At 70.9% G+C, this 56136-nt stretch carries 51 protein-coding genes (2 of these 51 cut by a window edge); 19 read left to right on the forward strand and 32 right to left on the reverse strand.

Going from position 1 to position 56136, the window contains the following annotated elements; all coding sequences use genetic code 11:
* On the forward strand, nucleotides 1-359 hold the 3' portion of the coding sequence (locus B7K23_RS00765) for a helix-turn-helix domain-containing protein (RefSeq protein ID WP_084124266.1). The gene continues 265 nt to the left of window position 1, outside the view; the window shows 359 of its 624 coding nt (coding positions 266-624); its start codon lies beyond the left edge, outside the window; the stop codon is at nucleotides 357-359.
* A 39-nt stretch (nucleotides 360-398) separates the two neighbouring features.
* Here B7K23_RS00765 and B7K23_RS00770 read toward each other — a convergent pair whose 3' ends face one another.
* Entirely contained in the window at nucleotides 399-1112 is a 714-nt protein-coding gene (locus B7K23_RS00770; protein WP_084124268.1) for a DUF1028 domain-containing protein, read from the reverse strand.
* Nucleotides 1113-1279: 167 nt separating this feature from the next.
* Between B7K23_RS00770 and B7K23_RS00775 the strand changes: the two genes are divergently transcribed.
* Genes B7K23_RS00775 through B7K23_RS00795 form a run of 5 tightly spaced genes read left to right on the forward strand, consistent with a single transcriptional unit; the run spans nucleotide 1280 to nucleotide 7990 of the window.
* Nucleotides 1280-2818 (forward strand): ABC transporter substrate-binding protein, encoded by a 1539-nt coding sequence (locus B7K23_RS00775; protein WP_084124270.1) that lies wholly within the window; start codon nucleotides 1280-1282, stop codon nucleotides 2816-2818.
* 3 nt (nucleotides 2819-2821) lie between these two features.
* Nucleotides 2822-3790: an ABC transporter permease gene (locus tag B7K23_RS00780; protein ID WP_084124272.1), complete on the forward strand. Its 969-nt coding sequence runs from the start codon at nucleotides 2822-2824 to the stop codon at nucleotides 3788-3790.
* The gene (locus B7K23_RS00785; protein WP_084124274.1) at nucleotides 3787-4704 is read left to right on the forward strand and encodes an ABC transporter permease; all 918 of its coding nucleotides are present in this window, start codon (nucleotides 3787-3789) and stop codon (nucleotides 4702-4704) included. Before B7K23_RS00780 ends, B7K23_RS00785 begins: the two co-directional genes overlap by 4 nt.
* On the forward strand, nucleotides 4701-6383 hold the full coding sequence (locus B7K23_RS00790) for an ABC transporter ATP-binding protein (protein WP_084124276.1): 1683 nt from the start codon (nucleotides 4701-4703) through the stop codon (nucleotides 6381-6383). Before B7K23_RS00785 ends, B7K23_RS00790 begins: the two co-directional genes overlap by 4 nt.
* Nucleotides 6380-7990 carry a DUF885 domain-containing protein gene (locus B7K23_RS00795; protein ID WP_084124278.1) on the forward strand — a complete coding sequence of 537 codons (1611 nt, stop codon included), beginning with the start codon at nucleotides 6380-6382 and terminating at the stop codon, nucleotides 7988-7990. The genes B7K23_RS00790 and B7K23_RS00795 overlap by 4 nt, the downstream gene beginning before the upstream one ends.
* On the opposite strand, the gene B7K23_RS00800 is transcribed toward B7K23_RS00795, so the two are convergent.
* Nucleotides 7980-8804, reverse strand: coding sequence for a PHP domain-containing protein (locus tag B7K23_RS00800; RefSeq protein WP_084124280.1), 825 nt, complete (start codon nucleotides 8802-8804; stop codon nucleotides 7980-7982). The genes B7K23_RS00795 and B7K23_RS00800 overlap by 11 nt on opposite strands.
* Before the next feature lie 102 nt (nucleotides 8805-8906).
* On the opposite strand from B7K23_RS00800, the gene B7K23_RS00805 reads away from it, so the two are divergent.
* The 3 genes from B7K23_RS00805 to B7K23_RS00815 all read left to right on the forward strand — a co-directional run bounded on the left by B7K23_RS00805 (nucleotide 8907) and on the right by B7K23_RS00815 (nucleotide 12808).
* Nucleotides 8907-10274: an aminopeptidase P family protein gene (locus B7K23_RS00805; protein ID WP_084124282.1), complete on the forward strand. Its 1368-nt coding sequence runs from the start codon at nucleotides 8907-8909 to the stop codon at nucleotides 10272-10274.
* A gap of 91 nt (nucleotides 10275-10365) precedes the next feature.
* Nucleotides 10366-11697, forward strand: a complete 1332-nt coding sequence (locus B7K23_RS00810; protein ID WP_084124284.1) for a hypothetical protein — start codon at nucleotides 10366-10368, stop codon at nucleotides 11695-11697.
* A gap of 118 nt (nucleotides 11698-11815) precedes the next feature.
* Entirely contained in the window at nucleotides 11816-12808 is a 993-nt protein-coding gene (locus B7K23_RS00815; RefSeq protein WP_084124286.1) for an LLM class flavin-dependent oxidoreductase, read from the forward strand.
* Nucleotides 12809-12814: 6 nt separating this feature from the next.
* On the opposite strand, the gene B7K23_RS00820 is transcribed toward B7K23_RS00815, so the two are convergent.
* The 3 genes from B7K23_RS00820 to B7K23_RS00830 form a co-directional block, all read right to left on the reverse strand.
* The gene (locus B7K23_RS00820) at nucleotides 12815-13666 is read right to left on the reverse strand and encodes a Sir2 family NAD-dependent protein deacetylase (RefSeq protein WP_375730881.1); all 852 of its coding nucleotides are present in this window, start codon (nucleotides 13664-13666) and stop codon (nucleotides 12815-12817) included.
* A 100-nt stretch (nucleotides 13667-13766) separates the two neighbouring features.
* Nucleotides 13767-14636, reverse strand: coding sequence for a DUF3800 domain-containing protein (locus tag B7K23_RS00825; RefSeq protein ID WP_084124290.1), 870 nt, complete (start codon nucleotides 14634-14636; stop codon nucleotides 13767-13769).
* Between the two features lie 194 nt (nucleotides 14637-14830).
* Nucleotides 14831-16231 carry a PLP-dependent aminotransferase family protein gene (locus tag B7K23_RS00830; RefSeq protein WP_159451252.1) on the reverse strand — a complete coding sequence of 467 codons (1401 nt, stop codon included), beginning with the start codon at nucleotides 16229-16231 and terminating at the stop codon, nucleotides 14831-14833.
* Between the two features lie 97 nt (nucleotides 16232-16328).
* Here B7K23_RS00830 and B7K23_RS00835 point away from each other — a divergent pair, with 97 nt between their 5' ends.
* From B7K23_RS00835 to B7K23_RS00845, 3 genes are all read left to right on the forward strand, one after another.
* Nucleotides 16329-17765, forward strand: a complete 1437-nt coding sequence (locus tag B7K23_RS00835; protein ID WP_159451253.1) for an aminotransferase class V-fold PLP-dependent enzyme — start codon at nucleotides 16329-16331, stop codon at nucleotides 17763-17765.
* 62 nt (nucleotides 17766-17827) lie between these two features.
* A complete protein-coding gene (locus tag B7K23_RS00840) occupies nucleotides 17828-19111 on the forward strand; it encodes a magnesium transporter MgtE N-terminal domain-containing protein (RefSeq protein ID WP_084124293.1) in 1284 nt (427 codons plus the stop codon).
* Nucleotides 19104-19637 (forward strand): DUF1003 domain-containing protein, encoded by a 534-nt coding sequence (locus B7K23_RS00845; protein WP_084124295.1) that lies wholly within the window; start codon nucleotides 19104-19106, stop codon nucleotides 19635-19637. Before B7K23_RS00840 ends, B7K23_RS00845 begins: the two co-directional genes overlap by 8 nt.
* A 137-nt stretch (nucleotides 19638-19774) precedes the next feature.
* On the opposite strand, the gene B7K23_RS00850 is transcribed toward B7K23_RS00845, so the two are convergent.
* Complete coding sequence (locus B7K23_RS00850) at nucleotides 19775-21319, reverse strand: flotillin family protein (RefSeq protein ID WP_084124297.1); 1545 nt, start codon at nucleotides 21317-21319, stop codon at nucleotides 19775-19777.
* Between the two features lie 24 nt (nucleotides 21320-21343).
* Complete coding sequence (locus B7K23_RS00855) at nucleotides 21344-21853, reverse strand: hypothetical protein (protein WP_084124299.1); 510 nt, start codon at nucleotides 21851-21853, stop codon at nucleotides 21344-21346.
* Between the two features lie 216 nt (nucleotides 21854-22069).
* On the opposite strand from B7K23_RS00855, the gene B7K23_RS00860 reads away from it, so the two are divergent.
* Nucleotides 22070-23197, forward strand: a complete 1128-nt coding sequence (locus B7K23_RS00860) for an Mrp/NBP35 family ATP-binding protein (protein WP_084124301.1) — start codon at nucleotides 22070-22072, stop codon at nucleotides 23195-23197.
* Nucleotides 23198-23238: 41 nt separating this feature from the next.
* Here B7K23_RS00860 and B7K23_RS00865 read toward each other — a convergent pair whose 3' ends face one another.
* Both B7K23_RS00865 and B7K23_RS00870 read right to left on the reverse strand, forming a co-directional pair.
* The gene (locus tag B7K23_RS00865) at nucleotides 23239-23790 is read right to left on the reverse strand and encodes a hypothetical protein (RefSeq protein ID WP_084124304.1); all 552 of its coding nucleotides are present in this window, start codon (nucleotides 23788-23790) and stop codon (nucleotides 23239-23241) included.
* 91 nt (nucleotides 23791-23881) lie between these two features.
* Nucleotides 23882-24430, reverse strand: coding sequence for a hypothetical protein (locus tag B7K23_RS00870; protein WP_084124306.1), 549 nt, complete (start codon nucleotides 24428-24430; stop codon nucleotides 23882-23884).
* An 83-nt stretch (nucleotides 24431-24513) separates the two neighbouring features.
* On the opposite strand from B7K23_RS00870, the gene B7K23_RS00875 reads away from it, so the two are divergent.
* Complete coding sequence (locus B7K23_RS00875) at nucleotides 24514-25737, forward strand: galactokinase family protein (RefSeq protein WP_159451254.1); 1224 nt, start codon at nucleotides 24514-24516, stop codon at nucleotides 25735-25737.
* A gap of 29 nt (nucleotides 25738-25766) precedes the next feature.
* Here B7K23_RS00875 and B7K23_RS00880 read toward each other — a convergent pair whose 3' ends face one another.
* The 5 genes from B7K23_RS00880 to B7K23_RS00900 form a co-directional block, all read right to left on the reverse strand.
* The gene (locus B7K23_RS00880) at nucleotides 25767-26567 is read right to left on the reverse strand and encodes an exodeoxyribonuclease III (protein WP_234996355.1); all 801 of its coding nucleotides are present in this window, start codon (nucleotides 26565-26567) and stop codon (nucleotides 25767-25769) included.
* Nucleotides 26568-26683: 116 nt separating this feature from the next.
* Nucleotides 26684-27580, reverse strand: coding sequence for a bifunctional methylenetetrahydrofolate dehydrogenase/methenyltetrahydrofolate cyclohydrolase (locus B7K23_RS00885; RefSeq protein ID WP_084124312.1), 897 nt, complete (start codon nucleotides 27578-27580; stop codon nucleotides 26684-26686).
* Nucleotides 27580-28875 carry a serine hydroxymethyltransferase gene (glyA, locus tag B7K23_RS00890; protein WP_084124314.1) on the reverse strand — a complete coding sequence of 432 codons (1296 nt, stop codon included), beginning with the start codon at nucleotides 28873-28875 and terminating at the stop codon, nucleotides 27580-27582. The genes B7K23_RS00885 and glyA overlap by 1 nt, the downstream gene beginning before the upstream one ends.
* 156 nt (nucleotides 28876-29031) lie before the next feature.
* Nucleotides 29032-29907 carry a hypothetical protein gene (locus tag B7K23_RS00895; protein ID WP_200809748.1) on the reverse strand — a complete coding sequence of 292 codons (876 nt, stop codon included), beginning with the start codon at nucleotides 29905-29907 and terminating at the stop codon, nucleotides 29032-29034.
* A complete protein-coding gene (locus B7K23_RS00900; RefSeq protein ID WP_084124316.1) occupies nucleotides 29907-30419 on the reverse strand; it encodes a GNAT family N-acetyltransferase in 513 nt (170 codons plus the stop codon). The genes B7K23_RS00895 and B7K23_RS00900 overlap by 1 nt, the downstream gene beginning before the upstream one ends.
* An 87-nt stretch (nucleotides 30420-30506) precedes the next feature.
* Between B7K23_RS00900 and purU the strand changes: the two genes are divergently transcribed.
* Nucleotides 30507-31367 (forward strand): formyltetrahydrofolate deformylase, encoded by an 861-nt coding sequence (gene purU / locus B7K23_RS00905; protein ID WP_084124318.1) that lies wholly within the window; start codon nucleotides 30507-30509, stop codon nucleotides 31365-31367.
* A gap of 185 nt (nucleotides 31368-31552) precedes the next feature.
* Here purU and nagA read toward each other — a convergent pair whose 3' ends face one another.
* From nagA to B7K23_RS00955, 10 genes are all read right to left on the reverse strand, one after another.
* The gene (gene nagA / locus B7K23_RS00910) at nucleotides 31553-32443 is read right to left on the reverse strand and encodes an N-acetylglucosamine-6-phosphate deacetylase (protein ID WP_084124320.1); all 891 of its coding nucleotides are present in this window, start codon (nucleotides 32441-32443) and stop codon (nucleotides 31553-31555) included.
* 63 nt (nucleotides 32444-32506) lie between these two features.
* Nucleotides 32507-33289, reverse strand: a complete 783-nt coding sequence (locus tag B7K23_RS00915; protein ID WP_084124322.1) for a glucosamine-6-phosphate deaminase — start codon at nucleotides 33287-33289, stop codon at nucleotides 32507-32509.
* Nucleotides 33282-34175: an ROK family protein gene (locus tag B7K23_RS00920; RefSeq protein WP_084124324.1), complete on the reverse strand. Its 894-nt coding sequence runs from the start codon at nucleotides 34173-34175 to the stop codon at nucleotides 33282-33284. Before B7K23_RS00920 ends, B7K23_RS00915 begins: the two co-directional genes overlap by 8 nt.
* Nucleotides 34172-35614: a beta-N-acetylhexosaminidase gene (gene nagZ, locus B7K23_RS00925; protein ID WP_159451255.1), complete on the reverse strand. Its 1443-nt coding sequence runs from the start codon at nucleotides 35612-35614 to the stop codon at nucleotides 34172-34174. Before nagZ ends, B7K23_RS00920 begins: the two co-directional genes overlap by 4 nt.
* Entirely contained in the window at nucleotides 35611-36447 is an 837-nt protein-coding gene (locus B7K23_RS00930) for a carbohydrate ABC transporter permease (RefSeq protein ID WP_143338027.1), read from the reverse strand. Before B7K23_RS00930 ends, nagZ begins: the two co-directional genes overlap by 4 nt.
* Nucleotides 36444-37418, reverse strand: coding sequence for a carbohydrate ABC transporter permease (locus B7K23_RS00935; RefSeq protein WP_084124327.1), 975 nt, complete (start codon nucleotides 37416-37418; stop codon nucleotides 36444-36446). The genes B7K23_RS00930 and B7K23_RS00935 overlap by 4 nt, the downstream gene beginning before the upstream one ends.
* 87 nt (nucleotides 37419-37505) lie before the next feature.
* Nucleotides 37506-38828, reverse strand: coding sequence for an extracellular solute-binding protein (locus B7K23_RS00940; RefSeq protein WP_084124328.1), 1323 nt, complete (start codon nucleotides 38826-38828; stop codon nucleotides 37506-37508).
* A gap of 62 nt (nucleotides 38829-38890) precedes the next feature.
* A complete protein-coding gene (locus tag B7K23_RS00945) occupies nucleotides 38891-40072 on the reverse strand; it encodes an ROK family transcriptional regulator (protein ID WP_084124329.1) in 1182 nt (393 codons plus the stop codon).
* Nucleotides 40073-40476: 404 nt separating this feature from the next.
* A complete protein-coding gene (locus tag B7K23_RS00950) occupies nucleotides 40477-41481 on the reverse strand; it encodes a malate dehydrogenase (protein ID WP_084124330.1) in 1005 nt (334 codons plus the stop codon).
* Nucleotides 41482-41528: 47 nt separating this feature from the next.
* Nucleotides 41529-42746 (reverse strand): NADP-dependent isocitrate dehydrogenase, encoded by a 1218-nt coding sequence (locus B7K23_RS00955; protein WP_084124331.1) that lies wholly within the window; start codon nucleotides 42744-42746, stop codon nucleotides 41529-41531.
* 159 nt (nucleotides 42747-42905) lie between these two features.
* Between B7K23_RS00955 and B7K23_RS00960 the strand changes: the two genes are divergently transcribed.
* The gene (locus B7K23_RS00960; RefSeq protein WP_084124332.1) at nucleotides 42906-43874 is read left to right on the forward strand and encodes an aquaporin; all 969 of its coding nucleotides are present in this window, start codon (nucleotides 42906-42908) and stop codon (nucleotides 43872-43874) included.
* A gap of 79 nt (nucleotides 43875-43953) precedes the next feature.
* On the opposite strand, the gene B7K23_RS00965 is transcribed toward B7K23_RS00960, so the two are convergent.
* The 3 genes from B7K23_RS00965 to purN are packed head-to-tail and all read right to left on the reverse strand — an operon-like array spanning nucleotide 43954 to nucleotide 46452.
* Nucleotides 43954-44217 carry a DUF3017 domain-containing protein gene (locus B7K23_RS00965; protein ID WP_084124333.1) on the reverse strand — a complete coding sequence of 88 codons (264 nt, stop codon included), beginning with the start codon at nucleotides 44215-44217 and terminating at the stop codon, nucleotides 43954-43956.
* A gap of 40 nt (nucleotides 44218-44257) precedes the next feature.
* Nucleotides 44258-45817, reverse strand: coding sequence for a bifunctional phosphoribosylaminoimidazolecarboxamide formyltransferase/IMP cyclohydrolase (purH, locus tag B7K23_RS00970; RefSeq protein ID WP_084124334.1), 1560 nt, complete (start codon nucleotides 45815-45817; stop codon nucleotides 44258-44260).
* Complete coding sequence (purN, locus tag B7K23_RS00975; RefSeq protein WP_084124335.1) at nucleotides 45817-46452, reverse strand: phosphoribosylglycinamide formyltransferase; 636 nt, start codon at nucleotides 46450-46452, stop codon at nucleotides 45817-45819. Before purN ends, purH begins: the two co-directional genes overlap by 1 nt.
* 63 nt (nucleotides 46453-46515) lie before the next feature.
* On the opposite strand from purN, the gene B7K23_RS00980 reads away from it, so the two are divergent.
* Complete coding sequence (locus B7K23_RS00980) at nucleotides 46516-46938, forward strand: hypothetical protein (RefSeq protein WP_084124337.1); 423 nt, start codon at nucleotides 46516-46518, stop codon at nucleotides 46936-46938.
* Here the strand turns inward: B7K23_RS00980 and B7K23_RS00985 are convergent.
* The 5 genes from B7K23_RS00985 to B7K23_RS15350 form a co-directional block, all read right to left on the reverse strand.
* Nucleotides 46908-48131, reverse strand: a complete 1224-nt coding sequence (locus B7K23_RS00985; RefSeq protein WP_084124339.1) for a DUF6350 family protein — start codon at nucleotides 48129-48131, stop codon at nucleotides 46908-46910. The two genes, B7K23_RS00980 and B7K23_RS00985, sit on opposite strands and share 31 nt — an antisense overlap.
* 128 nt (nucleotides 48132-48259) lie before the next feature.
* Entirely contained in the window at nucleotides 48260-49138 is an 879-nt protein-coding gene (gene sucD / locus B7K23_RS00990) for a succinate--CoA ligase subunit alpha (protein WP_084124341.1), read from the reverse strand.
* Between the two features lie 12 nt (nucleotides 49139-49150).
* Nucleotides 49151-50314 carry an ADP-forming succinate--CoA ligase subunit beta gene (gene sucC / locus B7K23_RS00995; RefSeq protein WP_084124343.1) on the reverse strand — a complete coding sequence of 388 codons (1164 nt, stop codon included), beginning with the start codon at nucleotides 50312-50314 and terminating at the stop codon, nucleotides 49151-49153.
* 199 nt (nucleotides 50315-50513) lie between these two features.
* Nucleotides 50514-51161, reverse strand: coding sequence for a response regulator transcription factor (locus B7K23_RS01000; RefSeq protein ID WP_084124345.1), 648 nt, complete (start codon nucleotides 51159-51161; stop codon nucleotides 50514-50516).
* The gene (locus B7K23_RS15350; RefSeq protein ID WP_159451256.1) at nucleotides 51158-52510 is read right to left on the reverse strand and encodes a sensor histidine kinase; all 1353 of its coding nucleotides are present in this window, start codon (nucleotides 52508-52510) and stop codon (nucleotides 51158-51160) included. The genes B7K23_RS01000 and B7K23_RS15350 overlap by 4 nt, the downstream gene beginning before the upstream one ends.
* Before the next feature lie 230 nt (nucleotides 52511-52740).
* Here B7K23_RS15350 and B7K23_RS01020 point away from each other — a divergent pair, with 230 nt between their 5' ends.
* Both B7K23_RS01020 and B7K23_RS01025 read left to right on the forward strand, forming a co-directional pair.
* On the forward strand, nucleotides 52741-54885 hold the full coding sequence (locus B7K23_RS01020) for an MMPL family transporter (protein ID WP_159451257.1): 2145 nt from the start codon (nucleotides 52741-52743) through the stop codon (nucleotides 54883-54885).
* 268 nt (nucleotides 54886-55153) lie between these two features.
* Nucleotides 55154-56136: the start of a right-handed parallel beta-helix repeat-containing protein gene (locus B7K23_RS01025; protein WP_084124350.1), read on the forward strand. Its footprint extends 1003 nt past the window's final position; 983 of the gene's 1986 nt are visible here — the first part of the coding sequence; its start codon is at nucleotides 55154-55156; its stop codon lies beyond the right edge, outside the window.

Raw genomic sequence — 56136 nt, forward strand, 5'->3', positions numbered from 1 at the left:
ACTCGATGGTCGTGCGCGCGGACGAGCGGCACATCCTGCCGACCTACGACAACGCGGACACCGACCCGACCAGGCGCGTCCACCGCGAGCTGCTCACGCCGCGCTCGCGCTCGAACCTCCAGCTGATCCGGAGCACGCTCCCGCCGGGCTTCACGAACGAGGGCACGCCCTTCCGGCACGTCGGCACCGAGTCGGTGGTCGTCGAGACGGGAGTGCTCATCGTCCAGCACGGCGACAGGCGCATCGAGCTGATGCCCGGCGACACGGTGACGTACGGATGCTCGACCGCGCATTGGTGGGCGAACGGCGCGGAGTGCGACACCGTGGTGCTCGGAGCGGTGAGCCCCTTCGAGGAGTGAGCCTCGGGTTCGCTCCCGTTCGGCGGGGTCCGGCTCGCCTCAGTCCCGCTCGGGGCCGGTGAGGCGCGCCTCGAGAAGGCGAGCGAGCTCGCGCACCGGATCGACGCCGTCATCCACGCGCAGGTCGATCGCCACGTCGGGCGGCCAGGCGGCCTCGTCGGCGCGCATCGCGACGAGCAGCGCCGCGCTGCGCGGACCCCGGCTGTCGCCTCCGGCGCGCTGGCCCGCGGCGAGCGACATCACGAGAGTCCGCGCAAGGCCCGCGATCGCGCCGGGGGTGACCCGGTGAACCTGCTCGCCTGAGGCGTCCACGTACAGCTCGCCCTCCTCATCGGCGTGGGGCGTGCCGAGGGTGGCGAGAGGCGCGCTCGCCGCGTCGAGGACCTCGGGACCGGCCAGGTGGTTGCCGATCGCGATCCAGCCGCTGCCGATCCGCTCGCCCGCCCAGTCAGTGCAGCCCTCACCCGTGTGCCAGGCGACGCTGCCATCGATCGACAGGGCCGCGACCTGCCTCATGCCGCGCCCGGGGTCGGCGGCGAGCGCCGCCTCCACCGCCGCATCGACGCCGTTCCCCGCACGCATCCCACCCAGCACGGCACCTCGCAGCGCGGGGTCGACCCAGGCCTGCGAGGCGACGACACCGAGCGAGGGATCGAGCGCGGGAACGACCGCACCGCAGGCGTGCCCGCCGGTGGCGCACGCGATGCCGAGCGCCCCGGTCGCGGGGTCAGTCGCGAGGACCGTGTACGTCATCGAGGCTCCTTGATGCCCTGGTAGGTGGTGCGTCGGGACCGGCGGAGCCGAGGCGCCGCCCTGTGTGAAATCTATGTTTCGTCTTCCGTCAGACCGTTGTCTGCGACACCAGACTGCCACATACTGATCGCGGCATCACCATATTGATTGAAAGTCGGGAGAAGACAGTGAAGAGAATCACCACCCTGGCGGCGGCATCCGCCACGGTCGTGCTCGCGCTCAGCGCGTGCTCGTCCGGCGAGGCAGTCGACATCGGCGCGTCCTCGTCGTCGTCCGCCGAGGCCGGCGACACGACCCTGGTCGCAGCGATCGCGGGCGAGCCCGACCAGCTCGACCCCCACGTCACCTCGGCGTACTTCTCGTTCGAGGTGCTCGAGAACGTGTACGACACGCTCGTCGAGCCAGACGAGAACCTCGAGATGCAGCCGGCGCTCGCCGAGTCGTGGGAGATCAGCGAGGACCAGCTCCTGTGGACCTTCCACCTGCGCGAGGGCGTGACGTTCCACGACGGCTCGGAGCTCACCGCCGACGACGTCGTGTACTCGTACGACCGCATCATCGACGAGGCGCTCACCCCGTCGTGGCGCTTCGCCGCGATCACCGAGGTGACCGCGGTCGACGACCTCACGGTCGAGATCGAGGTGTCCGCGCCGACGCCGAACCTGCTCGCCCTCATCGGCGGCTACAAGGGCATGGCGATCGTCGAGGAGTCCAACGTCGAGTCGGGCGAGATCACGACCAACCCGATCGGCACCGGCCCGTTCGAGGTGGCCGAGTACACGAGCGGCGACCACATCACGCTGAACGCCAACGAGGACTACTGGGGCGGCGAGCCGAGCGTCGACTCGGTCGAGTTCCGCTTCATCTCCGAGGGTTCGACCGCGATCACCGCGCTCCAGAACGGCGAGATCGACTGGACGGACTCCGTGCCGGTCCAGCAGGTCTCCACGCTGCTCGAGGACGACAGCATTGAGATGACCGTCGCACCGAGCACCGACTACTGGTACCTCACCCTCAACCAGGACCGCGAGCCCTGGGACGACGTCCTCGTGCGCCAGGCCATCGCCTACGCGATCGACCGCGACGCCATCCTCGAGGCCACCACGTACGGCACCGGTGTGCTCAACCAGCTCGCGATCCCCGAGCAGTCCGGGTTCTTCACCGAGTACGACACGTACTCCTACGACCCCGACAAGGCGCAGGAGCTCTTCGACGAGGCCGGCTTCACCGGAGCGACGCTCGACTTCCTGGCCACCTCCGACTACCCGGAGACCGTCACCACGGCCCAGATCCTCGCGGACCAGCTCGAGCCCTACGGCATCGACGTCGAGATCCGTACCCTCGACTTCGCGACCTGGCTCGAGGAGGAGGGCTCGGGCAACTTCGACATGTTCATGCTGTCGTGGCTCGGCAACCTGGACCCTGACGACTACTACTACGCCCAGCACCACAGCGAGGGGTCGTACAACTTCCAGGGCTACTCGAACGCCGAGGTCGACGCGCTGCTCGAGGCCGGTCGCACCGAGACCGACACCGAGACCCGCAAGGAGATCTACGCCGAGGCCGCGACGATGATCGCGGACGACGTGAGCTACCTCTACCTCTACAACCCGGCCGTCATCCAGGCCTGGTCCCCCGAGCTGACCGGGGTCACGGCGCGCGCCGACGGCGCGATCCGCTTCCGCGACGCCGAGATCGCGGGCTGACCTATGGGGACGGTCCTGACCCATCCGACGACGCGGTTCCTCGTCCGCAGGCTCCTGCACTCCGCAGTCGTGCTGCTCGGGGTGGCCATCGTGGTCTTCTCGCTTCTGCAGCTCGTGCCCGGCGATCCCGTGCGGATCGCACTCGGCACGCGGTACACGGAGGAGAGCTACGAGGCGCTGCGCGCGGCCTCGGGTCTGGACCGTCCCCTGATCGTCCAGTTCCTCAGCTATCTGGGAAGCGCCCTCACGGGCGACCTCGGGGTGAGCTTCCGCTCGGGCCAGCCCGTGACGCAGCTCCTCGGGGAGCGACTTCCCGCCACGATGTCGCTCGCGCTGGTCGGCATCCTCATCGGCCTCGTCATCGCCGTCGTCGCCGGCATCTGGGCCGCACTCCACGAGGGCCGCCCCTCCGACGCCGTGGTCCGCGTCGGCAGCCAGTTCGGCGTATCGATCCCCGACTTCTGGATGGGCCTGCTGCTCATCACCGTCTTCGCCGCCACGCTCGGAGTGCTCCCCTCGTCGGGCTACGTCCCGATCGGCGAGGATCCAGGCGAGTGGCTGCGCCACGTCATCCTCCCTGCGTCCGCCGTGGGGCTCGTCGCCGGCGCGATCATGACGCGCTACGTGCGCTCCGCAGTGCTCGACGTGGTCGCGATGCCGTTCGTGCGCACCGCTCGCTCGAAGGGCCTCGCCCCGCACATCGTCACCTTCCGCCACATCGTGCGCAACGCCCTCATCCCCGTGCTCACGATCGCGGGCATCCAGTTCGCGACGATCCTGGGCGGCGTCATCGTGGTCGAGGTCGTGTTCGCGTGGCCCGGCCTCGGCAGCCTCGTCTACAACTCGGTCGAGACCCGCGACTACCCGCTCATCCAGGGCGCCGTGCTGCTCATCGCCGTGATCTTCCTGGTCGTCAACCTGCTGGTCGACGTCCTCTACGCCGCCATCGACCCGAGGATCCGCCTGTCATGAGCGCCGCCACCGACACGACCTCGACCACCATCGCCGCGCCCGCGCCGTCCGACTCCGGCCGCATCGCCGCGTGGCGGCTGCTGCTGCGCAACCCGGTGACCGTCGCGAGCGCGGTCGTCCTGCTCGCCGTCATCGTCATCGCCTTCTTCGGCCAGGCGCTCGCGCCGTACGGCATCAACGACATCGACGTCCCGAACGCGCTGCAGGGCCCCTCGAGCGCGCACTGGTTCGGCACCGACGACCTGGGGCGCGACGTGCTCTCACGCGTGCTCGTCGCGACCGCGGTGTCGCTCAAGGTGGCCGTGGTCTCCGTCGGCATCGCGTTCCTGCTGGGCGTCACGGCCGGGGTCGTCTCCGGATTCGTCGGCGGCTGGTTCGACACCGTCATGATGCGCGTCGTCGACGTCATGTTCGCCTTCCCCGTGATCCTGCTCGCCCTCGCGATCATCTCGATCCTGGGCCCTGGCATCGGGACGACGATGGTCGCGATCGGAATCGTCTACACGCCGATCTTCGCGAGGGTCGCCCGCGCGAGCGCGCTGTCCGTGAGCGTCGAGCCGTTCGTGCAGGTGTCGCGGACCATGGGCACGCCGTCGCGGACGATCCTCGTGCGCCACGTGCTGCCGAACATCACCGCGCCGATCATCGTCCAGACCTCGCTGTCACTCGCGTTCGCGATCCTGTCGGAGGCCTCGCTGTCCTTCCTCGGCCTCGGTGTCCAGCCGCCCGACCCGTCGTGGGGCCGGATGCTCTACGACGCCCAGGCCTTCCTGGGGCAGGCGTGGTGGCTCAGCGTCTTCCCGGGCGCGGCGATCTTCGTCACCGTGCTCGCCTTCAACCTCGTCGGCGACGGCCTCAGGGACGTCCTCGACCCCAAGCAGCGCTCGATCATGGAAGCGAGGGCCCGCCGATGAGCAAGGTGCTCACCGTCAGCGACCTGTCCGTCTCGATCGGCCGAAGATCGATCGTCGAGAATGTGTCGTTCGACGTCGAGGAGGGCGGCACGCTCGGCATCGTCGGCGAGTCCGGCTCGGGGAAGTCCATGACCGTCCTCGCCGCCACGGGCCTGCTCGACGCCCCGGCCTCCCACGTGTCCGGCTCGAGCCGCATGGGCGACCTCGAGCTCGTCGGCGCGGGCCCCAAGGCCCTGCGATCGGTGCACGGATCGCGGGTCGGCTTCGTCTTTCAGGACCCGTCGACGTCCCTGAACCCGCTCCTCACCCTCGAGCGCCAGATCACCGAGCCGCTGCAGGCGCACCGTCGGATGACCCGACGGTCGGCGCGCACGCGTGCGCTCGAGCTGCTCGAGGCCGTGGGCATCCCCGACCCCGAGTCGCGCCTCGGCGCCTACCCGCACCAGCTCTCGGGCGGACAGCGCCAGCGCGTGATGATCGCGATCGGCATCGCATGCGACCCCGCGCTGCTGGTGGCCGACGAGCCGACCACCGCGCTCGACGTCACGACCGAGGCGCAGATCCTCGAGCTCGTCCGCGACCTCCAGGAGCAGCGCGGCACGGCAGTCGTGTGGATCAGTCACGACCTGGGCGTGATCGGGCAGCTCGCCGACGATGTCGCCGTCCTCAAGCAGGGCGCGATCGTGGAGCATCGCCCGATCGTCGACGTGTTCAGCACGCCCGAGCACGACTACACGCGCACCCTTCTGGACGCGCGCCCAATCGTGGGCAGGTTCACCCCGCCCACGACCGACGAGGACGCGCCGACGGTGCTCGAGGTGGAGCACCTGGACGTGCACTACCCGATCGTGACGCCCCAGGGCCGCTCGACCGTGCACGCGGTCAAGGACGTGTCGTTCTCCGTGAAGCGCGGCCACACGCTCGGCATCGTCGGCGAGTCGGGCTCGGGCAAGTCCACGATCGCGAGCGCGCTGACGGGGCTCGTCGCCCCGTCGGGAGGCACGGCGGTACTCACCGCAGGACACGAGGACGATGCGCCGGTCGAGCACGACGTCCTGGCGGCGAAGGGCAAGGCAGCCGCGCCCGTGAAGCGGCGCCTCGCGATGGTCTTCCAGGACCCGTTCTCCTCGCTCGACCCGCGCCGTTCGGTCGCCGACGCGATCGGCGAGCCGCTCATGGTCCACCGCCTCACGGCGCCGGGGGCGGCTCGCCGCTCGCGCGTCGAGGAGCTGCTCGAGCTCGTGGGTCTGTCCACCGAGTTCGCCGATCGCTTCCCCCACGAGCTCTCGGGCGGCCAGCGGCAGCGCGTCTCGATCGCGCGCGCCCTTGCGCTCGAGCCGGACGTGCTGATCCTCGACGAGGCGACGGCCTCGCTCGACGTCTCCATCCAGGCGCTCGTGCTCGACCTCATGCGCCGCCTTCAGGACGAGCTCGGCCTCACCTACCTCTTCATCGCGCACGACCTCGCGATCGTGCACCAGATGAGCCACGAGGTGCTCGTGCTGCGCGGCGGCGTGGCGGTCGAGCATCGCCCGACCGAGGAGCTGTTCGCGTCCCCGCGCGAGGATTACACGAAGGCGCTGCTCGCAGCGATCCCACCCGAGCGCCCCCGCGCGGCACAGTCCCAGGCACAGTCCCAGGCGCCGTCTCAGGCACAGTTCCAGGCCCCCGCCGAGTGACGGGGAGAGCCCCGACCCCGATCGACGCGCTCGCCGACCGCTGGACCTCCCGTGTGCTCGCGTGCGCTCCCGCCGACGCGATCGTGGCGGGAAGGCGGCCCGCGACCCTCGACGGGCTCGGAGCCGGACCCCGAGAGGATCTCGCGGACCACGCGGCGCGCACCCTGAGGGAGCTCGCACGCCTCGACCCCACGGACGACGTGGACGAGGTCACCCTCCGCGACCTCGCCGCGGACCTGCGCCTCCGCGCGGGCGAGCGCGAGGCCGGCCTTCACCTCGCGGAGATCGATCCCGTCACGAACCCCCTCGCCACGCTTCCCCGGGCGCTCGGTTCCCTCCCCCGCGCCACGCGCGATGACGAGGCGCGCCTCGTCGCGTTGATCGCGAGCCTGCCGAGAGCCGTCGACGACTGGACGGACGCCATCGCGCATCAGACCGCGACGCTCGCGGCGCCCTCGCGTGCGCAGGTGTCGACGCTGGTCGCCCAGGCTCGCGCGCTCGCGAGAGAGGACGGACCCCTCGCTTCCGCACTAGGCGTCGCGGAGGACCTTGCTGTGCTGGACTCGGTGCGGAGCTGCCTGATCGCCGCCGCCGCCCGGCTCGAGGAGACGGTCCTGCCGCGCGCAAGGAGATCGGCGGCAGTCGGCCCCGACCTCTACCCCGTCGCGGCGGAGCGACACCTGGGCATGAGGATCGATGCCCGTGAGACCTATGCGTGGGGCCTCGAGGCGCTGGCCGCGGCCACAAGTGCGCAGACAGAGGCCGCCCACGAGCTGGGAGCCTCCTCGATCGAGGAGGCCACCGCGGTCCTCGCGGAGGACCCGAATCGGCACCTGGAAGGAGCGGATCGTGTCACGGCCTGGCTTCAGGAGACCGCCGAGGCGGCGATAGACGCCGTCACGGGCACGCACCTCACGGTCGCGCCCGGACTCCGCCGCCTCACCGCGCGCATCGACCCCGCGAAGCGCGGCGGCGCCTTCTACACGCCGCCCTCACCGGACGGGACCCGACCGGGCGCGATCACCTGGCCAGCGGACGCCGGCGCGGGCACCTTCGCGCCGTGGCGCGAGCGCACGACCGTCCACCACGAGGGAGTGCCTGGCCACCATCTTCAGATGGGCGGCACCGCGCTCGCGAGGGATCTCAACGACTGGCGCGCACTGCTGGCCGGAAGCGCCGGCCATTCCGAGGGCTGGGCACTGTACGCCGAGGCGTTCATGGACCGGCTCGGGCTGCTGCCGGACCCCGCGGACAGGTTCGGGATGCTCGACGCGCTGCGGTTCCGCGCGGCCCGCGTCGTCATCGACATCGGCCTTCATCTGGGCCTGCAGCGACCCGGCGGCGGCGGGATCTGGGACCGGGACCACGCCCGCGCGACGCTGCGGCGGTCCACCTCGATGCCCGACGCGTTCGTCGACGCGGAGGTCGACCGCTACCTGGGCTGGCCAGGTCAGGCGCCCGCCTACGCGATCGGCGCGAGGGTCTGGCACGACGCGCGCGATGCCGCGCTCGCCTCGGGGATCACCGAGCGCACCTTCCACGACCGGGCTCTCGCGCTCGGCTCCGTCCGCCTCGACACGTTCGCGGCGACCACGCTCAGCCCCTGAGCGCCTCCAAGGCCTCGAGCACCTCGGGCGAGGTGAGATTCTCGCCCAGCCGGTTGAGCTTGCCCGTCCCGTGATAGTCCGAGGACCCCGTCCGGAGCAGCCCGTAGCGCTCCGCGAGCGTCGCGAGATGCGTGCGAGTCGCGTCGTCATGGTCGCGGTGATCCACTTCGAGCCCCGCGAGGCCCGCCTTCGCGAGCTCGGCGATCGCCCAGTCGGGGACAGTCTTCCCGCGCGCGTGCGCCCCGGGGTGCGCGAACACCGAGACCCCGCCCGCGGCGCGGATGACGCCGATCGCCTCCCCGACCTCGGGCGCGTAGTGCGGCACGTAGTACGGCGATCCGTTCTTGAGGACGTGCGCGAAGACCTCGTCCCGCGTGCGGAAGGCCCCGCGTTCTACGAGGGCGTCGGCGATGTGCGGCCTGCCGACCGTGGCGGACACTCCCGCGCGTGCCTCCACGTCCTTCCAGTCCAGCGGGTAGTCGACCGCGATGCGCTCGACGATCTCCCTGGCCCTTCCGACCCGGGCCTCCTGGGTCCTCGCGAGCATCTCGGTGAGCGCCGCATCGTCCCTGCGCGGCCAGTAGGCGAGCATGTGCACCGACACCCAGCGATGCCGTGCGGAGACCTCGATCGCGGGCACGAGCCTCAGCCCGCTCGCGTCGGCCTGGGCCTGCGCCTCGTCCCAGCCATCCATCGTGTCGTGGTCCGCGAGCGCGACCACGTCGAGGCCCGCCTCCGCGGCCTCGCGCATCACCTGCGCGGGCGAACCCGTGCCGTCCGAGACGGTCGAGTGGAGGTGCAGGTCGATGCGCATATCGCCACCCTAGGACGTGCGCCTCGGACGACGCGGCAGCGGGCTTGGGGGACGGGTCCCCGACCGTGCGGGGCGCGGGGCCCGGAATGAGACGATTGCTCCATGACTGACGACAAGGATGACCTCAACAAGGCACGCACGGGACGCCCCAACTCGGCGGCGTTCAAGGAGTTCCTCGCGGGCGGCTGGGCGGAGCCGGAGACGGACGCGACGACGCTGATCGCCGCCGCTCCCTACGCGGCCGAGCGCCGCGCGCGCCTGAGCGAGATGTTCCCGGGCAAGCGCATGGTCGTGCCCGCGGGAGACCTCAAGGTGCGCTCGAACGACACCGACTACCGCTTCCGCCCCACCTCCGACTTCGCCTACCTCACGGGCCTCGGCGCTGACCACGAGCCCGGCGCCGTCCTCGTGATGGAGCCGACCGACGCGGGGCACGACGCGACGCTGTACCTCATCCCGCCCGCCGTCGCCGGGGACGAGGGCTTCTACTCCGACCCGCGCTCGGGCGAGTTCTGGATCGGCCGCCGGCCCGGCCTCGCCGAGTTTCAGGCGATGACGGGCATCGCGACCGCGGACCTCGCGGACCTGCCCACCGACATCAAGGTCGCGAAGCACCCCAAGAACAAGGTCGCCGTGGCGCTCGCAGAGATGAAGTTCGTCAAGGACGAGTACGAGGTCCAGCAGCTGCGCGACGCCGTGAACGCGACGATCGCCGGCTTCGAGCGGGTCGTGCCCGAGCTGCCCCGCGCGACCGAGCACAAGCGCGGCGAGCGGGTCATCGAGGCCACCTTCGACGGGCTCGCGCGCGAGGAGGGCAACGGGGTCGGCTACGAGACGATCGCCGCCTCGGGCCCGCACGCCACGACGCTGCACTGGATCCGCAACGACGGCCAGGTGCGCCGCGGCGACCTCCTGCTGCTCGACGCCGGCGTCGAGATGGAGAGCCTCTACACCGCAGACGTCACTCGCACCCTGCCGATCGACGGCACCTTCTCCCCCGTGCAGCGCGAGATGTACGAGATCGTGCTCGAGGCCGCCGACGCGGGCTTCGCGGTCGCCAGGCCGGGCGCGCGCTTCCTCGACGTCCACGAGGCGGCCATGGAGGTCATTGAGAGGCGGCTCACCGAGAAGGGGATCGTGCCCGACCACGAGGACCCCGAGGCCAAGCTGTTCCGCCGCTGGATGGTCCACTCGACCTCGCACCACCTTGGCATCGACGTCCACGACTGCGGGCTCGCGAGCCGCGAGCACTACATGGAGGGCGTCCTCGAACCCGGCATGGTCTTCACGATCGAGCCCGGCCTGTACTTCAAGGCCGACGACCTCACTGTCCCCGCGGAGCTGCGCGGCATCGGTATCCGCATCGAGGACGACGTGCTCATCACCGAGGACGGCTACGAGAACCTCTCGGCGGCCCTCCCCCGCGAGCCCGACGCGATCGAGGCCTGGATGGCGCGGCTCGCGCGCTGACGCCAAGGGACCACGGTCCCAGCCTTCTGTGCACCTGTCTAAAACAATGGGAGGCGGGGTCCGACCAGCCCCTCACCTCACCAGGAGCCTCATGTCCCACCTGCAGCACACCACTCCGCGCCGACCCACGACGACTGCGCGGTGGCTTGCGACATTGGCGCTCACGCTCCTCCTCCTGGCGTTCGTGCCGTCGCCCGCGCTCGCGGACGACGCGGGACTCACCGGAGGAACGGAGGCGGCCCAGGAGGCCGGGCTGCCCGCCGACGCCGACCTCGTGCTGTTCTGGGGCGACGGCTGCCCCCACTGCGCCGCCGAGAAGGAATGGCTCGCGGAGTACCAGGCCGCCCACCCCGAGATCGTCGTCCAGAAGTACGAGGTCTGGTACGACGCAGACAACCAGGCGCTCATGATCGACACCGCCGCGGCGTACGGGATCGAGATCACGGGAGTGCCGCTCACGATCATCGGCGATGAGACGTGGGCCGGCTGGTCGGATCCGATGGAGGACACCCTCGCCGCAGCGCTCGCGCCCGCGCTCGACGACGGCGGCGCGCTGGTCGACGACCCCGACGCTTCCGCGAGCGGGGACAACGTCATCGACGTCCCCCTTGCGGGAGAGGTGGACCTCGACGAGCAGAGCCTCCTCGTCTCCACGCTCATCATCGGCTTCGTCGACGGCGTCAACCCGTGCTCGCTGTGGGTGATCTCGGTGCTGCTCGCGATCGTCCTGCGCACCGGCAGCAGGCGCCGCGTGATCGCGATCGGCAGCACCTTCCTCGCGGTGACCGCGCTCATGTACGCGCTGTACATGGCCGCCTTCTACTCGGTGCTCACGGTCGTGGGCTGGATGGGGTGGATCCAGGTGCTCGTGGCCCTCGTGGCGGGCATCTTCGGCATCGTGAGCGTCAAGGACTACTTCGCCTTCAAGCAGGGGCTGTCGTTCACGATCTCCGACTCGGCGAAGCCGGGGATCTACAAGCGGATGCGCGCGGCCGCGTCTCACGAGGCGCTGCTGCCGGCCCTCGGCGCGACGATCGTCCTCGCGGTCGGGGTGAGCCTGCTCGAGACGCCGTGCACCGCCGGCTTCCCACTGCTGTGGACCGGGCTGCTGCAGGCCAACGACGTGGGGCCGATCGAGACCGTCGGGCTGTTCGTCGCGTACATGATCCCGTTCCTGCTCGACGAGCTCGCGGTCTTCGCAATTGCGATCGTCACGATGCGCGCGACCAAGTTCCAGGACAGGCACGGAGAGCTGCTCAAGCTGTTCGCGGGCGTGACGATGCTCGTCCTCGCCGCGGTCATGCTGCTCGACCCGACGCTCATGAACAGCCCGTGGGTCGCGCTCGGCCTGTTCGCCGGGGCCTTCGTGCTCGCCGCGGCCATCCACCTGGTGACCTTGAGGATCAGGGCACCGCGGGACTGAGCACGCCGGACCGCGTCTTCCCGGACCAGGAGGCCTCCCCAACCGCGCCGCATCGTCCCGGGACTATTCGCACCCCGCGAAACGTTGCCTCCTCGGATCCCCGACCGAGAGGCCACCCATGCCCGTGAAGCTGTCCCTGCTCGACCTGGCCGCCATCCCGCCCCACGGGACGGCGCGCGACTCGCTCGCTCACTCCGTCGAGCTGGCACGCGCCGCCGAGGAGACCTGCTACGCGCGCGTCTGGTATGCGGAGCATCACGGAATGGACTCGATCGCGTCATCGGCCCCGGCCGTGCTCGTGGCGCACGTCGCGGCGCACACGAAGACGATCCGGCTGGGCTCGGGCGGGGTGATGCTCCCCCACCACTCGCCGCTGACCGTCGCCGAGCAGTTCGGCACGCTCGCCGAGCTGCACCCGGGGCGCATCGACCTGGGACTCGGCCGCGCGCCGGGCGGCGACCGCGCCATCTACCGGGCACTGCGCTCCGATCCCGCCGCCGCGGACCGCTTCTCCGACGATGTCGAGGAGTTGCGAGGCCTGCTCGCCGGCGAGCAGCGCCAGGATGGGATCCGCGCCACGCCCGGCGCGGGAACGCGCGTGCCGCTGTACATCCTCGGCTCGTCGCTGTTCGGCGCGCACCTCGCTGCAGCCCTCGGTCTGCCCTACGCGTTCGCCTCGCACTTCGCGCCTCAAGCGCTGCATCAGGCGGTGTCGGTCTACCGCGACTCGTACCGGCCGTCGGAGGACCACCCTGAGCCGTACGTGATCGCAGGCTTCAACGTGATCGCCGCGTCCGACGGCGACGAGGCGCGCGAGATGTTCGCCGCCGCCCGCCGCGAGCGCGTGCGTCGCCTGGTCAAGCGCGGCCCGGCCGCCCCCGCGTACACGGACTCCGAGATCGAGGACTTCCTGCGCTCGGCGCAGGGCCAGCAGATCGCGGCGATGATGTCCCGCTCGGCCGCGGGCACCCCCGAGGAGGTGCGAGGCGCGCTCGAGGCCTTCGCCGAGGAGGCCCGCGCCGACGAGATCATCACGGTGCATGCGGCGCTCGACGCCGACGCGCGCGTGGAGTCGGTGAGGCTCACGGGCGCGGCCGTCTCGACGGCGTAGGAGAGATCAGACCGACGGGGTCGGCGCCAGGGCAGCCGCAAGGGACGCGAGCGTCTCGCTCGTGCCGGCGTCAATCTTGACGTCCGCGCGCCGGTCCCCCTTGGTGGGACCGCGATTGATGATGACGATCGGCATGCCGCGTCGGGAGGCGCGCTCCACGAGACGCACTCCCGAGTTGACCGCGAGGGACGACCCGGCGACAAGCAGCGCGCCGGACTCGTCCACGATCCGCTCGGCCTCCTGAGTCCGCTCCCGAGGGACGAGCTCTCCGAAGAACACCACGTCGGGCTTGAGCACCCCGCCGCATACCGTGCACGCGGGCACCTTCACGCCGTCCCAGGTGCTGGGCAGCACGTCCCCGTCGGGGCCGAGCTCGATCGCCTCCGGGACGGCCAGGACAGGGTTGTCCTGAGCGATGCGTGCGGCGACCTCCTCGCGGGAGGTCCGCGCACCGCAGTCGAGGCACGTGACCCCGCGCATATCGCCGTGCAGCTCGACGACCCGGCGCGAGCCAGCGCGCAGATGGAGACCGTCCACGTTCTGCGTCACGAGGCCATTCACCACGCCTACCCGCTCGAGGGCCGCGAGCGCCGCGTGCCCGGCATTGGGGCGCGTGCCCGCGAAGGTCTTCCAGCCCAGGTGCGAACCGACCCAGTAGCGACGCCGCTTGTCCTCATCGCCCACGAAGTCCTGAGCGGTCATGGGGGTGCGGCGGCGCGATTGCGGTCCGCGATAGTCGGGAATCCCTGAGTCCGTCGACAGGCCCGCACCGGTGAGCACGCTGATCGAGCGCCCTGCGAGCGCCGCGACCGCACGCGCGACGGGCTCGGTCCGCTCCTCGCACTCGAGGCCCTCGATCGCCACGCGCTTCTCCCTCGTCTCGCCGGCAACGCCCCAGAGTGTCGCGCCGGTCCTCCGATGGTCGCATGGCCAGCGCCACCCTGGACGCACGCGGCACTCAGGGCAGCGGAAGCGGCTCGATCCGTGGGTACACCTCGAGCTCGGGGTAGACCATGATCCCCGAGCCATGCGACTTCTGCGCCTTCCAGTGCGCCGCGAAGCACGGGGCGATCGCGCGCCACAGGTACTGGCGCTCCGTAGGTGGCTCGCCGCGGCCGTACCACTCGTTGACCGAGTAGGCCACGATGTCCGCGAGCTGGATGATCTCGCGATCGAGCGTGCTGTAGTGCGAGTCGATCCACAGCGGCTTGTCGAGCACCGGCTCGAACCGGGGCCGGTTCCGCTCCTTCTTCTCGAGCTCGGCGCGGGCCGCGTACATCGCGCCCGACTTGAAGTAGGCCTCGTGCTCGTCCTGCTGATCGGCGACGAAGAGCGCTCCCTCGCCCTTGTTCACCTGATCGAGGACGAGCGCGACCCGCTCGTACAGGCGCGTGTACGCGACGGCGAGGGGGTCGATGTCCTCGCCGGACTGGCGCAGCGCCACCTTGTCGATGACGGCGGTGAAGATGAGCGGCTTGAACTTCGCGAACACCTGCGCCAGGTCGATGAGCATCCGATCCATGACCACGGGATCGTCGGCCTCACGCCACCCCTCGGGCAGGAACCGCACGCGCTCATGCCCGTGCAGGCGCGCCGAGTGGGTGAGGAACCTTCCCTTGATCTCCGAGCGTCCCCAGTCCTCGGCCCCGACGCTCGCCGGGAAGTACCGCCGCTTGATCCCGATCAGCTCCCGCGCGAGCACCTCGCGCGACGAGTCGTGGATGCCCACCGCGGCGAGCACGAACAGGTCGCTCGGGGTGCCGTGCGAGGAATGGCGCGGCGCGCGCGCCGCCGTGTCACCGCATTCGTCGATGTAGAACAGCAGCATCGTCGCCTCCTGGTCGTCTCCAGCCTAGGAGTCCACCAGGGACGATGCGAGGGCTGGGCTTCGCCCGATGCGGACACCTTCTGACACGTCGTGGATCGCGAACACGGCGTGTAGGCCCCGACGCGCCGAGGTAACCGAAAGCGACGTGTCAGAAAGCGTCCGGGCACGCGCACATCGAAGCGCGTCGGCGCGCGTCAGGCCGCGCGCTCGGCGAGCATCTTGATGCCCAGCCGCATCTGCTCCGGCGGAAGGTAGAACGGCAGCCGGAAGTGACCGGCGGCGGCCCCCGGGATCACCTCGAAGGCCGAGCCGGGCGCGACGGGGGCGCCCGCCGCATCGGACCTCTCGGCGAAGCGATCGGCGCTGCCCTCTCCGAGCTCGACCCACAGCGACGGCCCGCCGTCGGGCTCCTGCCACGACCAGTCGAGCCCGTGCTCCGCGACCGCGCCGCGGGTCGCGTCGAGGGAGGCCCTCAGCTCGCCGATCCGCCACTCGAGGGTCTCCTCGTAGTGCTCCTTGAGCAGGCGCGCCGCGATCCGCTGGAACATCGCCGGGGAGCCGAGGTCCATCGCGGCACGACGGTGGCGGAGCTGCGCCGCAAGCGTGGCGTTGGTGTGAAGCCAGCCGATGCGCAGACCACCCCAGAACACCTTGGACATCCCGCCGACGGTGATGACGGAGGCGCCGGACCCGTACGAGGCGAGCGGGCGGCGAGGCCGGCCGTCGAGCGCGAGGTCGCCGATCGTGCGGTCGTCGATCACGGTGGTGCCGACCGCCTCCGCCGCGTGGAGGACCTCGAGGGCGGACTCGTCGCTCATCGCGGTGCCGGTCGGGTTGTGGAACGTGGTGAGGTACGCGAGGTCGGGGCGGCTCGCGCGCAGCAGCTTCGCCGCCGCGGTCGCATCGAGGCCCTCGTCCCGCATCGGCAGGGCGAGGGGGCGGGTGCCCGCGGCGTGGACGGCATCGAACACACCCGGATAGGTGATCGACTCGAGTGCGACGGGCTTCGCGGGGCCGCCGAGCATCGTCACGACGAGCCACACGGCCTGCTGCGCGCCCGACGTGATCACGACCTCGTCGGGACGCGCGGGGACGCCCTGCACGCGCAGGTGATCGGTCACGGCGAGCACGAGGTCGCGGTCGCCGAGCGCCGCGTAGCCGTTTCCGACCGCGGGACTGCCGCCGATGAAGGCCGGCAGGTCCGACAGCGCGTCCGTGACGATCGGCGCGGGCGGCGGCGAGGCGGTGTTGAAGGCCACGAGCGGCTCGTACCGGCCGGTGAGGATCTTGCTGAAGCGGTCCTGGGCGGACAGCGCCATGACGCCGCGCGACAGCGAGCCCAGACGCGGGGCGGCGCCGGGCTTGACCTCGAGCCAGCCCGACTCGCGCAGCTGCTGATATGCCGCCGTCACCGTGTTGCGGGACAGGTGGAGCTCGGTCGCGAGCGCGCGCTCCGAGGGCAGGCGCGTGCCGTGCTCGAGCGAGCCGGACTCGGCGAGGGCGACGATCGCGTCGGCCAGCTGCTGGTACAGCGGGCCGCGACCCGACTGCCAGTGATCGAGCACGGCGGTCAGCTGTTGGGCGGCGGTGAGCATGGAGCCATCGTGCCGGATATTGGCACCACGCATCAAGTGCCACACGGAAGCCTTCTGGCTCTTTCGATCAAGTGCCAGTCGCGTCACGCTCGTACCCATGGACACCCTCGACCGCATCGCCACGCACCCGACGTCGCTCGCCAGGAACCGCGAGCGCATCGCCATGCTCACCGAGTCGGCCCGCCGGGCCGGCACCTACGTGGCAGGCGCGCGCCTGCGCAGGGTGTTCCCCCACGCTGACGCGGTGGCCGCACTCGACTCCTTCCGCAGGCCGCTGCAGGACGACTCGCGGACTCCGATGGAGGTCCTCCGGGAGCTCGACACCGTCGGATCTCCCGCGACGGTCGTGCAGCACCAGGGCCGCTACTTCGGCTTCGTGAACGGAGGCGTCGAGCCCGCCGCCTCCGGGGCGGCCGTCCTCGCGGGCGCCTGGGATCAGAACGCCGCGCTACCCGTGATGTCGCCCGCGGCCGCCGCGCTCGACGAGGTGGCTGCCGACTGGATCGTCGACCTGCTCGGCCTGCCCCAGAACGCCACGGCCAGCTTCTGCGCGGGAGCGACGATCGCGAACCTCACGGCGCTTCTCACCGCGCGCGACGCGCTGCTGCGCCGCTCAGGCTGGGATGTCGCGACACAAGGCCTGGCCGGCGCGCCGGGGCTGCGGATCGTCGTCGGAGCCGAGGCACACTCCTCGGCGCTCAAGGCGCTGCGACTCGCGGGCTTCGGTTCCGACTCCTTCGAGGTGGTCCCGACCGACGCGACCGGCGCGATCGACGCCGAGGCCTTCCCTGCCGACCTCGACGATCGCACGCTCGTCGTGCTGCAGGCAGGCAACGTCAACACGGGCGCCTCGGACCCGTTCGACGCGATCATGGCGCGCGTAGGCGCGAGCGGCGCGTGGGTCCACGTCGACGGCGCCTTCGGCCTGTGGGCCGCGGCCTCCCCTCGGCGAAAGGGGCTGGTCGCGGGCGTCGAGCGCGCCGACTCGTGGGCCGTCGACGCCCACAAGTGGCTCAACGTTCCGTACGACAGCGCGCTCACGATCGTCCGCGACCGGGAGGCGCTGCAGCGCGCGATGAGCTCGGACGGGGCCTACCTCCCGAGCGACGAGGGGCGCGCCCCGATGCGCCAGGGGATCCAGATGTCCCAACGCGCTCGCGGCGTGGAGGCGTGGGCCGCGCTGTCCGCGCGAGGACGGGACGGGATCGCCACACTCGTCGACGACCCATGCGACCTCGCACGGCACTTCGCGACGCTGCTTGAGGCGGAGGGGGTCCGCCTGCTCGCCCCCGTGGTCCTCAACCAGGCGCTGGTCGCCTTCGGGGTCGAGCCCGGCGCCGAGCCGGACGCGTCGACGACCGCCACGGTCCTCTCACGCGTGCAGGAGGACGGCACCATGTGGGCCGGGTCGACCACATGGCATGGCATTCACGCGATGCGGCTGTCGGTCTCCGATGCGGCCACCACCAGGGACGATGTCGAGGCCTCCGCGCAGGCCATCCTGCGGGCCTGGAGCGCGGTCCGGCACGCCTAGGGCCGACGCGACGGGCGGCGGGAAGCACCCTCGCGCGCCCGTCGCGCGGCTACTGTAGGACCATGAGCAACGGGTCCGAGCGCGTCTACGTCGCGAGACTGGCCGGCACCACCGTGTTCGACCCGTTGGGCGACGCCGTGGGTCGCGTCCGCGACGTCGTGCTGCTCGTGCGCCGCAGCGGCGGTGCTCCCACCGCGGTGGGCCTGGTGGTCGAGGTCCCGGGTCGCCGTCGCGTGTTCATGCCGCTGACCCGCGTCACCTCGATCTCCCCCGGCCAGGTCATCTGCACCGGCGTCATCAACCTGCGCCGCTTCCAGGCGCGGCAGGCGGAGACCCTCGCGCTCGCCGAGCTGTTCGAGCGCAGCGTGCGCCTCAAGTCCGACGGCGGCACCGCGCTGATCGAGGACCTCGCAATCGAGCCCGACCGCACGCGCACCTGGCACGTGACGAAGCTCTACGTGCGCCGCGCCGAGCGCCGCAAGGGCGTTCTCGGCATCTCGCGCCGGGGCGAGGCCCTCGTGGTGGACGTCGACCAGGTGACGGGGCTGTCGACGAAGGACAAGAACCAGGGCGCGGCGCTCGTCATCGAGTCGTTCGAGGACCACAAGCCCGCCGACCTCGCCGCGGCCCTCATGGAGATGTCGCCCGCGCGCGCCGCCGAGATCGCCGCGGCGCTCGACGACGAGCGGCTCGCGGACGTCTTCGAGGAGATGCCCGAGGAGGACCAGATCACGCTCCTCTCGACGCTGCGCTCCGAGCGCGCCGCGGACGTCCTCGAGGCGATGGAGCCCGACGACGCGGCCGACCTCCTCGGCGACCTTCCCGAGACCCAGGCCGCGGCGCTGCTCGAGCTCATGGAGCCCGAGGACGCCAAGAACGTCGAGCAGCTGCTGGGCTACGAGGACGACACCGCCGGTGGCCTCATGACCACCGAGCCGGTCATCGTGGGCCCGGAGACGAGCGTCGCGGCGTGCCTCGCCGCGGTGCGCCGCCAGGAGCTCCCGCCCGCGCTCGCCTCGATGGTGTTCGTGGTGCGCCCGCCGAACGAGACGCCGACGGGACGCTTCATCGGCCTGGTGCACATCCAGCGCCTTCTGCGCGAGCCGCCACACGATGCGATCGGCACCTACGTGGACCCTGCGATCGCGCCCCTCGACCCGTACGACCGACTGCCCGAGGTGGCGCGGCGCATGGCCGCGTACGACATCCTCGCGCTGCCCGTGGTGAGCTCCGAGAAGCGGCTCCTCGGCGCCGTCTCGATCGACGACGTGCTCGACCACCTGCTCCCGAGCGACTGGCGCGACCACCTCGACGACGACGAGGACACGGAGGCCGCCCATGGCTGACTTCCGCCTCGACAAGCCCAAGGGCGACGAGCGGGGGCTGTTCTGGCGGAAGTCCCGCCCGTCGTCGAGCCCCGATCGTGCGGGCCAGATCTCCGAGGGCATCGCGCGGTTCCTCGGAACGCCCCGCTTCATCTTCTACCTCACGGTGTTCTGCGCGGCATGGCTCGGGTGGAACACCTGGGGTCCCGAGGATCTCCGCTTCGACTCCGCGGAGTTCGGCTACACGCTGCTGACGCTCATGCTGTCGCTTCAGGCCTCGTATGCCGCGCCCCTGATCCTGCTCGCGCAGAACCGGCAGGACGACCGCGACCGCGTGGCCGCCGAGCAGGACCGCCAGCGCGCCGAGCGCTCGCTCGCCGACACCGAGTTCCTGGCCCGCGAGGTCGCGGCCCTGCGCCAGGCGATCAACGAGACCGCGACGCGCGACTTCGTCCGCTCCGAGCTGCGCGCACTCCTGGAGGAGCTGCGCGAGGAGGACGAGGACGACGCCGGCGACGAGGACAGGCCCCGCAAGAAGCGGCGCTGAGCGCGGGCCGCGGCCCGCGCATCGACCCCTCCCCCTGCATCGTCCCGGCCACCGCATCGTCCCGGGCATGACGGAGGGGCCGCCCGCACCGGATCGCTCCGGTCCCCCGCGGACGGCCCCTCCGGGCCTGGATACGGCTACTTCTTGTCGCCCTCGGCCTTCGCCAGGGCGGCACGGGCGGCACCGAAGTCGCCCATCGGCACCTCGTCCTCCGAGGTCCCGGCTCCTGCCGCGACCTTCTGAAGCACGTCGGCGAGGTCGACGCCGGTGAGCGCCTTGATGGTCGCGATGCCCTGGGACAGCGCATCGGTGCTCATCTGCGTGACCTTGCTCGCGCCGTCCGTCGAGACGACGGTGAGCGAGTCGATGTCGCCGATCGGCTTCGCAGACTCCCTGACCACCGAGGGCAGGCCCTCGAGCGTGAGGTCGATGAGGCCGGCCTGCGGGTAGTTCTCGTAGGCCTGCTTCTTGGCGTCGACGCCGGCCGCCTCGGCCAGACCACGCGCCTTGATGACACCGGCCTCCGCCTCACCACGGGCCTTGATCGCCGAACCGTCGGCGTCACCCTTGGCGGCCTCCGCCTCAGCCTCGGCCAGACCGCGCGCCTTGGTGACGGCGGCGTCCGCCTCACCGCGACGCTGCGCGACCGCGGCGTCCGCGTTACCGCGGGCCTGGTTCGCCGCCGCCTCGGACTCACCCTCGAGGCGCTCGGCCTTGGCATCCGCCTCGGCCTTCGCGACCCTCGCGGCCGCCATCGCGTCCGCCTCGACGCGCGTGGCGTACGCACGGGCATCGGCGGGCTTGCTGACCTCGGACGCGAGCCGCATCTCGGTCACCTCGGCGCGCTTCTGCTCCGCGATGCGCTCCTGCTCGAACACGAGCACCTGCTGCTCGGCCGCCGCGATCGGTCCCGCCGAGTTCGCCTTGGCCTCGGCCGTGTCGGTGTCCTGCTTGATCTCGGCCACACGGAGCGTGAGCTCGCGGTTGGCGTCCGCGATGGCCTGCTGGGCCTTCGCCTTCGCCTCCTCGGACTCGCGCTGGGTGTTCGCCTCGGCGATCTCGGCGTTGCGTCGCACAGCTGCGGCCTCGATACGGCCCAGGTCGTTGATGTAGCCGGACGGCGTCGTCACCGACTGGATGTTGAGACCCTCGAGCACGAGGCCCCACTCGGCACAGGCCTCGCCTGTGACGCGCAGCACGCGGTCCTTGAGCGTCTCGCGGTCGGAGTTGATCTCCTCGACCGTCATGGTGCCGACGATCGCGCGCATGTCACCCTCGATGTTCTGCGTGACGAAGTCCTCGATGTTCTTCGGGTTCACGTTGAAGCGCTCAGCGGCATCGCGGACGGCGCGCTCGTCGCCGCCGACCTTGACGTTGGCGACGCCCTCGAGGTTCACGAGGATGTTCTGGCTGGACGGCGACTCGCGCACCGTCCACGCGATCTGACGGGTCTCGAGCGACATCGACGTGGACTTCTGGACGAACGGCCAGACGAAGACGCCGCCTCCCCCGAGGACCACGCGAGACGGGACCGAGCCGCCGTCGGCCTCCTTGGACTTGGAGCCCGAGATGATCAGCGCCTCGTCAGGGTCGGAGACCTTGTAGCGGGACACGATGGCACCCACGACCGCCAGCGCCGCGACGACGCCCCCCACGATCGCGATGAGTGTGATGCTTGGCATGAGCTGCCTTTCTGTGTGACCGGCTCAGTCGGTGAGCCGGGAGATGGTGACCTGGGTGGTGGAGATGACCGCGTCGATGACGACCTTGTCGCCCTCGCGGAAGTCCTCCTGGGCGCGGAAGTGCATGCGCTTGCCCGAACCCAGGAAGGTGACGGCGACCGTGCCTGCCATGCCGGCCTCGCGCGGCGCCTCGACCACGACCGCAGTGGAGCCGACGAGCTGGTCGAGGCTCGCGGCACCGGCGGGCTGCTCCTGACGCCTCGCGACGTGCACCGTCGTCCAGGCGAGGCCCCAGCCGAGCACGGCGCCGACGGCGCCGATCACGATCGAGACCCAGGCGGCCGCGTCGGGCCACAGCCCGAGTGCCGCGGCCCCCAGGAATCCGAAACCCGCGAGCGTGCCCGCGATCGACGTGGATGACAGCGCACCGTCGGGCACGAAGTCGAGCGCCACGTCGAACAGGTCGCCGATGATCAGCGACAGCAGCGCGATCGCGAGCCCCACGAAGCCGATGACGAGATAGGTGGTGACCATGTCGCCCCTCACTTTCCCCCACCGGAGGAGCCCCGTGCCCTCCGCCTGAAAGAAAAGTACCCGAGTGCCGAATCACCCCGATACGGCCCCGGGGATGATTTCCTCGCGCGTCGATCGGCCCCCGGGATGACGCCCTCATCAGGCGCGATCCTTCCCGGGGAGGAGGGGCCCTGCGGCCGCGACCTGGACCCCTGCACAACGCCTACGATGGAGGCCATGTCTGCAGTCCCCGCGCTCGAAACCGCCCTGTCGAAGGTCATCGACCCAGAGATCCGCCGCCCGATCACCGAGATCGGCATGGTCAGATCGATCGACCTGGACGATGCGGGCCTCGCCGTGATCGGCATCGACCTCACGGTCGCCGGCTGCCCCATGAAGGGCCGCATCACCGAGGACGTCGAGACCGCGGCGCGCTCGGTCGAGGGCGTCACCGACGTGCGCGTCGAGCTCGGCGTCATGTCCGAGGAGCAGCGCGACAGCCTTAAGACGCAGCTGCGCGGCGGCAAGCCGGAGCCCGTCATCCCGTTCAACGAGCCCGGATCGATGACTCGCGTCTACGCCATCGCGTCGGGCAAGGGCGGCGTCGGCAAGTCGACCGTCACCGCCAACCTCGCCGCGGCGATGGCCGCCGACGGGCTCAAGGTGGGCGTGCTCGACGCCGACATCTTCGGCTTCTCAATCCCAGGCATGCTCGGCGTCGAGGGCCAGCCCACGCGCCTGGACGACATGCTGCTGCCCCCGATCGCGCACGAGGTGAAGGCCGTCAGCATCGGCATGTTCGTGCCTGCGGGCCAGCCGGTAGTGTGGCGCGGACCGATGCTGCACCGAGCGATCGAGCAGTTCCTCGCGGACGTCTTCTGGGGGGACCTCGACGTCCTCCTCCTGGACCTCCCGCCCGGGACCGGCGACATCGCGATCTCCATCGCGCAGTTCCTGCCGCACGCGGAGATCGTCGTCGTGACCACGCCCCAGTCGGCCGCGGCCGAGGTCGCGGAGCGTGCAGGGTCGATCGCGACGCAGACTTCGCAGTCCGTCGTCGGCGTGATCGAGAACATGGCGTGGCTCGACCAGCCGGACGGCACGCGCCTGCACGTCTTCGGCGAGGGCGGCGGCGAACGCGTGGCCTCCAACCTGTCGGCCACGCTCGGCACCGACGTGCCGGTCCTGGGTCAGATCCCCCTCGACATCGCCGCGCGCCAGGCGGGCGACGACGGCACGCCGATCGTGATCTCCGACCCCGACTCCCCCGCCGCCGTCGCGCTGCGCGGCGTGGCGACCAGGCTCGCAAGCCGACGACGCGGCCTCGCCGGTCGCTCGCTCGGCGTCACGCCCGTCTCGCGCTAGAAGCGGGCCGACTCAGGCCGGCTTCGCGGCAGTTCCGATTCCTACGGAGCGATCTCGGCTTCGACTCCCGGTCTTAGCCAATCGTTGATCCGCTCAATATCGGCATCGAAGTTGCGTCTCTCTTCGGCGGATACGGCGTCACTGCCGATGGTTCCGCGCAGGCGCGCCTTCTCCCCGAGTCGTATCGTCCAGTGGGGCTCGCCGACCGCGAGCGGGCGCTCAACGGAAACTGCATGTGGCCCGTCAGTGCGTAGGACGTGCACGCGCGGCACGACGAACACCCATTGCAGAAACACTACGAATCGATTCCCAAGGTAGACGAGAACCTGAGGCGCTCGCCCTGAGACGACTCGGGATCGTGCCGCGAAGCTGATGGCAAACCCCGTGAGCAAGGGGAAGCCAAGGAAGCCCAGCAACAGGCCTTGTACGTACAACTTTCCCCGACCATCGTCGAGACCGATGCCCAACACCACGAGGCACCCGAGCGCCATCAGAACGAACCAGCGCGCCGCGCTTCGCCATGCGGGAGCTATCGCGGACGCCTGGGCGCGCGTGTCGATACCGACCCATCGGCGCGACCAGGAGGCGATCATGGCATCACCCTAGGGCGCGGCACGACTGCGCCAACGCCACCGGGTGGAATTTCGACTAGCGGGATTAGTCGCGACTCCCCGTCCCGCCTGCCTAGTACCCCGCGGGTCGGGACGGGCGGGGCTCGTCGAGCTCCCGCGGGCCCCAGCCGACGATGATCGCGGCCACGACGCCGCTCAGCAGCACGCCCGTGGACACCATCGGAAGCCCGAGCGCGGCCATGAGCGCATCGTCGAAACCGGGCCCGGAGACCCCGAGCACATCCTCCAGCAGCCCGGATCCGGCCGAGTTCACGGCCCCGGTCACGATCATGAGGTGCACACCGAGAGCGGCCGCGACGAATGCGGCCGCCTGGTCGAGGAGACCCCGCTCGGGGCTGAGGTACCTGACCGTCGCGCCGACCGCGGCGGTGACCAGGAGGCCGAGCAGCACGTAGGCCAGCAGGTTCGGATCGCTCGGCACGAGCACGGACAGCAGCAGCCCGACGGCCACGGCGACGATGAGGCCGGCCGCCAAGGCGCCCATGCGGTTCTGTCGCCACCGGTCCAGGATCGACCGCGGCGCGCCCGGGGGAACGGTCGGGTTCTCGTCCGTCTCGACACTCGCCTCGCCCGACTGGACAGGATCAGATGCGGCTGACATGACTGCTCCGTTCGATCAGAAAGCCTGATAACTCATGCTCTCACGCCTGGATGGACGCGGGTATCGCTGGCATGATGGGCAGGGTGAACGTCGCAGCCGACTCCGCCCCCACCTGGGTCGAGGCGTGGACGCCCGCGGAAGGGTCGAAGCGCGCATCAGCCCTGCTGAGAGAGACGTTCGGCGCCGAGCAGCCCTCCACGTGGAGGGCCCCCGGCCGCGTAACCGTCATCGGGGAGCACACCGATTACTCCGAGGGCCTCGCACTCCCGACCGTCACGCCGCACGCGGTGTACGTCGCCGCGTCCCCCCGGGAGGACCGGCGAGTGCGAGTCGTCTCCGATCAGGGCGGGTCGCTCGAGGGCCCCGGTGCGATGTGGGAGGGCACGCTCGACGACGATCCGCGCGAGGTGAAGGGCTGGCCACAGTACGTCATCGGACTCCTGTGGGCGATGCAGGAGCGCGGCTACGACGGCCCCGGCATGGACCTCGCGTACGTCTCCTGCCTGCCCTCGCGAGCCGGCCTGGGCTCGTCCGCCTCGATCCTCGCCGCGACCGCGCTTGCGGCGAACGACCTCTGGCGACTCGCGCTCGACGGCGACGAGGGCCACGCCGAGCTCGCGGACGCATGCCTCGACGCGGAGAACCTCGCGGTAGGCACGCTGTGCGGCGCGCTCGACCCGCACACGATCCTGCGCTGCGACCACGAGCACGCGCTGCTGCTCGACTTCGCCCAGCACCCGACGGGCGCACAGCCGTACCCCATGTACTTCCGCGACTACGGGCTCGGACTGCTGGTCATCGACACCGGCGTGCCGCGCGGCGACGTGCAGCAGCTGTTCCGCACCCGGCGCGCCGAGGTCGCCGCTGCCGCGGCCGCGCTCGGCTCGCAGACGCTGCGCGAGGTCGCCGACGCCCCCCTCGCCGCGCGCAGGGTCGAGGGTGTCTCCGATCCGGTGCTGCGCCGCCGCGCGCGCCACGTCACCGCGGAGATCGAGCGCGTGCGGCTCGTCGTCGACGAGCTCAGCGGCACCGGTCCCGCCCACGAGCGATTCGTGGCGATCGGCAAGGCGATCTACCGCTCGCACGCGTCCCTCGAGCTCGATTACGAGGCCTCGGACCCGACGCTCGACTACGCGGTCGAGGCGGCGTTCAAGGCCGGCGCTCTCGGCGCGCGCGTGAGCGGCGCCGGCTACGGCGGCGCGGTCGTCGCGCTCGTACGCAAGGCGCAGGCGCGACTCGCGGCGCAGCATGTCGCCCAGGCGTTCGCGGACGCGGGCCGCTCCGAGCCGCGCTTCCTCTGGGTCTGACCCGCCGCGCCGAGCCCCGAGGGGAAGCCCTACAGCGCGTAGTCGACGACGAGAGGCGCGTGATCCGTCCAGCGCGCGTCCCACGAGGCCTGGCGCGCCACGTGCACGTCGGTAGCGGCGTCGGCGAGGACGCGCGAGGCGAGCTGGTAGTCGATCCGCCAGCCGGCGTCGTTGTCGAAGGCCTGACCGCGCTGCGACCACCACGTGTAGGGGCCGGGCTTGGGACCCTCGAGCGTGCGGTGGACGTCGACCCATCCGGCCTCGAACCAGCGGTCCAGGTAGGCCCGCTCCTCGGGAAGGAAGCCCGCTGACTTGAGGTTGCCCTTCCAGTTCTTGATGTCGTTCTCGGAGTGGGCGATGTTGATGTCGCCCATGACGACGACGCGCTCGTGCTCGGCGAGCAGGGTCTCGAGACGCGCGGTCATGGCGTCGAGCATCGCGTACTTCTGGTCCATCTTCGGCGTGCCGACGGTGCCCGAGTGCATGTAGACGGACACGACGCGCACCGGCCCGGCCGGAGAGGCGGCGGTGCCCTCGATCCAGCGGCCGGTGTGCACGGGCTCGTCCATGCCGTCGCCGAGCGCGTCGGCGCCGACCAGAACGTCGGTGAGCGGCTCGCGGCTGAGGATCGCGACTCCGGCGCGGCCCTTGATGAGGCACGGGTCCTCAACCACGTGCCAGCCCTCGCCCACGAGCTCGGCGGTCGTCTCGAGAGGCGCGCGCACCTCCTGGAGGCAGACCACGTCGCAGCCCGACGGGTCGAGCCACTCGTGCATGCCCTTGCGCGCGGCGGCGCGGACGCCGTTGACGTTGACGGAAGCGATTCTCATGGCCACGAGGGTACCTGCCATCACTGACGGCGAGGCCCCGCTCGCGCCAGGCGAGCGGGGCCTCGTGGTCGTGTTGCGGCGAAGTCCGCCGCCGCATCGTCCCTCTCGGGTGAACGTCAGCCGAGGGCCGCGCGCTCCGCGGTCTCGACGACGTTCGCGAGCAGCATCGCGCGCGTCATCGGGCCCACCCCTCCCGGGTTGGGCGAGTACCAGGCGGACCTGGCGACGGCGTCGGCCGAGATGTCGCCCGCGACGCGGCTCTTGCCGGTCTCGGGGTCCGTCACGCGGCTGACGCCGACGTCGACGAGCACGACGCCGTCCTTGACCATGTCGCCCGAGACGATGCCGGGCACGCCCGCGGCGGCGACGATCACGTCGGCGCGACGGGTGTGGGCGGCCAGATCCTTCGTCCCGGTGTGGCACAGCGTCACGGTCGCGTTCACGGCCTTACGGGTCAGCAGCAGTCCGATGGAGCGGCCGACCGTGGTGCCGCGGCCGATGACGACGACCTCCTTGCCGTTCAAGGAGATCCCGTGGCGCTCGAGCAGCTCGATGATGCCCTTGGGCGTGCACGGCAGGGACGACGTCACGTCCTCGGCCACGCGCAGCACCAGGCGACCGAGGTTGGTCGGGTGCAGCCCGTCGGCGTCCTTGTCCGCGTCGATTCGCTCGAGGATCGCGTTCGTGTCCACGCCCTTCGGGAGCGGCAGCTGCACGATGAAGCCCGTGCACGCCGGGTCCGCGTTGAGGCGGTCCACTGCGGCCTCGATGTCCGCCTGGCTCGCGTCGCCGGGAAGGTCCTCCCGGATCGACGCGATGCCCACCTCGGCACAGTCCGCGTGCTTGCCGTTGACGTACCAGGTCGAGCCCGGGTCGTCGCCGACGAGCAGCGTACCGAGGCCGGGCTTGACGCCGTGGGAGGCGAGCACCGCGACGCGGTCCGCGAGCTCGGACTTGATCGCCGCAGCGGTGGACTTGCCGTCGAGCCGCTGCGGCGCAGTCTCCGCCGCCATTACTGCTGGAGGCCCTCGTAGAGCGGGAAGTCGGCCGCGAGCTTCGCGACGCGCGCACGCAGCGCCTCGACATCGGCGCCGCCCTTGAGCGCGGTCGCGACGACCTCGGCGACCTCGGTGAACTCCTCGGCGCCGAAGCCGCGGCTCGCGAGCGCAGGCGTACCGATGCGCAGACCCGAGGTGACCATCGGCGGGCGGGGGTCGTTCGGCACCGCGTTGCGGTTGACGGTGATCCCGACCGAGTGCAGCAGGTCCTCGGCCTCCTGGCCGTTCATGGGCGAGTTGCGCAGGTCGACCAGCACGAGGTGAACGTCCGTGCCGCCCGAGACGACGTTGACGCCGGCCTCGATGGCGTCCGGCGCGACGAGACGCTCGGCGAGGATGCGCGCGCCCTCGAGCACACGCTCGTTGCGCTCCTTGAACTCGGCGCCCGCGGCGGCCTTGAGGGCCACGGCCTTCGCGGCGACGACGTGCATGAGCGGTCCACCCTGCTGGCCGGGGAACACCGCGGAGTTGAGCTTCTTGCCGTAGGCCTCGATGTCGCGCGACAGGATCATGCCCGAGCGGGGACCGCCGATGGTCTTGTGGATGGTCGTGGAGACCACGTCGGAGTGCGGCACCGGGCTCGGGTGCAGGCCGGACGCGACCAGACCCGCGAAGTGCGCCATGTCGGTCCACAACTTCGCGCCGACCTCGTCGGCGATCGCGCGGAATGCGGCGAAGTCGAGGTGACGGGGGTAGGCGGACCAGCCGGCGATGATGACGTCGGGACGGTCGGCGAGCGCCTGCTCGCGCACCTTGTCCATGTCCACGAGGTGCGTCGCGTCGTCCACGCCGTATGCGGAGACCTCGTAGAGCTTGCCGGAGAAGTTGAGCTTCATGCCGTGGGTCAGGTGACCGCCGTGCGCGAGCGAGAGGCCCATGATGCGGTCGCCCGGCTTCGCGAGCGCGTGGAGGACGGCCGCGTTGGCCGTCGCGCCCGAGTGGGGCTGCACGTTCGCGTACTCGGCGCCGAAGAGGCTCTTGGCGCGGTCGATCGCGATGTTCTCCGCGACGTCGACCTCCTCGCAGCCGCCGTAGTAGCGGCGACCGGGGTAGCCCTCGGCGTACTTGTTCGTCAGCACGGAGCCCTGGGCCTGGAGGACCGAGCGGGGAACGAAGTTCTCCGACGCGATCATCTCGAGGTAGGTCTGCTGGCGGCCGAGCTCGCGGTCGAGGACCTGGGCGATCTCGGGGTCGAAGTCCTGCAGCGTGGCGTTCATCACCGCTGCGGTGGCGCTGGAGTCGGTGCTCATGGCTTTCCTCTCTGAAGGCGGCCGGGGGCCGCCGGGATTGTCCGGTGACCTTGGCCCAGGCGTACGACCATCAGTCTGAGAAACGTGTCGCTCCCTCGTGGTGACCCACTGCGCCAGTCACGACGGTGGTCAGTTTAGCAACGGCTTGCCCCTACGTCACGGGGCCGCCGAGGGTCCACGTGGCATGGTCTCCGGCGGGGCCTCGTCCACGGTGGCCTTCTGGATCTCGTCCTGGACGATGCGGTCCAGCGCATGCTGGAGCCGCGTCCCGTGCTCGCCCCCGATGCTGTCCCGGATCCGGTCCCACCGCCGCTGATACTGGTCGGAGAACCGGTGGCGGGCGCGTGCCATCTTCTTCTCGTCGTAGCGGCGACGCGCCCAGAACGACGTGGGCTTGGCCAGGCGGATCGCGGCGACGAGCGCGACGAACGGCACGACGATGCCGACGAGCCCGACCTTGAGCTTGCCCTTGAGGACCGCGACCATGACCCACGCGAAGTGGAAGGCGAGGACGATCGCGACGGCCCACGCCGACTCCGTCGTCTGCTCCTCGAGGCCGAAGACGTTGACCTGCATGAGCATCGCGGCGCCGATCACGGCGGCGACCATCACCGCGTCGATCGACTTGCGCCCCTCAGCGGACCAGTAGACGTCCTCGAGATGCAGCCACAGCGCGAACTCGTCGAGCGCGAGCGCGGCCCCCGCGCCGAACAGCGCCGCGAGGATCTCCACCCACGGCGACTCGGGCGAGTACCGGAACTCGATCAGCCCCGTCACGAGCACCAGGACGATGCCCCAGACCTGATGGTGGACGTGGACCCCGCCCAGGTGGATGTTGGAGATCAGGCCACCTTGCGCGTCGTCCCCGGCCGTCGCATCGTCCGTGCGCGGGGCGTTCGCCGCCTCGAGCTCGCCGGCGCGGATGCGTCGCGTGACCCAGCGGGTGAGCGCGAACGTGAGCACGAAGGCGATCATCAGCCACAGGGCGGGTGCCCGCCCCGTGTCGACGAAGACCTCCTCGTACCAGGACATCAGTCCACGGCGGAGTCATCCACGATCGCGCCGGACTCGAGGATCTTGCGCAGGTAGGCGTACGTGAGGTCGCCCGACACCTGGTCGAACTGGTGCTCGTAGCCGGCCTTGTTGTACAGCGCGATGTTGTGCTTGGAGTTCTGACCGGTGAAGGCCCACACCTCGGACGTGTTCTCCGGGAGGTATCCGAGCACCGCGAACACGAGCTGCGCGCCGATTCCCTGGCCCTGGAGGTCGGGGGCCACCGCGAGCCGGCCGATGGTCGCCTTGGTGCCCTCGATGCCGACGCGGATCGTGCCGACCATGCGCGGGCCGATCCACGCGCCGAGCGTCACGGTCGAGCCCGACTCCATGTCCTCGATGAGCTCCTCGAGGGTCTGGGTCAGCGCCGGGATGTGCGCGTCGTTGTACAGCTGCGCCTCCACGACGAACGCCGCGCGGCGCAACGTGAGCACCTCGCCGGCGTGGCCCGCGTCGACCTGGTCGATCCTGACCTCTGCATCCTCGCTCATAGCCCTATGGTGACAGGTCACAAGGCCCCGCCACCACCCCGGGAGTCCCGGTTCGGAGGCGGCACCCAGGTTCACTACGCTGGGAGCATGAGTGACGCCCTCGAGATGAACCGCTACGTGCTGAGCCTGTCCTGCCCCGACCGCCCCGGCATCGTCCACGCGGTCTCGGGAGTGCTCGCTTCGCACGGCGGCAACATCACCGAGTCGCAGCAGTTCGGGGACGCCGACACCGGCCTGTTCTTCATGCGCGTCGAGTTCGAGGTCCCCGCCGTCCAGGACGACCTGCGCGCGGAGTTCGCGGTGCTCGGCGAGCGCTTCGAGATGACGTGGCGCCTGGACGTCGCGGGTCGCCGGATGCGGACGATCGTCATGGTCTCGAAAGCCTCGCACTGCGTGAACGACCTGCTCGTGCGCGAGCGCGCGGGCACGCTCCCCGTGGACATCGTCGCCGTCGTGGGCAACCACCCGACGCTGCAGTCTCTCGCCGAGTTCTACGGCAAACCGTTCCACCACATCCCCGTCACCGCGGACACCAAGCCCGAGGCCGAGGCGGCCGTCCTGAGCCTCGTGGACGAGCTCGACGCCGAGCTCGTGGTGCTCGCTCGCTACATGCAGATCCTGTCGCCGGAGATGTGCGCCGCCCTCAAGGGACGCGCGATCAACATCCACCACTCGTTCCTGCCGAGCTTCAAGGGCGCCCGCCCCTACTTCCAGGCGCACGACCGCGGCGTCAAGCTGATCGGCGCGACCGCGCACTACGTCACCGCGGACCTCGACGAGGGCCCGATCATCGAGCAGGACATCGAGCGCGTGGACCACTCGTACACGCCCGAGTCCCTCACGGCGACGGGCGCCGACGTGGAGCGCCGCGCGCTCGCCCGCGCAGTCCGCTGGCACGCGGAGCACCGCGTCCTGCTGGACGGCCACCGGACCATCGTCTTCAAGTAGGACCCAGCCGGGGCATCGTCCCTGCCGCCCGTCCTGGGCGTCGTCAGCGCCCTGCATCCATGCACTCCGCACGGAATCGCGCGCGACACGCCGGCGTGTCGCCGCTCGTGTCGGCGTGTCGACGGGGTGTCGGCCTCAGATCCGTGCGGAGTGCATGGCGAGAATGGACGATGCTGGGGCCGGGATCAGGCCGGGGCGCTCCAGCCGCACGCCTCGAGCGCGCGCAACGGGGTGACGGTGGCCGCCTCGACGACCGCCTCGCGCGGGAGGCCCATCTGCTCGCAGACCTCGAGGGCGTGCGAGAGCACGAGCGTCGAGCCCGCGAGCGTGTCGGTGCCCGTGAGCAGCGCCTTCCCGTCGGCCACGGTGACCTCGAGCTCGCCGAGCATGTAGGTGCCCTCGGACGATGCTGCGGCCGCCATGGCGTCGGTCATCAGGACGACGCGCCCGGGCGCCGCGGCGAACAGCAGCGCGATCGACTCGGGCGCGACGTGGAAGCCATCCGCGATCACCTCGATGAAGACGCGCTCGTCGGCGAGCGCGGCGCCGAGCGGGCCCGGCGCACGCCCGGAGATCGGCGGCATCGCGTTGTACGCGTGGGTGATCAGCCGGGCGCCTGCGTCGAAGGCGGCCTTCGCCTGCGCGGCCGTGCACTCGGTGTGACCCACGGCGACCACCACATCTTCCGAAGCGAATCGCTCGATCGCCGCGAGCGCGCCCGGAAGCTCGGGGGCCATGGTGATCTGACGGATCGTCCCCTCGGCCGCGTCGAGCAGCCGCGACACCGCGTCTGGCGTCGGTTCGATCAGCGCGTGCGGCGGATGCGCGCCCTTGCGCGACGGCGCGAGGAACGGCCCCTCGAGGTGGATGCCCAGCAGATCGGGGTCCTGCGCCATCGCCTCGCGGACCACGGCGACTCGCTCGACCATCGCGTCGAGCGGCTCGGTCACGAGCGAGGCCACCATCTGGGAGGTGCCCGTCGCCTGGTGCGCCTTGAGGGCGGCAAGAGTTCCCTCGACGGACTCGCCGAACGCGTGCCCGCCGCCGCCGTGGCTGTGGATGTCGATCAGTCGCATGTGTGTCCCTTCAGCGATCGTAGAACGCGCGGCGCGGGCGGAGGGGACGGTCCGCCCGGACGCTCAGATCCCCTGCCAGTCCGGCTTGTGCGCGGTGGCCCACCGGTAGTAGTCGAGGTTCTTGAGCTGCGAGGCGGCGGCCTCGTCGACCAGCACTGTGACATGGGGGTGGAGCTGGATCGCGGATCCCGGCATGGACGACGACACGGCGCCCTCGACCGAGGCCGCGAGCGCCTCGGCCTTGCCCTCGCCGAAGGCGAGCAGCACCAGATGCCTGGCGCGCAGGATCGTGCCGAGCCCCTGCGTCACGCAGTGGATCGGCACCTCGTCGAGCGAGTCGAAGAAGCGCGCGTTGTCGACGCGGGTCTGCTCGGTGAGCGTCTTCACGCGGGTGAGCGAGCCGAAGGACGAGCCCGGCTCGTTGAAGCCGATGTGCCCGGTGGTGCCGAGCCCGAGCAACTGAAGGTCGACGCCGCCCGAGGCCGCGAGGAGCGACTCGTAGCGCTCCCCCGCCGTCTGGATCCCGTCGAGCGAGCCGTCGGGCACGTGGACGCGCGACGGATCCGCACCCACCCGGTCCTGGAACTCCTTCGTGATGACGGAGCGATAGCTCTCGGGGTGCTCCACGGGCAGGCCGACGTACTCGTCGAGCGCGTAGGCGCTCACGCGAGAGAAGTCGAGCCCGGCGTCCGCGCGCGCGCCGAGCGCCTCGTACACGGGCAGCGGCGTGGAGCCCGTCGCGACGCCCAGCACCGTCTCAGGATTCGCGTCGACGAGGCCGCCGATGTGATCGGCGACGAGCTCTCCCGCCGCCTCCTTGCTGTCGACGAGGATGACCTCAGCCACGTCCAGCTCCTCTCATGGCCGCGCCGACGGCGGCGACCGGGATGTCGGGGTCGAGCACGCGCACGCGTGCGGTCAGGTCCACCGAGGCGAGGAACGAGCTCTGGCGCTCCCACCCACGGATGACGCGCCTGGCGCCCTCGAGCAGGGGCTCGCCCATGCGGGTGAGGCCGCCGCCCAGCAGCACCTCCTCCACGTCCAGGGTCAGGACGAGCAGGCGCACCGCCGAGGCGACTCCGTAGAACAGGCCCTCGCGGATCGCGGCGGCGCGCTCGTCGGAGTCGGCCGCGGAGAGCACCTGCGCGGCGGGAGCGCCGCCGGCCTGAAGCGCGATGCCGCTGCCCGAGGCGTAGGTCTCGAGCCCGCCAGGGAGAGAGTCGGGCCCGAGAGGTCCATGGGGGTCGATCGACACGTGGCCGATCTCGCCGGCAGCCCCGCGGGCGCCGCGCCACACTTTGCCGTCCAGCACCAGGCCCGCCGCGAGACCCGTGCCGAGGTTGAGATACGCGACTGACCGCAGGCCGCCGTCGGCCGCAACCCACGCGCCCACCGCTCCGGCGTTCACGTCGTTGTCGACCACGGGCCGCACGCCCCAGGCGTCCGCGAGCGCGCCCGCGAGATCCAGGCGCGTGATCCCCAGGTTCTGCGCGTGGCTCACCACACCGTCCAGGACCGACCCAGGGATGCCGACGCCCACGGAGTCCGCCTCCGTGACGGCGATGCCAGCGTCGGCGCACACCAGGCTGATCGCGGCGAGCGCCTGGGCGACGACCTCGTCGTCACCCTGCCCCGACGGCAGCACGTGACGATGCAGCACGCGGCCGTCCTGGTCGACGAGCACTGCGTCGGACTTGGTGCCGCCGATGTCGATGCCGAGGTGGAGGCTCATCGGGCCACCGCCTCGAGCAGCGCGGCGCCCATGAGGCGCGAGGCCCCCGCCGTCGACACGTCCGCATAGCCCGCGTCGGGGTCCGCCCAACCCATGTCGACCGCGAGGGTCGGGCCAGCGGCGCGGAACGCGTCGATCGCCTCACGCGCGAACGCGTGACGGTGGTTGTCCTTGCCGACCACCACCGCGAGCACCCCCGGGGGGACCGCGGCGATCGCGGCCCGCGCATCGTCCTCGGGTCCGAGCGTCGCAAGCGGCTCGACGCCGACGGCGAAGGGCCCCCACGGGCTCGCGCCGACCGCGATGTTCGCGGCGGGGTCGAGCCGGATCCACGCGAGCTCGCGGCCACCCGCGAGCAGGTCGAACGCCGCCTCCGAACGACCGACCGCGGCGGCAGCGCGCGCGGCGTCGAGCCCCGGCACCTCGCCTGCGATCAGGTCGTCGGGCACGGCGAACGAGGAGCGCGCGGCTGCGAGGCGCGCGCCGATCGCACGTACCCGGTCCGCGGCCGTCGCGAGGTCCTCGGCGGCCAGGGAGCCGGAAGCGAGCGCCGCATCGATCGCCGCGACGATCTCCTCGATCTCCTGGTCGGTGTTCCGTGTGCCGAGGCAGAGCAGATCGCAGCCGCCGTCGACCGCGAGCACCGCGGCCGCCGGCACTCCCCTGCCGCCGCTCGCGCCCGCCATGTCGAGCGCGTCGGAGACGACGACGCCGTCGAAGCCGAGCTCGTCCCGCAGCAGTCCGCGCAGGATCGGGCGGCTGAACGTCGCCGGAGCCTCGGGGTCGAGCGCGGGCACGAGGATGTGCGAGGACATGAGCGTGTCGGTGCCCGCCTCGATCGCGGCGACGAAGGGCGCCAGCTCGCGGGCGCGCACCGTGGGGGCGTCCGCGGTGACGGTCGGCAGCGACACATGACTGTCCTGCGCGGTGTCGCCGTGGCCGGGGAAGTGCTTGGCGCACGCCGCGACCCCCGTCGACTGGACGCCGCGGATCCAGGCGGCGCCGTGGGCGCCGACCTCGGTCGGGTCCGAGCCGAAGCTGCGCACACCGATCACCGGGTTGAGCGGATTGGAGTTCACGTCCACGTCCGGGGCCATCGTGAGGTCGACCCCCGCCGCCCTGAGCTCCCACCCGACCTGCGCGCCGACGCGCTCGGTGAGCGCCGCATCGTCCAGGCGCCCGAGGACCGCGTTGCCGGGGAACGGCGACCCCTCCGACTGGTAGAGGCGCGACACGTCGCCGCCCTCCTCGTCGATCGCGATGATCGCGTGCGGGTTCGCCTCGTGGATCGCCGCGCACAGCGCGCGCAGCTGCTCAGGCGAGTGGACGTTGGTGCCGAACAGGCACACCCCGCCCAGGCCGTCTCGGAGCCGCTGTGCGAGCCAGGCCGGCAGCTCGGGCCCCTCGAAGCCCGGCAGCAGCACGGTGAGGGCGTTCACCCCTTCACCGCCCCGCCGACGAGGCCCTGCGCCATGCGACCCTGGACCACCATGAAGAACACGATCACCGGGATCGCGACCAGCACCGAGCCGGCCATCACCTGACCCCACTCGGTGACGCCCAGGTTCGACGTCTGCGCGAAGTCGCGCAGCCACAGCGGCAGCGTCGCCTTCTCGTTCTCGGTCAGGATGATCGACGCGAGCGCGAACTCGTTCCACACCTGCACGAACGCGAACACCCCGGACGCGACGAGGCCCGGCGCGAGCAGCGGGAACGTGACGCGGCGGAACGCGCCCATCCTCGTGCAGCCGTCGATCATCGCCGCCTCCTCGAGGTCCACCGGCACGCCGGCGACGAAGCCGCGCAGCATCCAGGTGGTGAAGGGCACGACCATCGCGAGGTAGATGACGGACACGCCGAGCACCGAGTTCAGCAGGTTCGCGGAGGACAGCATCTTGTACTGCGCGATGAACATCGCCTCGGCCGGAAGCATCTGGACGATGATGATCGCCAGCACGAACGTCTTGCGGCTGCGGAAGCGGAAGCGCGCGATCGCGAACGACGCGAGCGTGGCGAACGCGACGCACACGACGAGCACGAGCGCCGTGATCGTCACCGACATCCCGAGTCCCGCGAGGAAGCTGTTGTCGGCGAGCACCGCGGAGTAGTTGCCGAACGTCGCGTTCGTGGGGAAGAACGTCGGGGTGAGCCGGTTGATGGAGCCAGGGGTCTGGAAGGACGTGTTGATCATCCAGTAGACCGGGAAGGCCCAGATGGCCGCGAGCAGGACCGCGAGAGCGGCGCCGCCGCCGCGAAGCATGGTGCGGGTCATGACTCCTCGTCCTCCTTGAGCATGCTGCGCACGTAGCCCCAGCTGATCGCGATGGTCAGCACCATCACGACCATGGCCGCGGCGGACGCCATGCCGAACTGGCTCTGGCCGATGCCGAGCCCGTAGATGTACGTGCCGAGCAGGTCGTACCGCTCGCCGGCGGCTCCGAAGTCCTGCAGCAGCTGAATCTGCGCGAACACCCTGAGGTCCCAGATCAGCTGCAGGAGCAGCAGGATCACGAGGACGGGACGGATGATCGGCATGATGATCATGCGCAGCGTCTGGAAGCCGTTCGCGCCATCGAGCTGCGCGGCCTCGAGGACCTCCTCGGACACCTGCGTGAGGCCTGCGTAGACGGAGAACGCGACGAAGGGCACGGACGCCCACACGATGATGGTCATCGCGACCGCGAAGAAGCTGAGCGGCTCGACGAGCCAGTTGTGGCCGACCATGTCGACGCCGGGAATCTTGGACAGGACGTAGTTGACCACGCCGTTGCGGTCGTCGATCAGCCAGTTGGCGACCGTCATCTGCGCGACGATCGGCATCGACCACGCGAGCAGCATCGCGACCTGCAGGACGATGCGGGACCAGGTCGGGATCGCCTTCATCAGCAGGGCGAGCAGGATGCCGATCACCATGGTGATCAGCGCGGTGAGCGCCATGAAGGCGACGGACCGGATCGCGATGGTCCAGAAGACCGAGTCGGTCAGCAGGGTCACATAGTTCTGCAGGCCGATGAAGGTGGCGGGCTGGCCGAACTGCTGCGCCAGGCCGTACTCCTTGAAGGAGTTGATGATCTGCCAGGTCACCGGGTAGCCGAGTCCGACCAGCAGGGTCAGGACGGCGGGGACGATGAGCCAGTGGGGAAGGCTCGAGCGTCGGCGGCGACGCGAGCGGGTGGGTGCGGAAGTCTCGTGGGGCGCGGGCTCCGTGCCGATCGAGTCGGGGGCCGGCGCGGGGGAAGTCATGGTCACGACTGCCTCTCGGGAGTGGTCCCGGGGTCGGTCCGGCGCGCGTGGGGGCACGGGCGCCGGACCGACCGGCGGGGGTTGCTGCTAGCCGTTGATGAGCTCGTTGATCTTGGCGTCCGCCTCAGCGGCCAGGGTCGCGACGTCGCCACCCTCGGCGACCGCCTGGAAGTAGTCCTCCATGATCCCGGCCTCCTCGATGCTCGCCCAGCCTGCGGCGGCGGGGGTGAGCTTCGCGTTGGACGCGGCCTCGAGCGCGATCGCGTTGACGCCCTCGAAGTAGCTGTTCTCGGCGTAGATGTCGGCGAAGTCGAGGTTCGCCGGGCCCATGCCGTTCTCCGCCAGCATCGTCTGGTAGTCGTCGGAGAAGATGATCTCCATCAGGTCCATCGCGCCGTCCTGGTGCGTCGACGCGGCCGAGATGCCGATGTTCGAGCCGCCCGCGAACACTGGAGCGGTGCCGCCGTCGACGCCCGGCAGGGCGTAGACGCCGAAGGTCTCGGGGTTCCAGACGTAGCCCTCGGTCTCCTCGTCGTAGTCACCGAGCGTCCAGGTCGCCCAAGAGGGCGCCATGGTGGACGAGGCGGGGGTGCCGGAGAGGAACTCGTCGTTGATCGCCGAGTAGGTGGTCGTGTCGTCGTCCGTGGACTGCGCGACGTTCGCGGTCTCGAAGAGCTCCTGCCACTGCTCCATGCCCGCGACCGACTCGGCCGAGGACAGCGACGCGGTCCAGGAGGAGCCGTCGTAGGTGGCGATCTCGCCGCCGTTGGCGAAGATCCACGAGATGCCGGAGCGCCAGTCGCGGCCCGCCAGGTAAGCGCCGCCGAGGCCCTCGTCGAGCATCGTCGCGTTCACCTCGGTGTACTCCGCGAGGGTGGTCGGCACCTCGACGCCGGCTGCCTCGTAGATGTCCTTGCGGTAGAACACGGCACGCGAGCCGAAGTAGTAGGGCAGGGCGTAGACCGAGTCACCGATCGAGCCGGCCTCGACGAAGCCCGGGAGGAGCGAGTCGCCGCCGAGGGCGTCGTACGAGTCCGTCAGGTCGGCGAACGCACCGACCGTGGTGAAGGTCGCGGCCTGGGTGTTGCCGACCTCGAACACGTCGGGCGTGTTCTCCGAGTCCGGCAGCGCCGTGGTCAGCGACGAGATCAGGTCGCCCCAGCCGATCTGCTCGACGGTCAGCTCGCCGCCGTTCTCCTCGGTGTAGGTGGTCTTGAGGTAGTCGATGAGCGTGTCAGGGGTGTCGGTGCCGGCCAGCCACAGCGTGATGTCCTCCGCGACAGGCGCAGCCTCGGTCGCCTCGGACGACGCCGACTCCGACGCGTCGGATCCCTCGGACGACGAGCAGCCCGTGAGGGCGATGGCTCCGGCGGCCACGAACGCGGCCGCGGAGAGCGTGGTCTTCTTCATTGCCTGTTCCTTCTGTTGGTTCCGTACGCAGCCCCGTCGGCTGCGACCCTTGGCGCCGGAGATCATGAGACCCCCAGCTGGCCCGTGAGGACCATGACGGCCGCGCCGAGGACGACGATGTCGCGCCCCAGGGCGGTCATCCGCACCGACAGGTGGCCGTGGACACTGGCCATCGTGCGGTTGCGGAGCGTGTGCACGGTGCTGTCGAGCAGCGGTCCGTCCAGCACATCGAGGGGGCCGCTCAGCACGACCTCCCCCAAGTCGAGCGCGCCCACGACGGGCGCGAGTGAGATGCCGAGGCGTTCCCCCGCCTCGACCAGGATGGCGGCGCGCGCGGCGTCGTCCGCCGCGGCGTCGAGGCGTTCGGTGAGGCGCGGGATCGCGAGCCACGTCTCGAGGCAGCCGTCCTTGCCGCAGGCGCAGCGCTCACCGCCGTCCGTGCCGACGACGACGTGGCCGATCTCACCCGAGCCCGAGGCCGCGCCGCGGATGAGCATGCCGCCGAGCACGATGCCGGCGCCGACGCCTCGACCGACGCGGACGAGCATCATGTCCTCGCCCGCTCCCCCGAAGGTGCGCTCGGCGAGTGCGGCGGTGTTGGCGTCGTTCGCGACCTGCACCGGCAGACCCGAGCGGTCCGCGAGGATCATCTGCAGCGGCACGTCCTCCCAGCCGAGGTTGGGCGCGCGGAGCACGGTGCCGTCGGCGGAGACGATGCCGGGCGAGCCGACGCCGACGCCGAGCACGGGCGCCTGGGCCGCGGCGACGAGGGCGTCGAGCACCTGACCCGCCGCCTCGATGGCGGCCTCGCCCGCAAGGCCCGCGACGTCGAGCTCCTCGCGGTGCAGGACCGTGCCGTCAAGGTCCGTGATCACGCCGCGGAAGAGCGCGTCCTTCGACAGGTCGAGCGCGAGGATCGCGAACCCGGCGCGGTTGATGTCGAGCAGCGTGGCGGGCTTGCCGGGGCGCGAGTCGGCGCGGACGCCCAGCTCGACCACCAGGTCCTCGGTGATCAGGTCGGCGACGAGGTCGGAGATGGTGACCCTGGTGAGGCCCACCTCTCGGGCGACGTCCGCGCGGCTGAGGCCCTCGGCGCGGTAGAGCGCCTGAAGGACGAGCGCGCGGTTGTGACGACGCGCATGCTCGGGGCGGACCCGCGATCCGGGGCGCACGGTGGACGCGAGAGCAGTGCGACGCTCGCTGCGCGTCGAGGCCCCCGTGGGGGTGATGTCCGCCGTGGTCATGTTTGTTAGTAAAGGTTACTAACGAACATCGCGCAAGACCCCTGAGTGACGAATCGGTGAACCGTTACCGTTCCGTGATGCTCTCCCGATGGCGTGTGCGACGGCCGCTCGGGTCCCGACGCCACCGCCCCCTGGCATCGTCCCTGCGGCCCTGGCCCCGGCCCCGGCCCCGGCCCCGGCCCCGGCCCCGCATCGTCCATGCGTCCTGGAATCGCATGGCGCCCGGAATACGCCCGATCTTCGGCCCAGGTGCGATTCCAGGACGCACGAGAGTCCGGATGGGCAAGGGCGAGGCGGGGACGACGCGGCCACCGGCGGCATCCCTACGCGCCAGGGCCCTTGCGCAGAAGCAGAGAAGCCCCGGGCCATGCGGCCCGGGGCTCCTCGAATCGATCTGTGGCGGGTCAGACCTTCGCGGTCGGCAGCAGCCCCAGCTCGCGCACGGTGTCCCGCTCCTCGACGAGCTCGGCGACCGAGACGTCGATGCCTGCGCGCGTGTAGTCGTCGAGCTCAAGGCCCTCGACGATCTCCCACGCGCCGCCCTTCGACACCGCGGGGAACGACGAGACGAGGCCCTCGGGCACGCCGTAGGAGCCGTCCGACGGTATGGCCACGGAGGTCCAGTCACCCTCGGGGGTTCCATTGACCCAGTCGTGGAGGTGCGCGATGGCCGCGTTCGCTGCGGACGCCGCGGACGAGGCGCCGCGCGCCTCGATGATCGCCGCGCCGCGCTTGGCGACGGTAGGCACGAAGTCGTCCTTGACCCACGCATCGTCCGCGACGACCTCGGGCGCCGGGCGCCCGCCGATCGTGGCGTGCGTGATGTCCGGGTGCTGCTTGGCGGAGTGGTTGCCCCAGATGGTCATCCGCTCGATCTCGCTCACCGGCGTCGACGTGCGCATCGCGAGCTGCGCGAGCGCCCGGTTGTGATCGAGGCGCATCATCGCGTTGAAGCGCTCGGCCGGCACGTCGGGCGCGTGCGCCGACGCGATCAGCGCGTTCGTGTTCGCGGGGTTGCCCACGACGAGGATCCGCACGTCGTCAGCCGCACCGGCGTTGATCGCCTCGCCCTGCGGTCCGAAGATCCCACCGTTCGCCGCGAGCAGGTCGCCGCGCTCCATGCCGGCACCACGCGGGCGTGCACCGACGAGGAGCCCGACGTTGACGCCGTCGAACGCCTCCTTCGGGTCGTCGAAGATGTCGATCCCCGCGAGGAGAGGGAAGGCGCAGTCCTCGAGCTCCATCGCTGTGCCCTCGGCCGCCTTCACCCCCTGCGGGATCTCGAGCATGCGCAGCCTGACCGGCACATCGGGTCCGAGCATCTGCCCTGACGCGATGCGGAACAGGAGGGCGTAGCCGATCTGACCGGCGGCGCCGGTGACGGTGACATTGACAGGAACAGCATTCACGGCGGTGTGACTCCTCGGGGAATGGAGTGATGACTGTGGTGCAGAGCCTACGCCAGGCGCGCCGCCAGGTTCTCGTCGAGCGTCGCGAGGAACTCCTCGGTGGTCTGCCACTCCTGGTCGGGACCGACCAGCAGCGCGAGGTCCTTGGTCATGCTGCCGCCCTCGACGGACTTGATGATGACGTCCTCGAGGGTCTCCGCGAAGCCCGTGACCTCCGGGGTGCCGTCGAGCTTGCCGCGGTGCTTGAGGCCGCCCGTCCACGCGAAGATCGACGCGATCGGGTTGGTCGACGTCGGCTTGCCCTGCTGGTGCTGACGGAAGTGGCGGGTCACGGTGCCGTGGGCGGCCTCCGCCTCGACGGTCTGGCCGTCGGGCGTCATGAGGACCGACGTCATGAGGCCGAGCGAGCCGAAGCCCTGCGCGACGGTGTCGGACTGGACGTCGCCGTCGTAGTTCTTGCAGGCCCAGACGTAGCCGCCCTCCCACTTCATCGCGGCGGCGACCATGTCGTCGATCAGGCGGTGCTCGTACGTGAGGCCCGCGGCCTCGAAGTCCGCCTTGAACTCCTTCTCGAACACGTCGGCGAAGATGTCCTTGAACGCGCCGTCGTAGGCCTTGAGGATCGTGTTCTTGGTGGACATGTAGACCGGGTAGTTGCGCTGCAGGCCGTAGCTGAACGAGGCGCGCGCGAAGTCCTCGATGGACTTGTTGAAGTTGTACATGCCCATCGCGACGCCGCCGCCCTCGGGCATCTTCACGACCTGGTGCTCGATCGGATCCGAGCCGTCCTCGGGCGTGAACGAGATGGTCACGGTGCCCGCGCCGGGGACCTTGAAATTGGTCGCCTTGTACTGGTCGCCGTGCGCGTGACGGCCGATGATGATCGGCTTCGTCCAGCCCGGCACGAGTCGCGGGATGTTGGAGATGATGATCGGCTCGCGGAAGACGACGCCGCCCAGGATGTTGCGGATCGTGCCGTTCGGCGACACATACATGCGCTTGAGACCGAACTCCTCGACGCGCGCCTCGTCGGGCGTGATCGTCGCGCACTTGACGCCGACGCCGTGCTGCTTGATCGCGTTCGCGGCGTCGATCGTGATCTGGTCGTCGGTCGCGTCGCGCGACTCGATGCCGAGGTCGTAGTACTCGAGATCGACGTCCAGATACGGGTGGATCAGGCGGTCCTTGATGAACTGCCAGATGATCCGCGTCATCTCGTCGCCGTCGAGCTCGACGACCTTGCCTTCGACCTTGATCTTCGCCATGCGCTCTACCTCACGTGAGTCTCGGGAACGATGCCCCAAGGCTAGCCCACCGGGTGGGCCCGGCGTTGCGGTGCGTCCGCCCTGCGACACGGCCCCTGACCTGCCAAGATCGAAAGTGACACGCAGACGCGCGTGCATGAACCGTGAAGGGTGCCCGACATGAGCGAGCCTGAGATGGACAAGCCGCAGACCAGCCCGGTGTTCGACGACGCCGGCGGCGACGCTGCGAGGATGAGCCCGCCTGCCGAGGCCCCTCCCGTGGACGATGCTCCCGGCAACGTGGCCGCCGCCCGGGACCCTCAGGGACCCTCACTCGTGTCACGCATGGCCGCCGAGGCGGTCGGCACCTTCATCCTCGTCTTCATGGGCGTCGGCGCGGCCCTGTTCTCCGGCGTGCTCGGCTGGGACACGATCGCGGTGCCGTTCGGATTCGCGCTCGGCGTGATGATCGCCGCGCTGATCTTCGGAGGGGTGTCGGGCGCGCATCTCAACCCCGCCGTGACGTTCGGGGTGTGGCTCTCCGGCCGCCTCCCGGGCCGCGACGTCGCGCCGTACATGGTCTCGCAGGTGATCGGCGCGGCCGCGTCGGCGGGGCTCTTCGCGCTGCTCATCTCGACCAACTCGCTCTACGACACGCTGGGCACGACGCGCGAGGTCATCGGCTCGGCGTCCAACGGCTACGGCGAGCACTCCCCCACCGAGTTCGGCGTCCTGGCCGGCGGCATCATCGAGATCGTGATCGCCGCGCTGCTCGTCGCGGTGGTCCTGTCGGTGACGTCCGTGAGGAACGAGACGGGCCCCATCGTGGCGCCCTTCGCGATCGGTCTGACGGTCGGCTTCCTCGTTCTTATCGCGATCCCTTTCACGAACGGCGCGCTCAACCCGGCACGCGCGACCGGCACCGCCATCTGGTCGGAGTCGTGGGCCATCCAGCAGGTCTGGCTGTTCTGGGTGGCGCCGCTCATCGGCGCCGCGATCTCCGGCGTGCTGTTCCGGGCGTTCGGCCCGAAGGAGGACCTGCTCGCCTACGCGGACATGGTGGACGAGCTCGATGGTGCCGCCATGGAGGGGAGTGCCGTGGCGTTCACGCGGGTCGAGGTCATCGAGACGACCGAGCTCAGGGACTGAGCGCGGCGCATGCGCGAGGGGCCGGCCGCCATGAAGGCGGCCGGCCCCTCGCGTGTCCAGGCTCGACGGACGGCTGCGCTCAGAGCGGCGCCGTGAGCCCCAGGAACGCGAGCGCCGCTCCGAAGACCAGCAGGATCCCCACATCGATCGCGCGACGCCGCACGGCGAACGAGCGTCCGACCGGCAGAGCGATGCGCGCCGCAGCGCCCAGGAAGCACGCGCCGGCCATCACGAGCACGGCGACCTGCGCGCCGGCCACGAGGGACAGCGCGACCGCGCCGACGACACCCGCGAGCGTCGACACGGCGACGACTCGCGGCGTGTCCGGCTGCTGATAGCTCATCGTCGGCCCTCCAGCCTCGTCACGATGCCGAGACCCGGCCTCAGTGGAAGAAGTGCCGGGTGCCGGTGTGGAACAGCGCGATCCCGGCCGCCTTGGCGGCCTCGATCACCTCGGCATCCCTCACGGAGCCTCCCGGCGAGACCACGGCGGTGACACCCGCATCGAGCAGCACCTGGAGGCCGTCGGCGAACGGGAAGAACGCGTCGGACGCCGCGACCGAGCCGCGGACCCTGTCCTCGCCCGCGCGCTCGACCGCGAGGCGGCACGAGTCGACGCGGTTGACCTGGCCCATGCCGATGCCGACGGCCGCGCCGTCCTTGGCGAGCAGGATCGCGTTGGACTTCACCGCGCGACACGCGCGCCACGCGAACTCGAGGTCCGCCATCACCTCGGCGGACACCGTGCCGCCGGCCACCTGCTCCCAGGACGATGCGGCGTCGCCGGGCGCGTCGATGCGGTCGGTGGCCTGCACGAGGAGGCCTCCGGTGATGCGGCGCCACTCGCGGGGCAGCGAGGCGTGGGCGAGCTTGAGCAGGCGGATGTTCTTCTTCTGGGAGAGGATCTCGAGGGCCTCGGGCTCGAAGGCGGGCGCGACGACGACCTCGGTGAAGATGTCCTTGATCTGACCCGCAGCCTCGGCAGTGATCGTGTCGTTGGCGGCGATCACGCCGCCGAACGCCGACACCGGGTCGGTCGCGTGCGCACGACGGTGCGCCTCGGCGATGTCGGAGCCGACCGCGATGCCGCACGGGTTCGCGTGCTTGATGACCGCGACGGTCGGGCGCTCGTGGTCATACGCCGCGCGGACCGCCGCGTCCGCGTCCACGTAGTTGTTGAAGCTCATCTCCTTGCCGTGCAGCTGCTCGGCCTGCGCGAGTCCGCCGGAGACCAGCGGATCGCGGTAGACGGCCGCGCTCTGGTGGGGGTTCTCGCCGTAGCGCAGCGAGCCGATGCGGTCGAACGACGCGGCGATCCAGCCCGGGTTGCCCGCATCGTCCGCGTCGGGCGCGACGACGTTGCCCATCCACGAGGCGACGTGGATGTCGTACTCGGCCGTGTGACGGAACGCCTTGGCGGCGAGCGAGCGGCGCTGCGCGAGCGTGAAGCCTCCCCCGGAGACGCCCTCGGCCACGGAGGCGTAGTCCGCGGGGTCGACGACGACCGCCACGGAGGCGTGGTTCTTCGCGGCCGCGCGCACCATCGACGGGCCGCCGATGTCGATCTGCTCGATCGTGTCGTCCTGGGACGCTCCCGCAGCCACCGTCTGGGCGAAGGGATACAGGTTGACCACGACGAGGTCGAACGGCGCGATGTCGAGGTCCTCGAGCTGCGCGCGGTGGTCCTCGAGCCGGCGATCCGCGAGGATGCCTGCATGGATCCTCGGGTGCAGCGTCTTCACGCGTCCGTCGAGGCACTCGGGGAAGCCCGTGACCTGGTCGACCGGGGTGACGGCGATGCCCGCGTCGGCGATGCGCTTCGCGGTCGAGCCCGTCGAGACGATCTCGACCCCCGCCGCGACGAGCCCCGTGGCGAGCTCCTCGAGCCCGGTCTTGTCGTACACCGAGATGAGCGCCCTGCGCACGTCCTGGCGGTCCGTCATCATGCCTCCTTGGGCTTGTCGTCCAGGCAGCCGAGTCTCGCGACCCGACCTTCGAGAGTCCATCCGTCGCGCACCATCCGGCCGATCGTGTCGACGACCAGGCTCCGCTCGATCACCTTGATCCGCGAGTGCAGCGACTCCTCGCTGTCATTGTCCCGCACGTCGACCGCGGCCTGCGCCAGGATCGGTCCCGTATCCACGCCTGCGTCGACGAGCATCACGGTGCAGCCCGTGACCTTGGCGCCCGCGGCGAGCGCGTCCCGCACCGCATGCGCGCCGGGATACGACGGCAGCAGCGCCGGATGGGTGTTGACGATGCGGTTCGGCCAGCGGTCCAGTACGGGCGAGCCGAGCAGCCGCATGAAGCCCGCGCAGACCACGAGGTCCGGCTCGAACGAGCCGATGGTGCGGGCGAGCGCCTCGTCCCACGTGGCGCGATCGGGGAAGTCGGAGGGGCTCACGGTGGCGGTCGCGATGCCGGCTTCGCGGGCGATCGCGAGCCCTCCCGCGTCCGCGCGATCCGATACGACGGCCACCACGCGGGCGCCGAACGCCTCGTCGAGAGTCGCCTCGAGGAGTGCTCGCATCACCGTGCCTGTGCCGGAGACGAGCACGACGATCCGCTGAACAGGCATCCGGTTTGTCACAGGCCCGAGCCTATCGGCATGCTGGTATCCCTACCGAAGCCAAGGAGCACCGTGCCCGAGCCCGATCCCCGCACCCAGACGCCCCTCACCCCCGCCCTGCGCTGGTCGCGTGCGCTCGGCGTCCTGGTGCTCGGCCTCGCGATGCTCCTGCTGCTCGGCTTCCCCTGGACGCTCGGCGCGCTCGTGCTCGGCCCGGTGACGACGATCGTGGGAATCGTGGTCCTCGTCGCGAAGGGGTCTGCCGACCTGGGGGCGTGGGCGCGCGCCAACGCCGTGATCGGCGTGGTGCTCGGCGCCTTCTCAGGGATGTCGGCGGTGGGGATGCTGATCCTCTTCGAGCCGCTCACCGAGCTCGACTCGTGTCGCGCGCGGGCCATCACGACGTCGGCGGAGGACGCATGCCAGGCTGACTTCGACCAGGCCTACGAGGATCTGCTGAGCCGCTACGGCGTCGAGCTGCCGACCGCCGGCTGAGGCAGGTCCACCGGCTCGGACGGCGCGTCGCCCCGATGGCGCCACCCTGCCAGCCCGGCCGCGACACCACCGACAAGCACGTGCCCCGCGAGCAGGAGCCCGGAGATCGCGCCTGCCGCGGCCCACACCGGTGGTCCGACCTCTGCGAGCCGGCCCGAGCCGACCGCGCCCGCCGCGAGCCGCATCGTCCCTGCCGCGACCAGGAGCGTCACCACGGCTGACGCGCCCAGCGCCACGAGATCCTCGCGCCAGGTGCGGATCCTGCGCCGCATCACGATCCTCACGGCCGCCCCCATCGCCACGAGCACGACGGGCGTCCACACCAGCAGGCCCCCCGACGACTGCGGCAGCGCGGCGAGCAGCGGGACCTCCGGCAGCGCGCCGGTCTCGATCGCCGCGGGCGCGTAGACGCTCCCGTCACCGACGCCGAAGCCCACCCCCGAGACCCACGCCATCATCCAGATGACGAGGGTGGGCACATAGGCCAGCTGCGCGATCGCCAGCACGGTCGATCCGACGGCGCCGGCGTCGAGCGCCGTCACGGTCTCCGCCATCGTCGCGGCGCCGCGGATCGCGCCGACCGCACCCGCGCCCGCCGCGAGCACGACGACCAGCGCGAGGCCCGACAGCGCGGAGCGGACTCCCGTCCGCACCGACGGCGGGACCAGGTCGATCGCGTCGATCGTGAGCCCGTAGGCGCGCACCCGGCCCGCGAAGATGCCCGGCGCGCTCACGAGGAGCGCGCCGAGAACGGCGCGGACGATCAGGGCGGAGGGGTCGTCGGCGTCCCTCCATGCGAATGAGGCCACGAAGCCGGCGAGCGTCGTGAACGCCACGATCGCGAGGCCGACCGCATCCCACGAGCGCAGCAGGAACCGCTGCGCGGTCGCGACGAGGATCCCCAGGATCAGCAGGGTCAGCCCGAGCGGGACCAAGGAGTAGGTGCCGAGGGAGGTGGCCGCGGGCACTCCCAGGCCCAGGAGCCAGATCCGCATCGCCGCGAGGATCCCCGCACCCCAGTCGGTGTCGGTCCCGTCGGCGGGCGCGGTCGCGAGCGCCGCGAGCGTGGGCGCGACCACCACCAGCAGGGAGACTGCGGCGGCGATCGCGCCGGTGACCAGGCCGCTCGCCCAGCCCGGCAGGTCGCCCGCGAGGCTACGGGGCGCGCGGGAGCCGGCGGAGGAGGCAGTCATGACATCCATGGTCGCCCGCGCGGGACCCGGTTGGCCGGACCGCCACGCGCTCCTGTTCCTGGCGGACGCGCTCGCGCGAACGGCCCGCATCCCCGAGGGGAGCGGGCCGCTGCGGAGTGCGAGAAGGGCTAGCCGAGGATCTCGCGCATGAGCTGGGCGGTCTCGGACGGCGTCTTGCCGACCTTGACCCCGGCGGCCTCGAGGGCCTCCTTCTTGGCCTGCGCGGTGCCGGCAGAGCCCGACACGATCGCGCCGGCGTGGCCCATCGTCTTGCCCTCGGGCGCCTCGAAGCCCGCGACGTAGCCGACGACCGGCTTGGAGACGTGCTCCTTGATGTACGCCGCCGCGCGCTCCTCGGCGTCGCCGCCGATCTCGCCGATCATCACGATCGCGGCGGTGTCGGGGTCGTTCTCGAAAGCCTCGAGGCAGTCGATGTGGGTGGTGCCGACGATCGGGTCGCCGCCGATGCCCACCGCGGTGGAGAAGCCGATCTCGCGCAGCTCGAAGAGCATCTGGTAGGTCAGAGTGCCCGACTTCGAGACGAGGCCGATCTTGCCGGGACCGGTGATCGACGCGGGCGTGATGCCGACGTTCGACTCTCCCGGCGTGATGAGCCCGGGGCAGTTGGGGCCGATGAGGCGCGTGCCCTTGGACTGAGCGTAGGTGAAGAACTCGGCGGTGTCCGCGACGGGCACGCCCTCGGTGATGATGACCGCGAGGGGCATGCCCGCGTCGACGGCCTCCATGACGGCCGACTTGGTGAAGGCGGGCGGCACGAAGAGCACGGAGACGTCGGCGCCGGTGGCGGCCATCGCCTCGGCGACCGTGCCGAACACGGGGACGGTGACGTCACCCGGGAACTCGACCTCGGCGCCCGCCTTGCGCGGGTTGACGCCGCCGACGATGTTCGTGCCCGAGGCAAGCATGCGCTGGGTGTGCTTCATGCCCTCGGAGCCGGTCATGCCCTGGACGATGACCTTGGAGTCCTTGGTGAGGAAGATCGCCATGTCTGTCTCTCCTTATGCGGCGGCCAGCTCGGCGGCCTTGGCCGCGGCGCCGTCCATGGTCTCGACGATGGTCACGAGCGGGTGGTTGGCGGCCGCGAGGATCGCGCGCCCCTCCTCGACGGCGTTGCCGTCCAGGCGGACGACGAGCGGCTTGGTCGCCTCGTCGCCGAGCGTCTGGAGCGCGCCGACGATGCCGTCGGCGACGGCCACGCACGAGGTGATGCCGCCGAAGACGTTCACGAACACGCTCTTCACCTGCGGGTCGTGGAGGATGACGTCGAGGCCATTGGCCATCACCTCGGCGGAGGCGCCACCTCCGATGTCGAGGAAGTTCGCGGGCTTGACGCCGCCGAACTGCTCACCCGCGTATGCCACCACGTCGAGCGTCGACATCACGAGGCCCGCGCCGTTGCCGATGATCCCCACGGATCCGTCGAGCTTCACATAGTTGAGGTTCATGTGCTTCGCCTTGGCCTCGAGGGGGTCCGCGGCGGCCTTGTCCTCGAGCGCGGCGTGGTCCTCGTGGCGGAACTCGGCGTTCTCGTCGAGCGACACCTTGCCGTCGAGGGCGATGACCTCGCCGTCGTCCGTGAGGACCAGGGGGTTCACCTCGACGAGCGTCGCGTCCTCGTTCTTGTAGACGTGCCACAGGCGGACGATGACGTCGGCGACCTTGGTGCGCAGCTCCTCGGGGAAGCTCGCGGCAGCGACGATCTCAAGCGCCTTGGTCTTGTCGATGCCCTCGATCGGGTCGATGGCGACCTTCGCGAGCGCCTCGGGGCGCTCGACCGCGAGCTCCTCGATCTCCATGCCGCCCTCGTATGAGCACATCGCGAGGTAGCGACGCTCGGCACGGTCGAGGAGGACGGAGAAGTAGAACTCCTGGGCGATGCGGGCACCCGCGGCGATCATCACGCGGTGGACCGTGTGCCCCTTGATGTCCATCCCCAGGATCGCCTCGGCGGCGGCCTCGGCCTCCTCGGGCGAGTGGACGACCTTCACACCTCCCGCCTTGCCGCGGCCACCGGTCTTCACCTGGGCCTTCACGACGACGGTGCCGCCGAGCTCGTCGGCTGCCGCGCGCGCCTCGGCAGGGGTGGTGGCCACGATGCCCGGCAGCACGGGGACCCCGTGCTTCTCGAAGACATCACGGGCCTGGTACTCGTACAGGTCCATCGTTGGTCCTTTGCGGTCGGGGACGCCGAAGCACGGCGGTGGGGTTCGACGGGCCCAGCCTAGTCCGGCAGGTGCGAAGGTTCGCAAGAGGTAGGCGGCGCGAGTCGGGCGCCCGCCTCCGATCGAGGCTTCTTCGCACCGAGGCGCCGCGACTTCCCGTCGCACCACGCACGGCTCCTCCGCCGGCTCGCGCGACCCCTCAGCCCGGCGTCTCGCCCGGCGCGACGAAGCCGCTCTCGTACGCGGCGATCACCGCCTGCGTGCGGTCCCGCACGCCGAGCTTGGTGAGGATCGACGCGACGTGGGACTTCACGGTCTCGACGGCCAGGAACATCTCGGCGGCGATCTCGCCGTTGGACCTTCCCCTCGCGAGCGCGCGCAGGACCTCCTGCTCGCGCTCGGTCAGCTCCGGAAGGGTGACCCCAGGCTCGCGCGCGGCGAAGCGCTCGATCACGCTGCGCGTCGACGCGGGGAACAGCAGCGACTCCCCCGCGGCGACCACCCGGACGGCCTCGATGAGCTCCGGCGGCGGGACCCGCTTGAGGACGAAGCCCGACGCACCCGCGCGCATCGCGTCGAAGACGTACTCGTCGATCTCGAACGTCGTGAGCACGAGCACCGCGGTCGAGCCGCCGGAGGCGACGATGCGGCGCGTGGCCTCAAGACCATCGATGCCGGGCATCCGGATGTCCATGAGGAGGACCTCGGGCCGCTCGCGTGCCGCGAGCGCCACGGCCGCCTCTCCGTCGCCCGCCTCGCCGACGACCTCCCAGCCCGCCTCGGAGCCGAGGATCGCCTTGAGACCCATCCGCACGAGCGGGTCGTCGTCGACGATCGCGATCCTCATGGGGCCACCCTCTCACGCAGGCACGCCCACGGGCAGGCGGGATCCCCGCTCTCGGCGAGGTCCGCACCGAGCGGGATCAGGGCGAGGACCTCGAAGCCCTCGTCGGTCGGTCCGATGCGCGTGCGCCCGCCGAGCAGGGTCACGCGGTCGCGGATACCGGTCACCCCCCGACCCGTCGAATGCGGCGCCGTCGGCGGCGCCGTCGCCCTGCCGTTCACGACCGAGACGCCGACCGCATCGTCCTCGCGCGCGACGGACACCTCGATCGGCGCTCCCGGCGCGTGCTTGGCGGCGTTCGTGAGCGACTCCCGCACGATCCCAAAGACCGTCCGGCCCACCGCGGGAGGCACCTCGGGGGCGTCGATCGAGACGCTGACCTCGGCGCCCCCGCGGCGGGAGGTCTCGACGAGACCGGCGATGTCGTCGAGCGTCGGCAGCGGCGCGCGCTCCGCGGCCTCGTCACCTCGCAGGTGCGCGATGATGCGGTCGAGCTCGCCCATGGCGGCGCGGCCGCGCTCCTCGATGTTGCGCAGCGCCTGACGCGCGAACTCCGGGTCGGAGTCGAACACGTGCGCCCCGGCGCCCGCCTGCACGATGTTCATGGTGATCATGTGGCCGATGCTGTCGTGCAGCTCCTGGTCGATCCTGAGCTGGGCCTCGGCCAGCTCGGCGCGCTCGGTCGCGGCGGCGACCTCGTCGCGCCGGCACGGACCGAGCGCCCACCGGGCGAGAGAGCGGTGCAGCGTCGTAAGACCGCGCGCGGCCAAGGTGAGCGCCGGCGTGATCAGCACCGCGAGGGGCAGGCCCGCGTAGCCCCATCGCCACACGCCGGACTCCCAGAACGGCGGGGTGGGAGTGATCCCGATGTCGACCGCCCCGAACTCGTAGGCGGCCGTCCACGCCGTCACCGTGAGGAGCGACAGCGGCACCACGAGCGCGACGAGGGCGACCGCGAAGCCGATCGGGCCGATGACTCCGCGCACGCACGCCCACGCGAGCACGCGCCACGCCGCGCCGTCATGGGCGAGCGCGAACGTCCAGCGCGCGGGATGCGCGAGGACCGCTCCGCCCTCGGCGGGCCGCGGGATCCTCTCCTGCGGTGCGATCGCCTCGCCCAGCAGCGCGTTCACCTGGGCGCGCTCGATCACCCCGATGCCACGCATGGACAGCTGGGCGGCGGCGAAGATCGCGAACCCGACCCACACGATGACGAGCCCGAGCGACAGCGCGTACATCGTGACGGCGTAGGTGAACCACAGCACACCCATGGGCAGGCCCAGCAGCAGGAAGGTCAGCTCACCCGCGGTGCGCGCACTGTACGGCGCGGCGAGGTAGCGAAGGAAGCTCATGCGGCCATCGTGCCTGTTCCATGCGGCCGGGCGCCACGCTCGCGCGACGGTTCCCGCCTCCCCCATCCGGGGGATCCCTCCGGGGAGTCCCCGACACGGAGGGACCGCGAACCCCTCGCGCGAGGGTCTCGTTTCGCTCTCGCGCGGGCTGTGGGGCCGCGGGGCGCGGCGCGACTGTGGACTCAGTGGCGCCGGCCCAGCGCGCCGCACCCAGTGGAGGGGACCACATCATGACCATCGGACTCACCGGGCGCCTCGCCCGCAGCTCGGCCTCCCGGCCATGGCTGACCATCGGATTGTGGGTGCTTCTCGTCGCCGGCGCGTTCGCTCTGTCGGGAAGCCTCGGCAACGCACTCGTCCAGGACGACAGCAACCTCGTCGCCACGGACTCGGACACCGCCGCGGAGATCGACGAGCGCGAGCGAGGCGGCGAGGAGGGCCCGGTCACCGAGACGATCGTGGTCAACGCCGTCGACTCGGCCTCGGCAGGCGCACTCGCCCAGGCCGGAGAGGACGCGGTCGCCGCAGCCCTCACGGTCGAGGGCGTCGACTCGGCCTCGGTCTCGCCCGCACCGTCAGCGTCGGGCACGAGCCTGCTTGTCGACGTGACGGTCGCCGCCGATCACCCCGACGCCACCGGCGAGGAGCTGCTCGCCGCGACCGACACGCTCGAGCGTGAGGGGATCGAGTTCCTCAGCTTCGGTCCGCTCACGGGGGAGGCGATGTTCGACGGGCTCGCGGAGGACACTCTGGTCCGCGGAGAGCTGATCGGCGTCGGCGTCGCGATCCTCATCCTCATCGGCGTCTTCGGCGCCCTGGTCGCGGCGGGGATCCCGCTGCTCGTGAGCCTCGTGTCGATCACCACCGCCATCGGCGCGACCGCCATGATCGGCTCCGCATTCGACCTGTCGTTCTTCATCGTCAACATGATCACGATGATGGGCCTCGCGCTCGGCGTGGACTACACGCTCGTCGTCGTCCAGCGCTTCCGCGAGGAGCTCGCCAAGGGGCGCTCCCCGCTCGACGCTGTCGGCGTCGCCGGCGGCACCGCGAACCGTGCGGTCCTGTTCTCGGGCCTCACCGTGCTCGTCTCGCTCGCGGGGATGCTCCTTGTGCCGAGCACCATCATGCGCAGCCTCGGCGCGGGCGCGATGCTGTCGGCGATCATGGCCGTCGTCACCGCGCTCACCCTCCTGCCGGCCGTCCTGCGGCTGCTCGGGCACCGGGTCAACAAGGGCCGCGTGCCGCTGAGCCGCGGCGGCGGAGAGCCCCGCGTGTGGCGCGGCGTCGCACGCACGGTCACCGGCCGTCCGATCGTGAGCCTCGTCGGAGGGCTCGCAGTGCTGATCGCGCTCGCCGTGCCGTTCGCCTCCATGCGGCTCGCCTTCCCCGGTCTCGAGTCCCTTCCCGAGGACAACGAGTTCCGCGTCGCGCAGGAGGTCCTCGTCGAGGACTTCGGCTACGGTGCCGAGACCACCGTCGTCGCGATCGAGAACGCCACGGACGATGCGGTGGCCGTCGAGGAGCTCGCCGCCTGGATCGACGATTCCGCGGCCTACGCGCAGACGACGGTCGACTGGCGCGGCGACACCGCGTTCATCGACGCCAAGGACGTCTTCGGCGGGGCCGACGAGCGGGCCGAGGAGGCTCTTGCCGACCTGCGCGAGCACATCGACGGCACGGGCCTCGAGGCGTATGTCGGCGGCGCTCAGGCCGAGTCGACCGACTTCACGTCGATCGTGACCGACGCGACGCCCTGGGTGCTGCTCGCGGTGCTCGGTGCCTCGTTCGTGCTGCTGCTCGTCGCCTTCCGCTCGATCGTCATCCCCGCGACCGCGATCATGCTGAACCTCCTCAGCGCGGGGGCGGCCTACGGGCTCATGGTCGTGGTGTTCCAGTGGGGCGTCGGCGCAGATCTGCTCGGCATGCCCCAGACGGACGCGATCGCACCCTGGATCCCGCTGTTCCTCTTCGCCGTCCTGTTCGGCCTGTCGATGGACTATCACGTGTTCCTGCTGACCCGCATCAAGGAGCGGCACGACGCGGGCGACACCACGAAGGTCGCGGTCGTCCACGGCCTCAGCCGCACGGGCTCTCTCATCACTGGGGCCGCGCTGATCATGGTGGCCGTCTTCGCGGGCTTCGCCCTGGGCGACCTCGCGGAGTTCGCGCAGATGGGCTTCGGGCTCGCCGCGGCGGTGATCCTCGACGCCACGATCGTGCGCACGATCCTGGTGCCATCGCTCATGACGCTGCTCGGACGCTGGAACTGGTACCTGCCGCGCGGGCTGCAGTGGCTTCCCGAGATGCGGATCGAGGTCGAGCCCCACGTCGATACCGAGTCGCCCGAGCCGGAGCTCGTACCTGCCAGGTGAGCCGCGACGCACGAGCCCTCGATCCGAGGAGCCGCACAAGGGCCCCGGGGAGCGACTCCCCGGGGCCCTCCCGCGTCCGCGTGCGAAGGCAGGGCACAGCACAGCCAGAAGCGTCGGCGCGAGACTTCCACCGATGGTGCGGGGCGGCGTTCATCACGATTTCCTGAGGATCACGGTTGATCTGTCATCCTGTGTCGCATCAGCGCTAAGGTGACGCCGATACCAGGACGGACGCAGCGCCGTCGGGTCAGATTCCGGGGGGAACACCATGACGATCGATCTCACACGCCCGCGCGAGCGCGCCCTCGCGCTCGCCACCGCCGCGACGCTGCTCGGGACGGGCCTCACCGCGGTCACAGCCGCGCCCGCGCACGCCGCGACGCTCGAGGCCTACGACGCGGACTCGTGGGCCGCGGCGGTGCAGGCCGCGATCGACAACGACGGCGCCGACACGATCCTCATCACGGCCGACTTCTCCGCGCCCGGGGACGCCTGGTACACCGAGCACGAGGACCTCACGATCGACGGCCAGGGGCACACGGTCACGTGGGACGGCACGGATGAGGGCGCATTCATCCAGGCGCACGCCTACACGACGCTGGACGCCAACCTCACTCTGCGGGACATCACGATCGATGGTTTCGGCTCGGAGGGCCTGTTCGCGTTCAGCCTGGACGCACGGCAGGCCGTCGTCGTCGAGGACGTCACCGTGCACCAGGCCGACGGCGCGCGGCCGTTCTTCATCTACGCCGACGGCACCGCCACCATCACGGACTCCGAGTTCAGCTACACCGGATCGAGCACGACCGAGGCCGCCGTGATCGAGACCTATCTGAGCGAGGTCGGCGAGGTCACGATCCAGAACTCGACCTTCAGCTACCAGAACGCGACCGACTGGGGCGCGCTCCAACTGCTCGACGTCGACGCCACGGTGACCGGCTCCAGGTTCGACTCGAACAGGTCCGCGGTCGACGGCGGCGCGATCAACGCCGAGGGCGAGGGCAGCCTCATCGTCGAGGACTCCACGTTCGAGGACAACACCGCTGACGAAGCCGGCGGGGCGATCTACTCCGAGGTGCCGCTCACGGTGACCGGCAGCACGTTCACCGGCAGCAGCGCCCTCACCGGCAGCGCGATCGCCGTGGGCGACGCGAGCATGTCCATCACGGTCACTGGCTCGTTCTTCAGCGGCAACACCGACTCGAGCGTCCTGAGCGCCTATGGGCCCGTGGCCATCGACTCCTCCACGTT

This window comes from Demequina sp. NBRC 110054, from assembly GCF_002090115.1.
In the GTDB taxonomy this organism is placed as follows: Bacteria; Actinomycetota; Actinomycetes; order Actinomycetales; family Demequinaceae; genus Demequina.

Excerpts from the sequence above, each read along its gene's own strand:
- B7K23_RS00870 (WP_084124306.1), bottom strand. The coding sequence starts at position 24,430 with ATGTCAGCCGCATCTGATCCTGTCCAGTCGGGCGAGGCGAGTGTCGAG.
- B7K23_RS00920 (WP_084124324.1), bottom strand. The coding sequence starts at position 34,175 with ATGAGCCTCCACCTCGGCATCGACATCGGCGGCACCAAGTCCGACGCA.
- B7K23_RS15350 (WP_159451256.1), bottom strand. The coding sequence starts at position 52,510 with ATGAGCTTCCTTCGCTACCTCGCCGCGCCGTACAGTGCGCGCACCGCG.
- B7K23_RS00800 (WP_084124280.1), bottom strand. The coding sequence starts at position 8,804 with ATGCGCATCGACCTGCACCTCCACTCGACCGTCTCGGACGGCACGGGT.
- B7K23_RS00780 (WP_084124272.1), top strand. The coding sequence starts at position 2,822 with ATGGGGACGGTCCTGACCCATCCGACGACGCGGTTCCTCGTCCGCAGG.
- nagA (WP_084124320.1), bottom strand. The coding sequence starts at position 32,443 with ATGCGACTGATCGACATCCACAGCCACGGCGGCGGCGGGCACGCGTTC.
- sucC (WP_084124343.1), bottom strand. The coding sequence starts at position 50,314 with ATGGACCTGTACGAGTACCAGGCCCGTGATGTCTTCGAGAAGCACGGG.
- B7K23_RS00895 (WP_200809748.1), bottom strand. The coding sequence starts at position 29,907 with ATGTCCTGGTACGAGGAGGTCTTCGTCGACACGGGGCGGGCACCCGCC.
- B7K23_RS01020 (WP_159451257.1), top strand. The coding sequence starts at position 52,741 with ATGACCATCGGACTCACCGGGCGCCTCGCCCGCAGCTCGGCCTCCCGG.
- B7K23_RS00960 (WP_084124332.1), top strand. The coding sequence starts at position 42,906 with ATGAGCGAGCCTGAGATGGACAAGCCGCAGACCAGCCCGGTGTTCGAC.
- B7K23_RS00965 (WP_084124333.1), bottom strand. The coding sequence starts at position 44,217 with ATGAGCTATCAGCAGCCGGACACGCCGCGAGTCGTCGCCGTGTCGACG.
- B7K23_RS00945 (WP_084124329.1), bottom strand. The coding sequence starts at position 40,072 with ATGACCACGGCGGACATCACCCCCACGGGGGCCTCGACGCGCAGCGAG.
- B7K23_RS00790 (WP_084124276.1), top strand. The coding sequence starts at position 4,701 with ATGAGCAAGGTGCTCACCGTCAGCGACCTGTCCGTCTCGATCGGCCGA.
- B7K23_RS00900 (WP_084124316.1), bottom strand. The coding sequence starts at position 30,419 with ATGAGCGAGGATGCAGAGGTCAGGATCGACCAGGTCGACGCGGGCCAC.
- B7K23_RS00850 (WP_084124297.1), bottom strand. The coding sequence starts at position 21,319 with ATGCCAAGCATCACACTCATCGCGATCGTGGGGGGCGTCGTCGCGGCG.
- B7K23_RS00985 (WP_084124339.1), bottom strand. The coding sequence starts at position 48,131 with ATGACTGCCTCCTCCGCCGGCTCCCGCGCGCCCCGTAGCCTCGCGGGC.
- purH (WP_084124334.1), bottom strand. The coding sequence starts at position 45,817 with ATGACGGACCGCCAGGACGTGCGCAGGGCGCTCATCTCGGTGTACGAC.
- sucD (WP_084124341.1), bottom strand. The coding sequence starts at position 49,138 with ATGGCGATCTTCCTCACCAAGGACTCCAAGGTCATCGTCCAGGGCATG.
- B7K23_RS00840 (WP_084124293.1), top strand. The coding sequence starts at position 17,828 with ATGAGCAACGGGTCCGAGCGCGTCTACGTCGCGAGACTGGCCGGCACC.
- B7K23_RS00955 (WP_084124331.1), bottom strand. The coding sequence starts at position 42,746 with ATGGCGAAGATCAAGGTCGAAGGCAAGGTCGTCGAGCTCGACGGCGAC.
- B7K23_RS00835 (WP_159451253.1), top strand. The coding sequence starts at position 16,329 with ATGGACACCCTCGACCGCATCGCCACGCACCCGACGTCGCTCGCCAGG.
- B7K23_RS00845 (WP_084124295.1), top strand. The coding sequence starts at position 19,104 with ATGGCTGACTTCCGCCTCGACAAGCCCAAGGGCGACGAGCGGGGGCTG.
- purN (WP_084124335.1), bottom strand. The coding sequence starts at position 46,452 with ATGCCTGTTCAGCGGATCGTCGTGCTCGTCTCCGGCACAGGCACGGTG.
- glyA (WP_084124314.1), bottom strand. The coding sequence starts at position 28,875 with ATGAGCACCGACTCCAGCGCCACCGCAGCGGTGATGAACGCCACGCTG.
- B7K23_RS00885 (WP_084124312.1), bottom strand. The coding sequence starts at position 27,580 with ATGGCGGCGGAGACTGCGCCGCAGCGGCTCGACGGCAAGTCCACCGCT.
- B7K23_RS00785 (WP_084124274.1), top strand. The coding sequence starts at position 3,787 with ATGAGCGCCGCCACCGACACGACCTCGACCACCATCGCCGCGCCCGCG.
- B7K23_RS00770 (WP_084124268.1), bottom strand. The coding sequence starts at position 1,112 with ATGACGTACACGGTCCTCGCGACTGACCCCGCGACCGGGGCGCTCGGC.
- B7K23_RS00860 (WP_084124301.1), top strand. The coding sequence starts at position 22,070 with ATGTCTGCAGTCCCCGCGCTCGAAACCGCCCTGTCGAAGGTCATCGAC.
- B7K23_RS00815 (WP_084124286.1), top strand. The coding sequence starts at position 11,816 with ATGCCCGTGAAGCTGTCCCTGCTCGACCTGGCCGCCATCCCGCCCCAC.
- B7K23_RS00855 (WP_084124299.1), bottom strand. The coding sequence starts at position 21,853 with ATGGTCACCACCTATCTCGTCATCGGCTTCGTGGGGCTCGCGATCGCG.
- B7K23_RS00865 (WP_084124304.1), bottom strand. The coding sequence starts at position 23,790 with ATGATCGCCTCCTGGTCGCGCCGATGGGTCGGTATCGACACGCGCGCC.
- B7K23_RS01000 (WP_084124345.1), bottom strand. The coding sequence starts at position 51,161 with ATGAGGATCGCGATCGTCGACGACGACCCGCTCGTGCGGATGGGTCTC.
- B7K23_RS00940 (WP_084124328.1), bottom strand. The coding sequence starts at position 38,828 with ATGAAGAAGACCACGCTCTCCGCGGCCGCGTTCGTGGCCGCCGGAGCC.
- B7K23_RS00830 (WP_159451252.1), bottom strand. The coding sequence starts at position 16,231 with ATGCTCACCGCCGCCCAACAGCTGACCGCCGTGCTCGATCACTGGCAG.
- B7K23_RS00930 (WP_143338027.1), bottom strand. The coding sequence starts at position 36,447 with ATGACCCGCACCATGCTTCGCGGCGGCGGCGCCGCTCTCGCGGTCCTG.
- B7K23_RS00935 (WP_084124327.1), bottom strand. The coding sequence starts at position 37,418 with ATGACTTCCCCCGCGCCGGCCCCCGACTCGATCGGCACGGAGCCCGCG.
- B7K23_RS00825 (WP_084124290.1), bottom strand. The coding sequence starts at position 14,636 with ATGCTGCTGTTCTACATCGACGAATGCGGTGACACGGCGGCGCGCGCG.
- B7K23_RS00805 (WP_084124282.1), top strand. The coding sequence starts at position 8,907 with ATGACTGACGACAAGGATGACCTCAACAAGGCACGCACGGGACGCCCC.
- B7K23_RS00880 (WP_234996355.1), bottom strand. The coding sequence starts at position 26,567 with ATGAGAATCGCTTCCGTCAACGTCAACGGCGTCCGCGCCGCCGCGCGC.
- B7K23_RS00810 (WP_084124284.1), top strand. The coding sequence starts at position 10,366 with ATGTCCCACCTGCAGCACACCACTCCGCGCCGACCCACGACGACTGCG.
- purU (WP_084124318.1), top strand. The coding sequence starts at position 30,507 with ATGAGTGACGCCCTCGAGATGAACCGCTACGTGCTGAGCCTGTCCTGC.